Origin of the sequence: Rhodococcus erythropolis R138, from assembly GCF_000696675.2 — a bacterium.
In the GTDB taxonomy this organism is placed as follows: Bacteria; Actinomycetota; Actinomycetes; order Mycobacteriales; family Mycobacteriaceae; genus Rhodococcus_F; species Rhodococcus_F erythropolis.
On sequence record NZ_CP007257.1, the window covers coordinates 403,156 to 459,656 of the forward strand.

The following is a 56,501-nucleotide window of genomic DNA, read 5'->3' on the forward strand; positions in this document are numbered from 1 at the left end:
GGAATCGATATCTGACACCGGCGGCAGCGCTCGGTTGAGCTGTCTCAGCCGAGCGCCGGGCAAGGACGAGGTCAGAAGTCTCCTACGAGGTACTTCTTTGTTTCGTTGACCTGACTCTCAATCGTCGCTCTGCACGATCTCGTCAGCCGGATCACCGGTTGCGAAGTAATCCAGCTGCATTCGTCGGGGGTGAAGCCGAATCGTTGTTGCAGTTGAGCTTCGAGATCGGCTGTATCTTCTGACGTTGAAGCGATCTGTGCCAGTTCGACGTGGTGGTCGATTGCCCACAGTGATGCGTTGAGCCCGGTTAGTCGTTCGCGGGCTAACTGGAGGTCCGCTTCTGGCTCTGGCACCGAGACCTCCTGGAAGTGTTGATCGCCCGTACCCGTCTTTCTCCAGTTCGGGCTCTTGTATTCCACGGTACCCATCGAGAGTCAGATATTGGCGTCGTACGATTCGAATTTGATGTCGCGTGGAGCTTGTACCTGAACTGTGGAAACAAAAGTGTGTACCCCCCTTTATTTTGATCGTGTAGGGGGTACGCCTATCTTTTGACGAAGCGAACGGAATCACTTCTCAAAGAGATACGAGCATTCGCCAAGGCTGCGGGGCTTGAGATCGATGAGACCGAGGGCGGAAATCACACCAAGTGGTGGTCGGAGGACGGCGCACCGTTGTCGCCCGGCATTCGGGAATTCCGAGTTGGCGGCCAAGGCAATTCGCAAGCAGCTCGGGATGACCGAGGCACGGAAGGGGGATAAATGAAGGGCACAGCACACGCGGTCCGCTCCGGAGACTGGTGGGCGGTGGACGTTCCCGAGGTCGACGGGCTGTTTACCCAGGCCCGGCGTCTCGATCAAATCCCGGCGATGGTCGCAGACGCGGGAGAGTTGCTCACTGACATTCCTGCAGCCGAGTTCGAGGTCACCCTCGACTACGAGTTGGATCCGGCCGCACGCCGCGAGATCGAGGAAGTCAAGCAGCTCAACGCCGCCGCTCAGCGGGCGGTCGACGAAGCCTCGTGCCAGTCGCGTGCAGTCGTCCACGACCTGCGGCAGCGCGGTCTGTCTGTCCGCGAAATCGGCGTTATGTTGGGCATTACCCCCTCGCGGGTTTCGCAGCTCGGCAAGGGCAAGGCCACGGGCTGAACCATTCACTTGTGCGTTGCTTGAATGAGTTGTCGAGTGGGTGGTTCACGGGTTCGTGAGGGTGGCAGGGACCTGCGCCCAGACAGCTCTGTGTCGTCGCGGAGTGCGGGCTTTCCTTGCTGCGTTGATCCATTCGATGGCGTCAACGGGGACTGTGCGTGTTCGAGTGGGGCGCGGCGGGGCGTCTGCCTGTCGTCGTTGCCGCCAACACAAGCCGGCGATAACGGCTGTTGCGATGAGGATGACGATGGTGGCGGTAAGGTTTTCGGCGATGCCAGTGGCGATCATGGCGGCTGTCACGCCGGTCAGCGTTGCGATGAGTGCGACTGTTGCCCAGTGATTCTTCACTCGGGCGGTTCCGCTGGAGTGTAGTTCGTTGAGGAAGGCGTTGCGCCATTCCTTCGCGTGTGAGGAGTTCGCCGCGTTCATTTGTTCGAGTTCGCGGCAGTGTGCACGCTGGGCGTCAAGTTGTATTTGCGTGCTTGCGGTTCGTGAGGTGGACGCTGGCGTTGTTGCGGCGCGTGGCTTTCGCGCCTGGTTCCTTGCGTACAGCTTGCGGACGAGTTCGTGTCCGAAAGCTGTTGGAGTCGGGAAGTGATCTACTGCAAGACGTTCCGCGTTGCTTGTGTTATCGGCGGCGTGTCCGATCGCAATCATGACCGGTACGGGGCATTGGTGTATGGCGCGAGCGAGTTCCGGATCGTTGAATGACCAGAGATCGGTCCAGTGGCCTCCGCCGCGAGTGATCAGGATGAGGTCGGTGCTTCCTTGGTCTATAGCTGCGAGGGCTTTGACGAGTTTTTCTGCAACAGTGTGGCGGTTCATCGAGACGGGTACATGCGTGAACTTTGGGAGTTGGATGGTTCCTTTGCCCTTGTTTTCGATGACCGCTTGAATGTCGGTGACTGCTTTGGAGTTGTCGGGAGACAGGACTGTGACACGTTCAAGCTTCTCGGGCCATGAACCCTTGGGAATGTCGCTGGGTTGGGTCAGCTGCTGCACGGCGGTGAAGTGCAGCTTCTCTGCGGCACTTACTGGGCCTTGAATTGTTTTCTCGGGTTGAGCCTGCCGTGCCTGCAACATCAATCTGTGAGTTGCGGGATGATAGGTGAGGTCGCCGGCGATGGTTACGCCGGCTCCTAGGGTGAAGTGCTGGAGAAAGTTTCGCTGTGTGTGACGGTATAGGTACTTGCCTATTGCGTCTGTTGTTGGGCGGTCGAACTGAACGGGGATGCTGACTATGGCTCGGGCAACGGGGACTGCGAGTTCCATGGTCCACCCGGACTTTAGTGGCTTCAGTTCGCGGCACTCTCCGGTGATGACCACCCTCATTTTCGAGCTAGAGGCGAGATGTGAACGTACGAGTTCGCCTGCTTCCGTGATGGTAATCAAGGGCCCTCGCTTTTCGGCCCACTGTTCCAAGTTTTCCATCCCCCGCCTACTTCCCCTGTGAATTCGACCTTGGGTACGAGCCTGTCAGAGGCCTCCGACAGGTTCGCCGTCGAGTTGCAGGAGGCAGGCAGAGCGCGAGGTAGCGATACGAATCGCGAACATTGCCGCTCAGTTCGTGCGTCCACCAAGGGAGATCGAGCGCGTGGTCGTTGGGGGTACTCGACGGACAGGGGTCTGAGATGCTCGGAAGGTTCGAACGATTTCGATTCGCGTTGTTTCCGTCGCTCTGCTCGCATCGCGCTTGCGGAATTCTGCGCGTCGTTGGGATTGTTCCGAGCGTCGAAAGCGATCGTGTTCGAGCCTTCGTTCCGTCGGCGAGCTGACGGCCCAATCTAGTTGGGTCATTCGCCAGCGTAGGAATTCGCTGGGTCGTGAGATGTGGTTGGGCCATGTCCAGCCTCGTTGTTGGGTGTCTGTGGTGAGTTCGTGTGCGATGTCGTGGCCGGTCCAGCGGATGGTGTCGATTCCGGATTGTTGGAGGGTGTCGCAGATTGTTCCGATGTGGCCGGCTGGTTTCAGTGCTGGTGCGTGGGCGATGAGTTCGGCTGCTGCGCGTTGGAGGTGGATGGGTCGGGGTGTTGTTGTTGGTTGGTGTGTTGTCTTGCCCGCGTGTGCTTGTGCGCGCGTTGGTGAGATCTTGAAAGTAAGAGCTTTAAGTGCAAATCCCCCGGAGGGGGATAGGGGGTCACGGGTGCCGGATTGTGGATGGTTCCGTGTGGTGGTGTTGGACCGGTAGGCGTTGGTGCGCAGTGTGGCTCGGGAGGGTTTTCTGGGTTTTGTGAAGGGAGGGGTGACGGTTGTGGCTATTGTGCGGGGTGTGGTGAGGGACCAGGTGGATGCTGCGCGGAATTGGCGGCGGCCGTGGTGCGATTCCGCAGCCATCGCTTCCAGGCGGCTGAGATAGCGGCCGCGAACGAGTTCTACTGCGACTCCGAGGGCTGTGAGGACTCGTCGGGCGCGTTTGACGGTGGAGGTGCTTACTCCTGCACGGCGGGCGATGGTCTCGCGTGAGGCGGTCACTGAGCGTCCGGTTGCGCTTTCGGCGTGGGAGGCGTGGATGACGGCGACGGCGAAGACGGCTTCGGTGCTGATGGTGTGGGTTGTGCAGAGTTTCGTGCCGGTGGGGGAGTTGAGGAGTGTGCGGACTTGGTGTTGCCAGTGTGTGCGGCTGGTCCAGGTGGGGGTACGGCTGTAGGTGCTGTCGGGGATGGGGAGGGACCAGGAGTTTCCGCGTTGGTTGCTGGTTCGGTTGAGTGTTTCGATGCGGGTGACGTTTTCGGTGGCTTGTTGTACGGCGTGGGCCCATTCGTCGTCGGAGACTGGGGCGTGGGGCGTTGATGGTGAGCTGTCGAGGGTTGTGTTGTGTGGAAGTGTTGAAGCTGGTTCAGGGTGTGCGTTACCCTGAGATGTACCTGTCACAGGTAAATCCCTTCATGTGAGTGAAGAAGTAGTGCAGTGCAGAAGGCGGAGCGGTTACTTCGGCTTCATCAATGACAGCGAGCCGTGCAGGGCTTTGCTGTTGATTTGGTTCAGTGTGTGGCGAACCCCCGTGAGGGGGTTTCGTCGTTTCTGGACTGCGTCTATGGAGTTGTGTGTCAAGGTTTTTCGGATGTCACGCTTGGTGGTGGCGGGGCCTCTCTTTTCGGAGGTGTTCGGGTCAGGTCGGGTGTTTATCGAGGTCAGTTGCCGCTGGCGGTCTGTGACGGACGCCGGCCCCCGATGTGCGGATTATCTTGTTTCGAATGTCAGGAACGTGTGGGGCGAAGCGAAAGCACTGCTCCCACAACACCTGCACACCCCAATGCGACAGCGAGAACGAGCGCAATCACGAATGATTCGCTCGAACGGGGATGTGCAGATCCAGAAGCCCGCGCAGAGCAACCGCGACTTCGTGAATCTGATCGACCGACGCAGTTTCCGGATCGGAGGCAACGAGATCTGCCACGTCGATGAGGTTGTCGCGCAAACCGACCGACAACTCGCGAGGGCCGGCGAGCGCGTCGACGGTGTCCCGGACGATCGTTTCGGCGAGTTGGCGTACCTCGGCCATCTCGGCGTCGGTGGGGAAGGTGATGCCTACTTCTTTCAGGAGCGCTGTGGAGGCGGTGCTGATCATGGATTCGATCAGCGGCGATCGATGCGGTGTTGTTGTCATGATGCTGCCCCTAACTGTGTGGAAACAGATGATGCGGTGGCGTGTGTGGGATGAATCCAGTGTTCTACGGCAGCAGTGATACTTGCGCGGGCGGTGGCAGGGTCCTGTGCGGTGATGATGGCGGTGAATGCTGAGGTGACTGCTTCGATTCCGGAGGTTTCGAGTCCGTTGCAGTGGTCGAGTCCGTCGGTGATCAGCTCCAGTGCAGTGTTGAGAACTTCCCAGTGACCGTCCTCGTGCGGTGTATGCGTTGCGATGAGTTCGGTGGTGGGGAGTTGTTCTGCTGCCCACAGTTCTCGCAGGTTGAGGGGGTGGATGGGGTGGGCGGTGAGTTGGCACAGGCGGGCGACGGGGGCGCAGACGTGGTCGAGTCCGTCGACGATCGCGGTCATTCCCCAGCGCGGGTGGGTGAGGAGGTCCGCGAGCCATTGCCATCGTTCGGCGGGAAGGCCGGTCGAGGTGGGGGAGGGGAGGGCTCCGGTACTGATCCCGTAGATGATGTCTGGGAGGGTGCGGTGGGGGTTGTTCAGTTCGTCGAGCAAGCGGTGTGTTGTCATGTGGGGCAGTCCAATCGGGTGACGTCGAACGAGGCTTGTTACGTGCAGGTGGGAAGGTGCGCGGAATCTCTCGCACCGGTACGGATAGGGGTGAGAACCGCGGCATGGGAGGGGGCGACCCTCAACGGGCCGTGGGCTTCGATCAGATCGCGGGCATGAAGAACTGCGCGGGAGTCCACGTCGATCAACCCGTACACATCAGGTGAGTCACCGATGAGCGGGTGATCGTGAATGAAGGTGCGGCGACTACGCAGGCGACCGGCGACTTCGACGAGGATCCACAACCGGTCGTAGCGGTCCCGTACCGGCACATGGCCGTGCCTGTCGGCGAGGACTCCGTACACAGACCACGCTGATTCGAACGACGTTAAGATCAGCGCCGCAGACTCCTCCGATGCCACTGTGTCGAGCGGCCGTGTGAAGACCGGATCGAACAACCCCACAATCGGGGTCACGCAGCGCTCCCACGAGAAGTACCGCGATGCCCGTCGACCCGCCGATAGTACGAACGCAACACCGCATCCGACGTAATCGGTCGGCCACGATGACTGAACGGCACACCCGCCCAAATCATCGACCGAGGCGGAGTATCCGCCGCCACCATCGACGACAACTCCTTCCGGCACTCCGCCAAACGCGGGCACCGGAAACACTCCGCCTGCGCATCCACACCCGCGCGATACGAACCCTCATCCAAATCCCACGATTGAGGATCGACCGCGCACGCCAACACAGTCGGCGGCGGCACCGAGGCCCTCACGCCGCCACCTCCGCATTCTCGCGACGGCGCGTTGCTGTCGTCAACGACTCGTACAGGCCCAAGCGTTCACCGTCGACAATATTGCCGTGACTGTCATACGCATTGCCCGCCATGATCATTCGCTGCGGACCATCCCCACGTTCCACCGCAGTCGCCGCATCGATGCGGCACTGCGCCAACAACGGGCACGCCTCACACGAGGAGATCGCGCGGCGCCACTCCACCACCGTGCGGCCATCCATCTCCCACGACCGTGACTTCCCCGCGCACAAACCCTTACCCGGCTCGGCACCGCCAATCGGCACCACGCCCCGAACCTCCAACTCCACACGAACAGCTCGCACAGTCGGGCACACATCGCATTCCGACGAGAAAACGAACCCGCACCGCGCGCACCGACCAACCCGATCAGGATGATGCGAGGCGGCAACCCGAAGAAGATCGTCGGTACTGAACTGCGGCAACTCGACCGCAGATGTTCCCCGGCCCTCACGGTGCGTCAACTCACGCAACGCGGCCGCAGCCTCCGGGCACAACGGAACAAGCTCCGAAACACTGAAACCGCAACCATCGCAACGCCCGCCGATCGACGAATGCCGCGCAACAAGCTGACGAAGGGCAAGTGTGGAGAGAGCTGCATACCGGAACACGTCATCCGGACCTGATGGGTCCACTAAGATAGACATCGCAGAATCCTTTCTGCATCTGAAGAAAATGCTGGACGGGCGCCAACCCGTTCGGTGCCGTCCCCTGGTCGTTCGCAGCGGTCAGGGGACTTCTGAAGCACTAAATCGTGCGGTGTAGATAAATGCGTGTATTCTTCGCGCTTTTCACCTCCCTGAACTGCAGTGTTTGTGGTTTGAGTGTCGCGATGTGATTGACTTCATTCTAAACTAGCAATCTAAAAATAGCATGCAAACTGTCGTAATGTGCTTTGAGGCAAGGTGAGGTGGCACGGTGTCTATTCATGGCGATCGACCGAGTCGAAAAGTGAGGCGTGAGCTGCGGGGATTCGACCCCGAGCGGCTTCGGATCGCCCGCTTGTCAGCGCGGCTGAGTAAGTCTGAACTCGCCAGGTTATCGCGCGTTGCCGTGAGCACTTACAACCAGTGGGAGTCTGGGAAGTCCAGCCCTCGGGTCGATGCGCTCGCCCGTTGCGCCAATCGACTTGGGTTAGAAATAACGGATCTTGTCGTGGTTGACAGGGCCATGGCTTTTTTAGGGGATTTGCGCGTGTCGAGAGGTCTGATCCAATCTGAGCTTGCCCAAAAGATGGGTGTGTCAACGCAATTGGTTGGGTTATTGGAGCGTGGGCAGGGGGCATTGACCTCGGAGATGGCAACTAAATTCGCTGTTGCCCTAGGCTATTCGCAGGACGAAGTTGTTTCTGCGTACGAGCGAGCTCGTGATCGGCCGCCTCATATGACCCCCTAGTGATTAATGTCGACTGAACGTAATTCAGAATCACACGTAGGCTCATATTGCGCTAGCCATTGAGGTGCTACTCCGTAGTAGTATCGCCAAACCGTTGCGAACGGAATCGCATTGGTGTACGGCAGCAAGATTGGGGGAAACGCCAATGTCAAGGGCGAGGCCACCGAGTCTCGGTGACTACATTCGCGGTCTGAGGGAACGCAGCACTGAAGACGGCGGAGGTATGACGCGGCAGATGTTAGCGACGGCAATGCATACCAGTGTGGCGTACGTGGCCAAGTTGGAAGCAGGACGCGCCAAGTCTCCGAGCGTTAGTGTTTTGCAAGCTATTTCAGAGACATTTGAACTGACCCCGCACGAAGTGCGTCATCTCTACAACCTTGCGCGGCAGACCCCGACTGAGCGAGAGTCGGAGCCCGTCACCGACGGTGTTGGCAATCAGATATTCGAGCTCAGGGAGCGCCGTGCGTTGGATGCGCTGAACCCGCATCCTGCAAGCTATTTGGACGAACGATGGAACGTAATCGCGTGCAACAGCGCTTACGATGAACTCTTTCCTGGCTTGGTTGAGAATGGAAATGTGTTGCGCTGGTTCTTTTTCAGTGATCAATCGAGGTCAATCATGGTGGATTGGACCGACGAAGCCAAGCTCACAGTTGCGTGGTTTCGTGCGCTGATGGGTCGGTATTACTATGCAGATTGGGCCCAAAGTCTCCTTTCGGAACTGAATGAAGTCCCGATTTTTAGGGAATTTTGGTCCTTGGGGGAGGTGTCATTCGGGCGAGATGATCCTTTGATGAAAGTGCGGCACCCCGAAACTCGTGAAGTGACAACACTTCACGTTCGTGTCTATACCCATATCGATGGGTATGGCGGTGCTGGCCAGTTCTATCTGGGAGTGAAGTTGTCCAGCCGTTGATTTGTTTGTCGCAGAAAACTCTCGATGGCGACATTCACTGGCTCTGAGTGAGTCCAGTTAACTGCGTGCCCAGCACCCGGAATCTCTTCAATGCCTGTCGAGTTCACCAGGGCATGATGGAGAAGTTCTGCGTGGGCCCTTCTGAAGGACTGGTCGTCCTCGCCGCGAATGATAGTTACAGGGCAATTGATCTCGCCCAAGCGATGCACGAGGGAGTCGCGATCCATCAGACACCTGGCTGACGGCCGAATGCGATTTCGATCACTCGTCATCCATCGTTCGATCCAAAATTCCTGGTCGTGGGATGTGCCGCCGATCAACTGATGTGCGAGAGACTCTGCGATGGGTCTGAGTGGAAGGTCGCTCATCCACGATTCGAAAAGGGCTTTGTACCCTGTGCTTTCCTCGGTGGTGCTCGAGCATGCGGTGGTAGCTATCAAAATCAACGACCGGACACGTGAAGGAGCGAGGAGTGCGGCTCGCAAGGCGATGAATCCACCCTGCGACATTCCGCCAACCGAGGCTTGATCGACGCCTGCGGCGTCGAGAACAGCCAAGAGATCCGCAGCCTGATCCCAGTAGTCAAAGTCGGTATGGGTCGAATACTCGCGTGTTGCGCCGTGGCCCCTTGCGTCATATTGGAGGATTCGGTTGCCCTGGGCGAGGTGCTCCCGTTGCTTGTCAAACATCGAACTATCCATCAGGAAGCCATGGGAGAGAATGAGTGCGGGCCCTGGACCGCCGCTATCCGTAAAGTAGATCTCGGCATCATTGGCGCTGGCGTATGGCATATGCACCTTCCATGCGTGGGGTAGCGAGTACAACAACCACTACACGACGTCGGGGTGCTTTGCGAAGTTCGGAGCAACACGAATTGCTAGTTTGGAACGGCGGTTTAGGGTAACCAGCTGTATGGTTCGGAGAGCTACTCACCACCACAGCTGACGTGCATGGCGAGGTTGACCTTTTCGGCTGATTTGATCACCCAGTGTGGGGGTGTTCGCTCGTTGAGTTGGATTTCGACGTCACCTGTTTGGGGGACGTCCCAGGTGACGCCCCTGAGGAACTGGTTGGTTGTTCCGAATTTTTCGTTTGAAGCGATTTCGTGGTCGAGTGAACTCTGCGAAGTCGTGAATTCTTGCGCGGCATAGTTCAGTTGCGGGTTTTCGATGGTGACGGTTTGGGATCCGTGGGTGAGGACTGCATGCCAGCCGTTGGGTGCGGTGATGTCGACGGTGAGGTTGTCGCCTTCGCCCATGCACTGTGCTTGGACCTGGTTGGCGGCAGGGAGTGTGATCTTGTCGTTGGCTTGCTGGTCGCCGACTCCGATTACCAGGTCTCCTCGCCAGGAGGAGGTTTCAGCTGGTGTGACGGTGCCGGCGCGACCGTTGCGTGCGCTGGTGGTGGAGCTGCCGGCGTTGTCGTTGGTGGGTGTCGAGTCCGAGCATGCGGTCAGGATCAGTGGTGCGGCAAGGATCCCGGTGACTGCGATGGCGGTGGTGGTGCGCTTCATGTGTGTTCCCCTCCAATGTGGGTTCGCGGGCCTGTTCGGGACCGTTGTCCCTGAAACCGTGTGTGCCTGTGTCTCGTTCGGCGCCCTGTTGGTTACGAACTTAGTCGATCGGTGCGAATCCTTTGTCGTGCAGTCACGGCGGGGAGTGGTGGTCAGTAGCGGATGGTGTCGAGGAGCCATTGGTCACCACCTTTGGTGAGGGTCACCCAGACCGTGGTATCGGGTGTGACAGTGCTGGTTTCGTTTTCGGTGATGGCGGTTTGGTGGATTCTGGCGACCCGCTGGATGAGGGTGTCGGTGTCGGTTGGGCAGCCGGAGCATCCCAGGGTTACGTCGGCGACCACTTTGGCGTTGTCGGAGGCCCATTGGTTCCACTGTGCTCCTGGTCCTCGTTCGGTGTGCGTGTCGACGAGTAGGGACTGTGCCAGGGGGTCGGTAAACCATTCGCGGGCGCGTGCGTATCCGTCGGTGGGGCTGTGGTCCGTTGCCGGGTACCAGGTAAAGGCGACGGAAAGTGCCTGGCGAGCAGTGTTTTCGGCTCTCTCCGTATCCGGATCTTCGGTGATGTCGATTGTGGTCGGAGCCGGCGAAGTCGAGATGGTCAGCGGCGGAGGAGCTGGGGCGGTCTGTTCGGCTGTCGCGGTTTCCGTCTCGTTGCCCCGGCCGGAGAGGAAGTACACCAGCCCGCCGACGAGGACGACAGCGACGGCGAGCAGAGCCAGCTTGCGTGCGTTGCTCACAGAACCCTCCTGGCTTTCATATCGCTCTGCAGTGGAGCTTGTTTGACGACGTCCCCGGTAGTGGGAGCATGGATCATCTGGCCTCCGCCGATCGCGATGCCGACGTGCCCGGGACCTGTTCCGGCCCACGAACCGAACACCAGATCCCCGGCTTGTGCTTGGTCGATCGGGATCTCGACGCCGACGGTCCACTGCTGTTCGGATGTCCTGGGCAGGGTGATCTTGTTTCCACTTCCCTGATAGATGGCGTAACTGGTCAGTCCGGAGCAGTCAAATCCACCGCCGGTGGTGCCGTTGATGTTGCCGCCGCCCCAGACGTACGGGGTGCCGAGGAATTGGCGGGCAGCTTCGACGACTTGCGATCCGGACGCCGAACCGGGCGATAACACGAGTTCGCCGCTACCGCCGGGTGCAGCGAATTCTGCCTCGTATGCAAGGACTTTCGCGACGTAGGGCTGTGTCTGGGTGGTGTAGTCGCCGCCGCTGGGCATTCCGCCGGCATACTTCACTGCGCCTTCGCCTGCGTTGTAGGAAGCGATGTAGAGCGATTTCGGATCGCCCTTGACCGATCCGTCGGCGATCCATCCGTCGACCTGGGCCGCGATGGCGCAGAAGTATCGGCCCTGAGCCATGATCGCATCCCCGTCGTCCCAGATCGAGATCTTGCCGTTGCCGTCGTCATCCTGGCCGTAAGAAGCAAATGTTCCCGGCATGAACTGCGTGACACCTTGCGCTCCGCTGCCGGAGGTCAGTCCACGGACCAGGCCGGATTCTGCCTTCGCATCTGCCGCCAGCAGCGAGGGCTTGATCTGGGGGCAGATCGATCCGGCTTTGCGAAACCACGGCTCCATTTCCGGAGGAACGGAACCGGCTTTGAGATCGCCGCCACCTGCCACGCCGAAGCCGCCGCAGTCGATCGACGATGACGAGGCAGCCAGCTGGATGGCAGGAGAATCACTGCCCACTTCGCCGGCGGGGGAGGGTGCTCCGCCGAGCTTGGTCATCGGATCGACGGCGGTTCCGCCCTGCAGTCGTCCCCCGTCCCAGTATTCGAAATGCAAGTGTGCGCCGGTGGATTGGCCGTTGTTTCCGATGTTCGCGATGTGGTCGCCGGCCTTGACCTGCTGGCCTTCCGTGACGAGGACACCGTCGTCGAACATGTGGCCGTAGACGGTGCTCACAGGCTTGCCGTCGACGAGCGAGTCGAGCACGATCCAGTTGCCGAACCCGGATGCGGGGCCGGCCTTGACCGCAACACCGTCGAGTGCAGCGTAGATCGGTGTCCCGACGGGGCCGGCGAAGTCGACGCCTTTGTGTTCGGTTCCCCCGCGAGACCCGAACGGGGACGTGAACGTCGTCGTTCCGTCCTTGGTCGGCTGGGTGATCGGCCCCGATGATTTCAGTTCGGTGTTGCCGGTCGCCGAGGTGGCTTTGTCATCTCCCTCGCTCGACGAGCCTCCGCCACAACGGTTGTGGGGGATCACCGGCTGTAGCGTGCACCCGGACAGCCCCAGAATCGCAGCGGTGGCAGCGGTGACGATCATGGCCACCGCCTCACGGCGGCGACTCACAGCGTTCCTGGGAGCGGTGTGTCGAGGTCGGGAATCGGGATGGGGCCGGGAACAGGAACAGGTGCCGGTTCGAGGTCCGCCGAGGGAACAGCGACCGAGCTTGTCGATGTCGGCGTCGTGGTCGAGGTAGCGCTCGGCGAGGTCATCGACTTCGGATCCGTGGTGGTCGTGGGAGCTTCCGAGGTCGGTGCGCTCGCGAGGGAAGGTGCGCCGAGCTTGTCGATCTCGCTGCGGTCCAGGGTGGGCAATGGATTCTGGACCTGCCACGTCGAACCCTTGTCAGTGTCCGACGTTTTCAGCGTGATCCGCAGATCCCCGGCCTGCGTCGGGACAGAGACCTGCACCGCGCTCTTACCGCCGGAACCGGCCACGATCTCACTGCGCGTCGGACCGGTGATCGCGACCGGTACAAGCGGGCGGGCATTGACCACCGTCACGCCGGGCGCTTCGGCGGTGTGCACGCCCAGCTTGGACTTCCATTCGCTGTTCGAGAGTGACTGATCGACGTAGACGTGCGCGTAGGCCATCGCCGTCGCCGGTGCGCTCTCGGCCACCGACGCGATCGACTTGCCGGCAATCGAGGACTCGGTCACCTCAGTCAACTCGTAGCTCAGATCACCCGGAGTCGCGGACGCTGCACCTGTTGTTGATGCGGCGGAGGCCGGGATCTTCGAGGCAGTGTTCGACGGAGCAGGAGACTGGCCGAACACTGCTCCCGCCACGAACAGCACCCCGAACGCAGAGGCGATCGTGATCGTCAGATTGGTGCGCGAGTACAGCACCCACCGCCGGATCGGTGCGAGTACGGGATTGGCTGTGCTGGAGGACATCAGCTGAACCTGTCGGTCGAATCGGACGAAGTACCTGCAGAGGTCAACGACGGCGTCCACAGTCGTGCCGTCGACCGCGGAGGAGTCGACGAGGTCGAGCGCGTCGCACCCGAACGGGGTGTCGTCGACCCGGTGGAGTCATCCCGCGAGGGCGGTGTGAACACCTTCATCGGCGCGATACTCGACCGTGGGCCTCCGTCCCATGTCTCACTCACCGACGAAGAGCTGCGCGGCGAACCGGCTTCGGTTCCGACCAACTGGCGAGCGAAGACCTGGCCTCGATTGGCGGCGGTACCTGCGGTTTGCGGCCGATCGGCGACGGGTCGCTTGAGGCCCGTAGAACTCTTGGCGGTACCGGCGAGGCTTCGGCGTCGCACGTCGTTCTTGCGGGAATCCGTCAGGCGCTGTTGACGATCCATCGTCTTACGCGCGTCGACGCGCGACTTGTCGACCTCGTGGCGACGTCGCTGATTCAACTCGCGCCCTTCCGGACGCACTGGTGTCACCGAATCCTTGTCGAGGTCACCACCGCGTTTGGTCGCCTTCCGAAGTGCGCCGACACCTTCCTCGACCATCGACGCCGCGGGACCGCCCACAACGGCGCTCCCGGCCTTGAAGAACTTCTGCTTCATCGACGTCTGAGCGTGACGAGCCTTGCGATTGAGTGCGCCTGCTTGGTTCTGGGTGAAGGTCTGAGTCATCCGCTTGAACGGCCGCATGATGAACCAGCACACCGCCGTCAAGATGACCATGAACCACAGCCGCCACGTGCCGTCGACGAGACCGTTGTCGGTGTCGTACAGCTTGACCAACGCCATCAGATACAGCGCGATGATGACCGCGCCGGCCACGCCCCACATGTAAGCGGTAGCGATCATGCGGCACACGCGCGAAAGGGTGCCGCCGTGTGCGGCGGCGATCGGAACCCAGATCGGTGCGAAGAGAATTGCGAGTCGAATAGCCAGTAACGCAGTGAGTTTGAGGATGGATGCACCGATCCAAAGGATGGAGGGCATGGCGAGTTTGATCATCGCCATGAACCCTGTGCCGGTGCGTCCGGAGTCCTTGCCCTGGAACTGGCCGTACGAGAGGTTCAATCCGTCGAGTTTGTCGATGATGCCTTCTTGAAAGTCTTTCGCTTTCGTGTCTGCCAGCTCGCTCGCGGCTTCGTTGTCGCCGGCCACTTCTCGCTGCTCCGCGTACGAAAACGCGAGGGAATTCCGGAGCTTCGGTCCAAGTTGCAGTTCCTGGTCGTTGAAGTTCGTCCCGAACCATCCCTTGCGCCAGTCGTCGAGGAAGATCTTGTCGATCAGCACATTGCGGGGGTCTCCGGTGTTTCCGGACACGGACAGCATCTGACCTTGTGTGTCGGTGATGACCGATCCGAAGGTGTCGTCGGCGACCTGGATGGCCTTTTGCGGTGCGCCGACGAACAGTGCTCCGATGGCCATTGCAGCGCCGGCGATCGCGACGGTGCGGGTCACGGCCGCGGCGTTTGATTTGAGGGCGTTCCAAATGATGATCGTGGCGACCACCATCAATGCCACACCCAGCCACGTTCCGTAGACGCCGAGCATTCCGTTGGAGATCGAGGCGACGATCTGGTCGAACTGCACCATCGCCGGGGCGATTCCGGCCTCTTCGGCAGCTGCACCGGTCTTGGTCTGGTCGTCGAGCCAGAACGCTGCAGCAGCGAATCCCTTGCCGATTGCGAGGAATGTGTTGCCCAGGGTGGTGTCCGCGACTGCGTCGGGTGCGCGGACCAGGTCGTTGCCGCAGCCGAGGTCGTAGGTGTACCAGCGCAATCCGGCCCACCCGTAGGTTTCGTAGCCGGTGCCGCCCTGTTTCGGTTCGCGGTCTTTGCTCGAGGAATCGAATTCGGCAGCCATGACCGAGTTCGGGAACTCGGGGGAGGGGACGTCTTTGCAGTCGAATCCGCCGGCAGATGCGATCGGTCCACCCGGGGCGACGAGGGGCACCAGCACCAGCGCTAGAACGGCGAGAATCCGCGCCAGATTGACGGTCAGCGCCCGAACGCGCGATCGGTGAGGGATTGCCTCGTACAGCTCTGCCGAGGGCGCTCTGAGCCCTCTGCGGGTGATCATGCGGTACCGCCGAGGGCGTTCTTCGCCGAGGAGGAATTCAGCGCTGCGAAGACATGCGCGAGATGCACGTAGTGGATCCAGCTTGAACGCACCAGTTCCACGTCGTCGGCCATCCGGATCATCCAGCGCCGTGCTTCGTCCTGGTAGGAGGTGTCGGTGTCCTCGTCGAGTGTGTCCTCGCCCCCGCTGCCCAGTTCAGCGAGGAACTGCTCGAACCCTTGCCCAGTGGGAAGTTTGAGAAGTTTCAAGGCGCCTTCGATTGCATGCGGGTCACCGCCGACGTCACCGACGAACACCTCGTAGGTCAGGGCGGTCTTGTCGTCGCTGCCGTCCAATCCGAGGAAATCATCCGGAAGTTGTGAGCAGACGAGGGCACGGACTTTGAATTTGCGTGAGTCGCGGGCGATTCGGAGGTTGAGGGTGCGGCCGGCGCCGGTGGATTCGAGGTATTTGTTTTCGTCGAGGAAGAGCACTTTGCGCACGTGGCGAGGCTTTTCGTAGACGAGTCTGTTCGCCAGCCACGCGGCCATGTGCATCAACGGCGCCGTCATCCGTTGCTGCGGTGTCCACTGCGAGGACGGTGTGCCTTCGGGCGGTAGCTGCAGACCTGGCATCGTCAGGATCGTCAGTCGGATGTCGGCGTCGAATGCATCTGCTCCACTGCCGATCGTGCCCTCCTCCGGGAACAGCACACGCGCTTCGGTGAGCTCCGACATCAAACTGAGTTGCTGGTACAACCCGTTCGCGCACGTTTTGACGGCCTGGTCCGGATCGCTGACTCCGATGGACTGGATCGCGGCCAACACTTCTCGGAGGTTGTGGTTGCTGTCGCCGCCCACCACGTTTGCAGCCATGTGCAGTACGGGTTCGGTGTGTTCGAGATGCAGATGCCGTTCGGTGAGCATCATCTTGAGCACCGAGACGGCGACCTCGACGCGCTCGGCGGCAGCTGCACGCATATCCGCATCGAACTTCGACTGCGCCGCCGCGAACGGATCTGCATCCCGAGCGAACTCGACGTTGCGAGCGTCGTACTCGGGATCATCGCGACGTGGATCGGTGATCACGCGGTACGGGTTCAAGGCGCCAGCGCGTGAATCGCGACCGGTGAGGGCGTAGACGCGGGCGATGTCGCGAAACTCCGGTAGTCCGGCCAACGCTGCGAGCGGACCGGAGGGGTCGAGGACGACGCCGTACGCGCCGGCCCTGACGGCTTGGTAGACGATCATGCCGGCCAGGAACGTCTTACCCGAACCGGGTACGGCGACGATCGGTGTCAGACCGGACTTGTGCTTGATCTCGTGCGCGGCGAACAGGTCCCAGATCACCGGGCGCGGCGAGATGGATCCGGTCTCGCCCAGGACGACGCCCCGGCGGTCACCGATCCGGTCACTGACAGTTGCCATCCCAGCGGCGACTGCTTCGACATCCATGTGCCGTTTGTTGGCGATGTTGGCTTGCGGCTCACCCGGTATGAACTCGCGCAGCAACTGGTATTGGCCGTGCTCTTGTTCGAGCGCGATGTGCGGGGCGTACATCTCCTGCAGATCGGAGACTTTCTGCCGCGCATCGTCGGGGTCGGTGCCGACCACCGCAAGGCGGTACCACCCGGTGGTTCGAGTCGAGAGTCCGGAATGGTCTTCTTCGACGTCGGAGATCACGTCCTGTGCGCGGGCGTGCTGCTCCGCCAACTCTTTCGGCGGGACCTGATCGTGTTCGACGGTGTAGTGGTCGAACTGCGATTCGATCTTGCCGGTCAGCGAGCGCATGGTGCGGATCGTTTTCGCTTTGTCGTGCAGCTCGATGCGATCGGACCATTCGAGAGGTTCACCGGACGGATCGCCGATGATCTGCCACGGCAACATCCGTTCCGGAATCGGTAGGGGAGCCATGCGGCCGATCGTCATCACGATCACCACGCCGGTGTACTTGCGGCCGTCGACGACGCCGGAGACGGTGGTGTACCCGTCGCCTGGGGTGAGGGAGAGGTCGGTGAGATCTTCCAGAGCGGCGACGTCGGTTTCTTCCCAATCTCCGGCTCCGGCGATCGCACCGCCGGCTTCCAGTGGCAGACCGATGGTTGCTGATCGGCGCAGTAAGTAGTCGATCGCGGTTGGTGTGGCCGGGGTTGCTTTCACACCGCGGCCGGACATGATTCGTTCGAGTGTGGCGAGGTGATCGGCAAGGGCCTTCTGCTCCCGTTCGAAGGCGTCGTCGGCCCAGCTGTTCACCCCGGTGCACACTCTGCCCAGCAGCGGCCAGTCAGCGACATACCGCAGCATCCGGGCGGTCCAGTCCAACCCCTGGCCGAGTGAGGAGCGTTGCGGCAGTTCGATACCCCAGTAGCGGCCTTTGATTGTCGCGTTGGACCACAACATCGCATGCTGCTGCCCGCGGAGGTAGTCCGCCCATGACAATGCGCCGGGAACATCGGGAATGGGGGTTGCCCACTTGTCGTGATCGACCGCCCACTGTGCGACGGGGAACGGGGTGCGCACGAGGCGTCGATGCACCTTGTTGACGCCGGCCTTCTGCAGGTTGGTCAGGATGATCGCTTCGTCCTGGATGAAGCGGCGCTGCTTTCCTGTGGTGCGGAAATTCCACGGCCCCTGGCGTTGGACGAACCATGCGGTGGAGGTGGTCGCGGTGCGGGTGATGTTCGCTGAGGTGCCGGTCAGTTTCAGGCGTACCGCTTTTCGTTCGCGGTCTGCACGTGTCTTCGCTGCGGCCTTGTCTCGATCTGTTGCCGACTTTGCCCGCTTCTTTCCTGTGCGGCGGCGCTGACGGCCGAGCGCTTTGTCTGCGACGTGGTCCGGATCGGTTGCAGGGGAAGTGTGGCCGTCGGTGTCGTCCTCGCCGTGGTCGTGTTCAGAACCATCCGGAGTGTGTGCGGGTTCGGCTTCGGACCACGCACGGGCCCGTTGCGGAGAATGTGACTGCACTGCTGCCCACGACGGAGGGAGGGCACCGGGAGGAATGACCGGAACTGGGTCGTCGAGCTTCGGATCGAACAGAGCCGCAATGTCGTTCTCGGGAACGGTCATCGGTGATCCTTACCGTCGAGGCGAACAGGTACGACGGCAAGTTCTCCTGTAGTCAGCCGCTCGGGTAGCGAGATGAACACGGGTGCACCGCGCTTCGGTGGGCGCGGGGCAACGAGGTCGTTGAGGGCGGCCTTGAGAACCGACCGCAGTGGGCGGTCCGGGGTGACGAACTTCGCGATCCGGGTCGTAAACCACACCGTGATCACGGCCATCACCATCAGCGATTTGAACCCGAGCGGGACGTGCAGAATTCCGCGACCGATCACGAACACCACCACGAAAGCAACCACGCCGACGATGCCGGCCGTGTAGCGGATCCGCACGGGCAGTGGATAACCGGTCGGACCGAGGTAGTGCCGGTCCACGCGGTACATCAGGTCGTCGTTGTCGATCACCGGGCATCCCCTTCGAATGTTCTCTGCACAGGCATCAGCGGTCATGTCGAGATACCGACGAGCCCGAGAATCCAATTGCCGATCCCCGTGGCCGCCGATTCCGATGTCGCGATACCGAGGTAGGCAAGCCCGAACAACCCGAGTCCGCCCACGGTGAAGACCCGCGACAAATTGCCCTTGAGCCCGCCGACGAGGACCACACACGCGAGGGCGATGAGGATGGTGAAGACGATGTTGTCCTTGATCCACGCGCGCAGACCACCGGTATTGACGTCCGTCGACTGCGCGAGGGTCACCGCGTCTGCGGCGAGCGGTGGATGCGTTGCCGGGATCGACACGTCGATCACGGTGGAAGCAAGAGAAAACATGAGCACTCTCCAACACAGTGGTGGAACCAGACCCCACGAATGTGGTTGTGCGGAAACGTAGAAGAGTGGTGGTAGGAATTTCAATGCGACCTGTGGATAACTGTTGGCTCCGCGGTTGGCGGTTTGTCGATCAGCGTTGGCGCGTGTCGTCGCGTGGGGGTGTGTGTTCGGCCGTCGAGATTCATCCGTCGGGGATCTCTCGACGCTCGCGGGAATGACTTCGAATGCAGGGGGAGCGCGGCCACGGCATGGTCTTCGCTGCGGGTGTCCGCCGGGACTTCCAATATCCCGACGTGAGCGTTCCTTCAAGTAGAGCGGCTGAGAGTTGCGAATCGGCATTGTCGACGGACCCGCCGCAGACCATGGAGATCTACACTTGTCTCCCTCGCTGTGCTTCGTGACCTTCGTCCGCTTGAAGAACCTGGCACAGAACCATTTTCGGAACGTGTCCGCCAGCTGTGCGAGTCACCCCTGCTGGAGCTTGCTCGAGGCACCCGCGCCGTGGCCATGATCTGAAGTTCCAAGAACAGTTCGTCTCCACCGCCTGCGTGGTGTGCATGCGCTGCACGCATAGCGTGTTCAGCACGCACACACGGTAGGCTGCGCACCCCGTGCTCGAACAGTCCCGCATCGAGGGTGCCTGCAGAGGGCGTGGACGGAGGTGGAATTCAGGGGCCCGATTCACCCTTCCCCTTCGGGGTCACTCCCCCGGCCCTTCGGGCCTAGGGGGAGTGTACTTCTCAAAATTGCTTCGCGCCAACATATTTCAATCAACTGCTGGTCAGGGTTCTGTTCGGAGTATCGCCCGATCATCCTGGCGCGGCGCCCGCCGCGGTGTCGTCGACACCGTTCTCGGGTGTTCGCGCACTGGGTTCGGTACCTCACGACGCGAGTCGTTCGAGAGCCTGAAAAGGGTCGGCAAACAGTGGCGCAGGAAGGCGCAAACCATCCGAGAGGTACATCGTCATCGGGCCCGTGCCGTAGGGATCGAACAAGTCCTCACGCGGTGTATCAGCCATGCCGGCGCGCGGTCTTCGGCGGGTAATGCGCAGCGCCACAACCAGAACCAGCCTCGGGTAGGAGGGACGGGTGGTTATCGTGCCCCGCTATCACCCCTCGGGACATGTGACGCGCGCTCCAGCCACGCACCCGCGAAACAAGTTATCCACAGGCGGGTTGAGATCGTTTCCCACGCTCTGTGACAGTGCACCCCACACGCCCCGGCGACGACCGTCGTGGACTGGATTCGAGCGAAAGGAGTCGACGGTGAGCAGAAGCCAGCAGGACCCGCTCAAAGACTTTCTCGTCGACCTCTTCGGCTCCGACAAACCCCACGCGCGAACAAACCAGGCGGGGGAGTCCGCCCTCCGCCCGTACAGGGCGTGGGCACCTTTCGCCGTCATCGCAACAACACTCGCGTTTCTCGTGCCGCGACTCCTCGAACTCACCGAACAATTCTCGAACCCACAGCTCGACAGCGCAGTCTCCGCAGTCCACGAGTATCGCTGGCCGCTCGCCGCCCTCACTGTCTGCCTGCTCGCCTGCGATATCGCACGGTTCCTCACCCACCGTCACCGCGCCGGACTCGACGCCCAAATCCGGCAAAGCACCCGCCACACCCCGGTCAAAATCACCATCGGATACCCGCCCGGCATCACCACCCTGCGCAGCGCCACCATCACCCTTGCCCGCGGCGCCATCATCCGTCGGAAAGAGCTCGACGAATTCACCACCGCAGTACGAGCTTCCGCGAGCAAACGCACCAGCAAATGGACCTACACCGTCGTCCACGACGCCCACCGCGACCGAATCCGCATCACCCGCACGCTGACTCAACCCGACCTCCGATCACCGCGGCACAAGGCACTGGCGAACTCCCTCAAAGACGGACCGCTGAAAGAGCCGACCGTGAGCGTCGCCTCGCTCGACGGCGACGTCGAAACCGCCTTCAAGATCACCTTCACACCCACCCTCTCCAGCGGAGCACGCGGATTCCAGAAGAAGGTCGACGAAGCCCTCGCCGCCCTCGCCGGCGAGCACGAATCCGGCCGCACCTGGGCCACCGACTGGTTTCCCTCCGAGGGCTACCTCCTGATGAGCCTGCGCGCCCCACTACCCACCCGCGTCGATCACCCTCTCGAACTCGTCGACGAGAACCTGCGCCACCTGCCCTACGCGACGGCAGCATCGGAGGTGAACATGTTCTGGGACATCTCCACCAAGTCGAACAAACCTCACTGCCTGATCGTCGGACCCACCGGCGGTGGCAAGACATCAGTGATCCGCACCCTGCTCACCGAAGCATCGCGACGAGGAATCCCGTTCCTGGGCGTCGACCCGAAAATGATCGAACTCGACGGACTCGAGGGCTACCCCGGGTGCGCCGCCATCGTCTACGACGCCGTCCGCTCCGCGATGCTCGTGCGTGCCCTGCACAGCGAAATGATGGCCCGCAACCACTACGTCCACGTGAAGAAGATCGAGCCGTCCCAACTGCCGCTGCTGATCGCCGTCCTCGACGAGTTCTTCATCCTCTCTGGTAAATGGCAGCGCCTCGCGAAAACCGGTGACGACGAAACCCGCGAACTCCTCAAAGAACTCGACCCACTGGGGGCGTGGGCAGATCTCGCCGTCCTCGCACGCTCGGCCGGTATCCGGCTCCTACTCGGTGTGCAACGACCCGACGCGTCCCTCTTCGGCGGCGCCTCGGGCAACGCGCGCGACAACTTCGGCACCCGCATCTCCCTCGGCAACCTCTCGCAGGACGGCGCGATGATGCTGTGGGGCGACTCGCAGATCGGCCGCGAGATCGACACCTCCGTCCCCGGCCGCGGAGTCGCCCTCGGCAACGACGGCGTGCCCGTCGATGCGCAGATGTGGTGGACACCGAACGTCGACCCGCACCCCAACAAATGGAACCAACTCTCGACCTCGGAGAAGAAGATCATCGAAGGGCTACGGCCCCAGCAGGAACCGCACATCGCGTTCTACTCGGCCGAACTGCGCCACTTCATCGAATCCGAACGCTCCGTCGCCGTCGCTGCCCGCGCCTACGGCCGAGCTCCTGAGCCCACCGTCCTCGGCCACCACGACGACACGCCCGCCGCCGACCCAGGGGATGACTTCGCCGACGCGATACCCGCCTCCGCGGTCACACAAGGAATGACCGTCCTCGTCGACGACAGCCGCGGCAACGAACACCCGGCAACCGTCGCCGCGGTCACCGTCATCCGAGACAAAGACAGCGGCGCCGTCACCGAAACCACCTTGACCTTCCACGGCACCGGACGGGTCAAGAACCACATCACCTACGGACCACACGAAGTCGTCCTGCTCCCTGAACCCGACACCACCGCACCCGCGCCCTGACACCGGAGCCCCGACGTCGCTGACACACCGGCACAACCCTCACCCGAAAGGTCCACCCATGAGCCGCCGCATCTCCCAATCGATCACCCCCACCGCCGACGACATCACCGTGCTGCGCAACCCCTTCGCAGCCCCCAAAGGCGGCGGCGACCCCGTCATCACCGAACTACGCCGCGTCCTCAAAAGCGCCATCCCCAGCTGGTTACCGAAACTCAGCGAAGACCAGGAACTGACCGCTCCGCGGCTCGACGAAATCAAGAAAGCCGTCGCCACCCGCCGCCAGATCATCGAAGTACTCCCCGACGGCAAAGCCCGCGACGACGCCCTGGCCGCCCTCGACAAGGCCGACACCATCGTCCTCGAAATGGACACCGAACTCTCCGGCGTCGGAGCCTTCACCGGAACCACTGCGTGATGTCGACCCTTGCCATCGAAATCACCTCCGAGCGAACCGCACTCGTGAGCGGGGCAGGGGACGAGAAGGTGGAACTGTCCGCCGAGAACGGGCAGTCGATCCACGCGGTGATCGCACAGTTCAGCCGACAGCACTCCGCCGACGCAGGCTCACCCGTCGAGGTCACCGTGCAGGAAGCGGGCCGCTCCCGCCAACTCACCGTCGCACCGGACGGGAAGGTGGCGCAATCGCTGCCCACCGGCCCCATCCCCGCACCCGCCGACACACCACAGACGCACCCGGATCATCATGTGGATGAACCGGTCACGATGGCGGTGACACCCCTCGGAGACTCACCGCCGGCCGGGGGAGTAGACACTCACGCTCCACAGGTGACCGCGGCGCGCACACCGGCCTCGACATCCGTGCTCGCAGCACCCGAGATTGCGGCCGGCTCGCACGAACCTGCCCGCAGCGGACTACGCGGCCGACTCAACACCATTCTCAACCTCCGGATCGCTCCGAAACCCGAGTCCGCCGAAATGCGTCAACGCGCCGCCATCGCATCCATCACCGGCCCCCTCCCGGGGTTCTCGGTCGTGACCATCGCCAACCCGAAAGGTGGCGTCGGCAAAACCCCTCTCGCGGTAGGGCTGAACGCGATCATCGCCGAACACCGCGGCGCCGCAACCACAGTCTGCGTCGACGTCGCCGACGTCGGCGGCAGCCTCGCCGACCGCGTCAGCACCCCACCCCGCGACGGACATGACGTGCTCGCACTGATCGCCGCCCAGGCAGCCGAGCCCGGCAGCATCCGACCCTCGGCGCTCTCGCAGTACCTCACCCGCCAACCAAGCGGGGACGACATCGTCGCCGGCAACAACGGCGCCCACGGATCCAGTCTCGGCTACGACGACGCCCACGCCGCGGCACAGATCTTGTCCCAGCACCGCGAGATCCTCATCGCCGACACCGGCAACAACCGCCTCGCCGGCAGCTGGCACTGGGCAACCACCCACGCGGACGTCCTCCTCGTGCCCGTACCGCTCCGCCGCGACGCCGCCGCAGCCGCGCACCGCATGCTCCTCGACCTCACCGTCACCGCAGGACCGGCGATGATGGCTCGCACCATCGTCGTCATCACCGACGGACCGGGAGATGCACCGATGGTCGAAATTGACGCTGTCGACGCCTTTCTCGACACAGGAGTCCACTCGGTCGCCCGGATGCCGTTCGAACCACTCTTCGCCTCCGGCGAGCGCATCGCGCCCTCGAAGCTCCGGCGCAGCACCACCGAAGCCCTGACCGTCGTTGCCGCAACCGTCATCGATCTCATCGCCCACACCGCTGACTGATTCATTTATCAGCCGGATTCCGCACACCGGCCCCTCCTGGCATCCATCCGCACCCTCCCAAATGAAAGGCACCACATGAGCATCATCGACTACACCGCAGGAAACCGAGCCGCCCGCCGCGCACACCGACACGGCCGACACCGCCGCCACACCCTCGCCCGCCATAGCACCATCGCCGTCATCGCTGCCACAGCAGTGGCCGCCGGAATCACGCTCGCACCACCGGCACTCGCAGCGCCCGGGCAAGCCGGCATCACCGACGGAGGAGGACAAGCAGGCATCACCGACGGCGGCGGACAGTCCGGCGTGACCACCGAACCCACCCCGCCGCCGGCCACAGAAACTCCAGCCCCCACCGAGCCCATCTACTGGATCGACCCACCCGCGCAATACCAGAACATCGACTACCAGCCGCTACCGAACTGGGACTACGACACCAACACCTACACACCACCCACCTACACCGACACCACACCGACCGACTACACCCAACTCCATCTCCCCGGACCCGTCGACGTCGTCGCACCAATCATCGCCCCACGCGACACCCTCCGCATCGGAACCTTCCACATCGCACAACCGAACTGGGTCTCCGACGTCGACCTCGAACGAACCGACAACACCACCGCCATCATCGAATCCGGAGTCGCCACCGGCTGGAACGCCTTCGGCGTCCCCGTCGACAAAGCCAGCCGCGACGCCGCCACCCAAGTCGGCGGTGCCGCCGCCGGAGCACTCGCCGGAGGAATCGGCCTCGCAACCCCGTTCGCCATCGGAGGAGCGCTGATCGGCGGCACCGTCGGCGGAAACCTCGGCCTTGGACTGGGCAACGTCTTCATCCCCGGAATCGGCTGGGTAGCGGGCGGTCTCGCCGGAACAGCCGTCGGCGCCGGTACAGGCGCACTCCTCGCCGGCGCCCCCGCATTCGTTCTCGGCGGACTGGGCGGAGGAATCGCAGGATTCACCGCCGCCGTCGCGTACGGCGCAGGAGAACTCGGCGAACCCGTCGAAATCACGGTCCCCGACGTCGACCAACCCGCCGTCACCAGCCAGACGCAGGACACGCTCGCAGAGTGGGAGAACTCCGGTCCGATCGGTGAGGCCGCGGCCACTACTGTGCGCGACACCGTCGCCGCTGCCCCTGCGATCGACCAGCCGGCCCGCGACTTCGTCGCCGGACAGCCCGGAGGCGAGCAGATCATCGAACACGTCGACACAGCCCTCACGGACTTCCTCACCAACGCCACCCCCGGCCTGGCGTCCTCGCTGATCAGCGACGCAGTCGGAGCGGGTATTCCGGCGTAAAGCTCGCATGATCAGAGCCGTTCAAGTCGGGCGGCAACGCGCCGCCCGCCCTGAACTTGTCCATGCGCCACTGCAGAACCAGGTGCGAGCACTGAAAGGGCGACAGCGATGAAGAACACGAGCAGGCACCCCGCAGTGATCGATTTACTCGGCGGCACGCCCCATGGCGCAGGTGCGGACGTGGCCACAACAGTGTCTGTACCCACGCCTTCGCCAGCGCCGAAGCGTCCGTGCAAGAGGGATTTCCGATCGCACCGCTTGCGTTACGTCGCTGCCTTAATTGTCGTGGTCGCATTACTCGGCTGGTCCGTCCTGCGCCTTCTCTCCGGCAACGACGAGCGCGCACAGGAAAGAATCGCCGACGAGGCAAACACCTCGGAATCGGCACCCGCCCTCGACGTCACCCCGCCCGCTCTCGCCTCCGTACCGACGACCGAAACCGACGCCACCGCATGCCGCACCGACCCCGGCGACCAGAAAAGCGGCCCCGGAGTCATCGCAGCGTTCGAATACGCCTACTACGTCACCCGCTCCGGAACAGCCGTCCGTGCACTCACCACCCCCGACACCTCCCTGCCAGCGACGGAGAAGATCCAAGCCGGAATCGACACCGTCCCAACAGGAACCACCCACTGCGTGCGCACCACACCGATCGCGGCCGGTATCTACTCCGTCGCTCTCACCGAAATGCGTCCCGGCCAGCCGCGCACACAGTTCCCACAGACCATCACCACCAAAGAACTCGGCGGTCGCTGGTTCGTCGACGTCATCAACTGAAACCGGCACCAGTTCCACACTCGCCAAGGAGATTTCGTGAACACGAGAACACTGATCGCGGGCGATACATCCTCGCCCGTCATCTTGCACGTCCCGCACGCCTCACGCATCATCCCACCCGAGATCCGCCCGTCACTGACCGTCACCGACGAGCAACTCGCCGCCGAACTCGACGAGATCACCGACGCACACACCGACGTGATCGCACAGCACGCAGCGCAATCAGTGACACCCCGACCGTGGACACTGCGCAACGACCTCTCGCGGCTGGTGATCGATCCCGAACGATTCCCCGACAAGTGCGAACAACTCAACGCCGTCGGCCGCGGCGCGGTCTACACCCGAACTTGCAACGGAGAGGTCCTGCGCAACGCCGACAACACCACACGAGATGCACTGCTCGATAACTACTTCCATCCCTACGCCGCCGCGATGTCCGACCTGGTGACGGACCGCATCGCCGCCACTGGCCGCGCCGTGATCATCGACGTCCACTCCTACCCGACATTGCCGTCGGCGTACGAGCTGCACCCGGATGGCCAGCGTCCCGCGCTGTGCATCGGCGCCGACCCACACCACACACCGCCTTGGCTTATAGAGGCCGCCTACGCCGCGTTCTCCCCGCTCGAGGATATCGGCACGGACACCCCATTCTCCGGCACGTACGTACCACTCGACCGCTACAACACCGATCCTCGCGTGTACTCCGTGATGATCGAACTGCGCCGCGACCAATACCTCACCGAGAAAGGCGAACTAGTCGACATCGCCGCCGAAAACCTCGGAGCCATGCTCGGCCGCCTCGTCGACGCGGCCGATCGGGGGAGCCGATAGATGTGCCAGAAGTACCCCGGCCCCCGCTGCACCCCGCACGTGCGAGCACGCCTCGACAGCGCCCGAAGACGGCACGCTTCCGCGCAAGCATTGTTCGACGCGAACCCGACGATCACCCGAAACCAGCGACGAATCGTCACGGCCCGCGCCAACCTCGATGTCAGATCCGACGAATACGACGCCACCCCCGGCGGACAAACCGAGTTGCGCAATCAACTCGGCACGGAGGACGATCCAGGTAAGCGAGAACAGCTGCAGCAACGCCTCCATTTGGGCAAAGCGCTACGCGAGCAGCAGATTAGAGCAACATCAGGCTTCGCCCACGACGACCCTAAGGACAACAGCGATGACCAAGAACGAGATACCGATCCTGACACAGGAAGAGCGCGAAGCGTTCTGGCGACGGTGGGGATGGACTCCGGATCTACCGGAAACCGAGCGCCTGGCGATCGAACAGAAATGGGACGACCTGGCGATCGACCTGGCGGAGTTCCACGGCTTCTGATTGACGACCGGCACATCACGCCGGTTGCAGTACATCGATTGTCCGAGCAACGCGCGCAAGTGATCACGAGCCGTGGCGACAGCGCACCCGAGTTGTACGAGTTGCACCCACGTGATGCGCGGACATATCGCCATCAGATGGAAGCGCTACGAGAGGGAAACTCGCACGCATCATCGGTCTATGTCTACAACGATGACGAATACGCGGGAATGCGACTCTTCGTGACCGAGGACGGCCGCTCCGGCATCGCACTCAAAGACGACGAAATCGTCTCGCTCTACGCACACCGCGACACCAGACATCGACGCGCAGCGAACTCAATGCTCGAAACCGCCGTCGCTGCAGGTGGGCGACGGTTGGACTGCTTCGACACGGTCCTTCCCGATATCTACGCGAAGTCCGGATTCGTCCCCGTCGCGCGATTGAAATGGAACGACGACTACGCACCCGACGGCTGGAACCACAAGTTGTATCAGCGGTACAACGGTGGACGGCCTGATGTGGTGTTCATGGCCCACGACCCGACCGCAGTCGAATCGACGTATCAGCCGGGTGCTGGGCGCTATGTCGACTCGTACGACGACGGAATCGGCGCTGTCCGCGCCAGGCTCGGACGATAAGAGATGGGCCAGCACAGCGCCCGAGTCCGTTCATCGGTCCTGCGAACTGCGATAACGATCTGAATTGAAAAGTTTGTCTAGTCCACCCAGGGTCGAGTACTCAAAAATTGCCGGACCGCTGAGATTGGATTCAATGACCAGCGATGCCGAACAACAAGCAACAGCAGCCGGAAAGTCGCCGACCACAGGGACTTACGTGCACAGTTGCAATGCCGGCAAACAGTCCACGGAATTTACGAATAATCTTCCGAAACTGATGCGGGAGACCTACCAACACTACGGCGCGCGTGGATCTGAACCAGCTCGAGAAGCACGAATTCGAGTCGAAGCCTTCATCACCAACCACCAAACCTGCCGTGACCTCGTCTTCGAAAAACGCCTCGCCACAGCTCTGATCACTGAAGACTTCCTCGTAGCGCTCCACCCGGAAGTTACGGCTCTCTGGGAAACACTCGAATCACACACCAATTCCATCACCGCGACGCCGTCCTGCGTCATCGGCGACGACAGAAGGTACGTTTTCGCCGTCACACCCATTCGGCGCCGAGGATTCTTTTGCCGAAACCGCCACCAGGCCAACACTATCGAGTTAGTCGACGCTAGCGGATTTACACTCATCGCCGCAGGAAGCGCTTGAGGAATGGCGTTATCCCTGTCCGCTGTCCTCGGGTTGATTCCGACCCGCCCTGTGAACGTGGGCGCTACATAAGGCTCCCGGGAGCTGTTGAAGGTACAGCGCGCGATCGCATAACGATGTTTACATGTATGGTCGAAGTGTAAGCGTTGATGCCGCAGTCGGCGTCTTCCAGGTCTCGCCGGTCCCCTATGTTGTGTGGCCATCGAGGCCGGCCCGGCTTCAACGACAAGCGCAACGTTGTGTTTTCCCTGCTGGTTCCCTGGTGAGAGGGCTATGTTCTGCGCCCTGGCAGCTAGCCTGCAGGGATTCCGGCTTCAGAACGCGTCCATCACGGCGACACCTGGCCCACGGACCCGCAGTTTCTGCGAGTTTTCGACCGTCAGCGGAAACCTCACCGGCGCAAGCGTGTGAATGCGGAGCGCCGGTGAGCAGAGCGCACCGAGCCTGATCACGGTGCACCTTCTCCTTCTTCCACCTTCCGGCCGTAACGGTCGGTTGGTGGGTCAAGCGCGGCAACCTCACGCCCGCGAAAATGCCGCCCGCACTTTGTATGCCCCAACAGCGAAAACCTGAATCGCAACAAGCGAATGTCGCTGACGAAACTGTTGGGGAATAACTGCTGGGATCTGCCGCCACGACTGGCGCGTATTCTGGGACTTTTCACATCTCCGAGTCACGCCGTCAGTGCGCCTGTGTTGTTTGAGCAGCGCAGGCAGCAATTCGCATTGCTTCATGTCCGAAACATCTGCTCGGAGAGTGGTTTCCGATTTGGGCCGTTTAGCGCTGCTGGATTTGCCGACTCGCTCGGGCACCCGGCACCTGCAATGGTGAGCTGGCATAGCGATGGCGTGCTGCGTTTGTTTTCCGAGTCGCTGGTCGCTGCCTTCCTGCGAGCGCATGCAAGGCTGCTCGCATCTATTTGACGGCGCCCGGGCCCTTCCGCGTGATCGAAGTATGCACCGAATCCGTGCAGCGCGGCCAAAGATGCGAGCCTACACTCGACGTCCCGTCACCGCGTTCGGCTGACGATCTCTGACCTGGTGTGCAGCGCTGTTGCAAGGCCTGGTGATAATCGACTTCGTGAGCGCACGATTGTCCGAACCGGACTACCAACTGGTGTGGCCAAGGAGTCTGTTCGTTGCGGAGGCGTCCCGGCTGTTGAACATCCGCACCGAGTCCGACTGGGATGACCGCTGTGTCCTGCTGCTATCCGATGCCTTTGTAAGCGATCACGTCGATGGCCCGGTGGCTGCGTTTGGCAGAATCCCGGTCGAATCTGCTGATCCGTGGAACATCCAGCCTGCCACGATGACTCCGCGGCAAAAGTTCCTCAAGGATCTGATGGCACAGGCTGACTGCCTCCACGAGGATCCTCCGCCTAAGCGGCCGTACTGGAGGGACCGCCAGAGCTCATCCCCTCGCGCCGGGGATGCACGATGGCCAATCGACGTCGTTGTTCGAGAGTTTGTCGCTCTGGTCTACGAGCTGGACATGGCACGTTATCTTGACCGGCGGTTTGACGTCGATTGTGAAGACCAACCTCGCGGCAACCAAGCGGAGGTCGTGATCGAACGGGAACTCGGTACGACGGACGTCTGGCCCCTGGTGCCGGCGATTCTCTCTTCTGATCCCGATCTCTTCTACACAGTCGTCGAATTCCTCCACGACTGTGTCGCCCGTCCACGCAAACCAATCTTTTACCACACCTGGAATGACTGCGGTTGGCACCGTGAAGAGTTCGACATCGAAACTGGCCGCACGGTATACCGCTGGCGGGTGAACAAGATCTTCGAGCGCAGTGATAGTGGCCTGCGCATGGCCGAAGACGGCGAGGACGTCGGCCGGCTGGTTACCGTCACCGATGGAGCTCGCACTGAGCTTGTCGATGCCGTGGTGAATCGTGCGGACAAGGAACCGACGACGGATCAGGTTCGCCACGCACTTGCATTGTTCCGTGGTCGCGGCGCCGACCGAAACCTGAAGCGTTCTGCTGTTGCAACTTTGGCGCTAGTTCTTGAGGAACGTCGTCATGGCGTGCTTGCCGATGCGATGACGAAGACAGATCGCGGGGCTCTGTTCGAGATTGCCAACGGATTTCATGTCCGGCATCAGAGGGCTGACCAAAAACGTGACTATGACGAGTTCTACCTCGACTGGATCTTCTGGGTGTATCTGGCCAGTATCGAGCTGACGAACCGGGTGATCGACGAGCAGCGAAACTTACGACCAGCAGCGGACATCGAGTGGTGAACGGGCGATCGCTAACACAGCTACTCGATGCAATGTTCAACCGGAAAGCTGGAAAGTAGGCCTTCAGCGAAAAGGTGTGTGGTGATGCAGGCCCGCCAGTCATCACTAGGCGGGTCGCAACAGGTTGGATACTTCTAGGCATGGGACTCTTCATCCATGGGTACTTTCGATAGTCACAGTGACGTTCACGAGATTCCGAGCTTGCGCGGCCCTCAGGGGCTCGCAGCGGTGGGATTATGGCAACTCTGCGGCACCTGGTCTTCAGCAAATGGGCGAACCGGGTTTGTTCCTGACGAGGTCGTCGAAAGGTATGCGGTCAATCAAGATGAGGTGGTCCAACAGCTTGTTGAGGCCGGACTCTGGGAACACATGGAGGGAGGCTACAAAATGCTTCGTGGCCCCTCTGATGACCCCGATATCCCGCTGCCTTTGTGGCGCTACAGCGACCACGACCTTGGTGGCCGTATGTTTGCCGTCGATGACACTCCTAACACATGACAGATGTGACGTGCGTGCGGGAAACCGCGATCGAGGATATCGACCGCCGCGGCAGTGACGGTCCCGGTATCGCCTCGGGATTACCGCCGACGCGAGACGAATCCCGGGCGATGTTGAGCGAAATCCAACCGAGCTCCGGACAGTGCGGTCCATCACTGGAGAAGCGGTCCATTGGGAAGAAGATTGTGACTTGAATCGTTGGTATTCAACGTTTTTCGATTTTATGTACCTCGACCTCTGCCTGGGGTGTGGTCTTCGTAACCTCGGATGATCACTTTGGCGTTAGTGGCGGGTCTCGTTGTCGGGGTAACACTTAGATGCGGGTGGTGATGTGAATTGTGCACTGAACCGAGGTGAGGCTAATTTTTCAAGTCGCTAAGGTACTCACCTCGGCTTTCGGCGGCATCGATCTTCTTGAGGAGGGCGTCTTCAAGACCCACCTGGCCTCCGAAGATTAGGGCCAGGTCGTTTCCGGTCATGTAGATGATGTTGTTGCGGGTACCGCTATTGTGGGCGAAGTGGCCGAGGATCTCGGAGTCGAATCCGGCCATGGAGATGAAGAGTCCGCGTGTGCTCTCCAGCTTTCCGTCGACCTTGAATTTGAAGTCTGCAAGGTCACCGATCGTAGGCTTGTCGCTGCGCCATCGAGCTTCGACGAGGTAAGTGAACCCACGAAAGAAGAAGGAGCCGTCCACCTGTTCATGCGGTTGGCGCCTAGATCCAACGTAGTCGAGGTGATTTGCGGCGAAGAGGTCGACGAGGAGTATCTCGAGTTGGTAACCGCGGGCCTGCTTCTCGCTGGCCGTGCGCGGTCTGTCCGTGGCGAGTTCTGTGAATCGTTGAGACAGGTGTTCTGTGTTCCGGCGCTCCTCTGCGAGCGTCTGTTGGCGTTTCGCTTCGCGGGCTCGGCGTTCGTCGATTGCGGCCCGTTCTGTGTCGACGATGATTCGCGCCGATTTGGCAACCTGCCGCAACCTATCCAGTGCATCGCGTGCGGTCTTCGTGTCCTCGACACCGTTGCCGGGTCTATCCAATGTGCACAGTTCGACTGCGATCTTGCGTTGAATCGCCCAGCCGCTAGGGCCGAGGTCGTGCAGGTCGTCGAGGATCCGGCGGGTCATCACTGCTTTGGAGTTATCGAGGTGATCATGTCGACCGTACATTCCACGCGATACACCAGCTGTGAGTATCAGAGCTTTGAAATCGTCGCGGTAATAGAATGCGGCGCGACATGCGTTGACGACTTCTGCCTGGACTGCTGCCGGCAGTGGTTGCGTGGTCATCGTGTCTCGCAAGAAATGAGCAGCTCGTGGAGTGCGTTCCGTACGTCTGCGGGACCTTTGGGGAAGTCGATGCATTCGATGTGCGTGTCGCCTTTATGGAAGCTGATATCAAGCACGAAGACGTTGCCATCCTCGGTGTATCCGGGTATCGACATGTGGTCACCGCGATAGGGGTTTTCGGTGTACCCCCGCACGTCCGCATCTTGACCTCGATAATGTTCGGCGAGTCCGAAGACGGGGTGGTACCCGATCCGAGCGCCGTTGTCGCCGGCCCACGTTTGATCGGTAACCGGTGATCCGAGCGCTCGAAAAAGTGCTTTGGTCGCCTCGCGGACGGGGGCGGGAATGTCCGCATCATTGGCCGCAGTACTCATCGCGCGTGCTCCGCTTCTCGATGTGGGTGCCGGCGGACCGTCGCGTTCTCGGTTCGGGTCCGTGGACTTGGGTTCGACCGCATTGTACTTGCGAGTGGCACCATGGATAGGTGGTTTTTCGTGTGCTCGCAGGCTTGATTTATGGATGTTCGATGTCGGTGGATGGTTATGTTTCTGCTGGTAGTTCAGTGCGAGGATGGGAGCTGTCCACTCACGATCTCGCCTCAGTCCCTGACGTTTGTAGCGGTGAGGCGTGGATGGCAGGTGGGTGCGGACCGTACCGAAGTGGCGACGCTTGTTAACGACGGATGAGAAAGTAGTCCAGAATCGACGGGGCGTTTTCAGTTCCAGTGGGAGCAGTCCCTTGCTTCGATGTCAGAGTGTCAGCCTGTCCCGTTAGTATCGTTTCCAATAGGGTTTTTAGTCTGGCTTGGGTGGCTGGAGACTGCTGCTGCAACATGCGCGCGATCTCAGCTTCTGCACTATCGATCAGCGGCAATCGCAGTCGGAGTAAGTCACTCGATTCTTGGCGGTGCGCCTCCGCCGCCTCGTACTTCGCAATGACTTCGTCGAACCATTTCGTCAGTTCGTAGGTATCGTCAGGCCCGCAGCCGGGGCCATCGCTCCAGGAGGTTTCGAAGTCGTCGAACTGCTTGGACATATCTTCAATTGCCGAACGAACTTCGGCCTCCAAAGTTACGGTCTTTGCGTAGAAGACCGCACCGGAAGCTGCGGCGATCCTGTCTCGAAGGAATGAATCTGAGGTTCGAAGCTCGGCTTGGTCGCCACGTCTCGCTCCTTGTCTGGAGCGTTCCAGGGCCGGTCGGATCGATCCAATCTGCGCCCACATGTCCACGATGGCCTTCGTGTTATCTCGGCGATGGTTGAACTCGCGTTCGCGGATTGCCCGTGTCTCCGCGGTTTCCACCGATCTATCAGCAGTCAGTACGGACTGCTGAGCGATCCTGAGTGACTTCCGAGATGAGGTGAGGGCAACCACCACAGCGAGGAGGGTGGCGGATGCTGCGACCCATGCGGAGATCGGTCCAAATACCTCCGTGTTCCAGCCGTCTCGAACGGTGATACCGCCGAATATTCCACCCACAAAGCCAGCGATGACCAGGGCAGTCACAGTGCCCAAGTGTCTCGAAAATTTTTGCATCTGCTCAGCTTATGGAGTGGCACGACAGAGCACGAAGAGATAATGAAGCTGGGCGCCTCGACGGCGCCTGTGCTCGATACGTCGACGACCGCAAGTACCCCATGCCGGCGACAGTGTCACAGCTAGGGTTGCTTTATGCCGATTGAGCTTTCAGGTCGTCCCATCTTCCTGGCGTCGCCAGGGAACCTCGCACACGAACGGGATATTTGTCGAAAGACCGTCTCTGCGTTCAATGAGGACCGAGCCAACGCAACTGGGGTTCACTTTCTCGTCCGAGGTTGGGAACAGTTCCCCGCGGGCGTCGGAAGGCCGCAAGCGAAGATTAACCCGTACATCGACGATTGCGATTTCATGATCTTGATGTTGGGAGATCACTGGGGCACTCCTCCAGGGCTCGACGGGACCTACTCGTCGGGTACGGAGGAAGAGTTCCATCGCTGCCTGGAACTGTTGAAATCATCGGATGCTTGCATGCGCGATCTCCTCGTTCTGTTCAAGACGATCGACGCCGACCGCCTCCGTGACCCAGGCCCGCAACTTTGCAAGGTGATGGACTTTCGTGACCGCTTGGAGCAGTCGAAGAGCTTGTTGTTTGATACTTTCGATTCCGACGACAGCCTGTCGGGCGTCATCACACGAAATCTCGTTGAATGGGCCGTTCAACCGCTTGGCATTCGCGTTCCACAGACGATCACCTTGCCGGCGCAGTTGACTCCAGCTGAGCTCTCGGCTTCAACACCGATACATGAGCTGTCGGACTCAACACCGCAACTGCTTGAGACTGCCAAGAAGCACGCGGCGGCTGGACACCTGATGCAGGCCGAAGCGGCCTTCTCTCATGCAATAAAGGACGGGGATCCAGAGGCATTGACGGAGTTCGCCCAGTTCATGAGGCGAACAGGTCGGCTCGAAAAGGCTCTGGAGCTTAACAATCAGCTACTCGACGATCCCACCCTGTTGGCGAGAGACGACGCCGAAGCGGTCGGTTATCGAACAAATTCTTTAGCCAATATGGGTGTGATTCATCGTAAACGTGGCGAGTTGACCCGGTCCAGGGACTTGTTGCACGAGGCCGTCGAGACTGCACGGACAAGCGCAGAACCCATCAATCAGAAACTGTGTTACGCGCTTGACAACTACGGATTGACCTTGTTGAAGATCGCGGAACCTGATGCAGCCATTCAGTCATTCGAAGAAGCACACACTTTGCGTCAGGAATTTGGGTCACCGCAAGAACTAGCGCAGTCAGCAATCAACCTCGGTCGGAGCCAAATGAACCTTGGCGACTATGCGGCTGCGGAAGCAAGATTCGTCGAAGCAATCGACTTTTTAGAAAATGATCACGATGATCATCTGATGGCCAACGGATTGTCGGGTCTCGCGGAGTCGGGGCTGCGGCAAGGGGCCTCCGCCGGCACACGGGGCCACATCGAGCAAGCACTCGAAATTAATGAACGAATCCAGAACTCCGACGGAGCCAGCATTGCACATGCACTGTTTGCGCGACTCCTGTTGCATGAAGGCTCACCGGATAAGGCTGAGAAACATGCGCTCGTATCGCAGGAGAAGAGCGAGAAGTCGAACAACGCTGCCGGCCTTGGCACCGCAACCTGGCTGCTCGCAGAGGTGGCACTCGCGAAAGGAGAGACTTCACGCGCAAGGGCATTACTGAGGGAAGCGACTGTAAACGCCCGGAAGGCTCAGAGCCTCCTGCTGGATCGGGACATCGAGCAAACGTCCGCGAAAATCGCCGCAGCGGAGACCTGATAGTCAACTTTCGTCAGCGAATCGGCTTACAAGGCTTCGACTGAATCCAGGTCAGGCTCGGCCAGAACAGGCAGGTCAGTCGGCCGTCTGGCAGCGTGCCGCAACCTGTGTCGATGAAGGCTCGATCGCGTTCGATCCTGGGGAGAAGACGACGCTGAGGAGAGTGACCATAGATTTGAAATCGTTCGGTGTCCTCTGTCGTGTCGATATCAAGGCCCGGGCGTTCATGCGTTGCAACAACGCCGTCAACCACAACCTGATTGGCGAGCGACTTCAGAAAGCCGATGTGGGTGGCAGGAACACTTTCCCGAAGCTGGGACAGGACGTCGGCTCGCGGCGCACCGACGTAGGACAGAACCGTGGCTGCTCCCCCCATCCGCAGGAAGGTGTCAAAACCGTCTCCCACAAGCGCGTCGAGGAAGACCTGATCGTGATTCCCCATAACGAATGACGTAGAAATTCCTTTGGTCTGCCGCAGTCGGATCAGGAAGTCAATTACCTCACGAGAGTACGGCCCCCGGTTCACGTAATCACCGAGGAAGACAAGGTGGGAGGTACGAGAGCGTGCCGCTGTCACCAGTTCGTCTAGTTCCTCAACGCAACCGTGAATATCACCGATGAACCCAATCTCGTTCACAGAATGACTTTCGGAAGCTCAGCGTAAGGCAGGGATTCGTCCACGCCGAGAACTAAGGTAGCCAACTTCTCGAGATCAGGGTTGCTTGTCGATGAGCCAACGATGAGTGCATGCAGAGATCCAAAAGGGTTGTCGCCGGGTGCTCCTACGACCTCAGTCAGGCGTTGACGCAAATCGTCGAGGACACCGAGACTAGGAGCGGGGTACTGCTCTGGTTGCGACGAAAGCAAGATAGTCAACTCTGGCTGATTAAACCGGACGGCCAATTCCCCGATTGAGAAGCACGGACGACCATCGCGTAGCGCCAGGGCATAGATTGCCGTACGGAGTAAGTACCGAGCGACCTGGCACAGCCCTGGCAGATAGGTAGATTGCTCCTCGCGTGGCAGATCGAGAACAATGGAGAACTCGCGAATCCGTTGGAGTAGCTCGTGTGGGTCGGGCAAGGTGAACGTGCTCAAGATTTCGGCCATCCTGCCTTCGGTGTCGTGCAAGGCAATCCCGTCCCGCGCCAGGTGCATCCCGAAGAGGGTAGCTCGGGCATCGGCCAACTGGTTGGGGGTGTAGGCGCTCAGGCTCAACTTGCCTTCCATGCCGGAGTCGGCGCGGAACTGTGACACAACGAGAAGGTCTACGTCAGAAGTGGCTGATGCCTCGCCGCGCGCCCAACTGCCATAAAGAAGTACACCAATCGCGTTTCCTCGAACACGCGTGCATACCTGCTCAATGAGCACGTCGTCGATCAGAAGTTCCGCGAGTTTTTTGCGGACGGCCTCAATATCGACCGGCGATTCAGGTTCTTGCGAATCAAATTCGAATGGATTGGTATTAGTCACACGCATCGTCCTTCCATACCGCTCAGCAATGGACGACGGCGTTTGGGTGCACGTTGCCCGTGTATGCACCCAAGCGAAGCTCTCTCCATCGCCATTTAATTATGCACGGCAGACTTCGTGCGAGGCACCGACGTTCCGTATATATGGCTCCTCGAAGCGACACCCAAATCTCGCCCGAGCCCGCGGAAGTACCAATATGCGGCGTACCGACGGGGACGGGTGGAGAACCTGAGCAGAGATATGCAGACGCTGTCGACACCGACCATCAACGACCGCGCAGTCGCAGGCAGTGCGGTTCTCGGCGCGCAACGAACCCGCAGGGTGCGAGCACGGACTTTGTCCGATTCTCTCTCGCTATATCAACCTTCGGAAGCAGACCAGAACGCCTACGCCCAGAGAATGCTGTGGGCCGCAGAAACAAGGGAAACATGTCGGACCGATAGGTGATGATGACCCATAGCGCCACCGGCAGACCGCCGCGATGGACTGGCGGCGCGGCAGCGAACGGCCCAGCGTCGTCCTCAGTCGCACCATCAAATGAGAAATGGAGACACCAGATGAGCGTCGACGGATTCGTGTTCGTAGATCTCGAAACAACCGGCACTGAAGCTGAAGTCTGCGAGATCCTCGAAATCGGGTTCGCGCTGTACTCCGTCGACCTCATGCCGATCGAGCGTTTCGAGGCCCTAGCAGTCACCGCCGGCACATCCGCCCTGATCGACCGACTTCACATCGATCCGGCGTTCGACGTCGTGAAGCGAATGCACACCGACAACGGGCTATTCGCCGATCTAGGTCGCGAAATCGCAGCAGTCGGCGACAACGCACCGCAGGATCTGTCCGGCTTCGAATCCGACATCGTCGATCTCCTCGCGCGGTGGGGCGTCGACGGCTCGACTCCACTATGCGGTTGCTCCCACCGCATGGACCGCGAGTTCCTGGCGCGGTGGATGCCGAAAACGGACGCATTGTTCTCGTACCGGATTATCGACGCCTCCTCGTTCCGCGAAGCCGGCTTGCGCCTCGACCGCGAACGAACGAAATCACGTCTTGAGCTTGTCGCCCAATATGGTGCACCCGCTCACCGCGTAGTCGAGGACATGCACCACTCCGCGAACCTGCTGCGCGTATTTCACGACAGGGCCCCGATTCCCCTCGCCGCGTGACCTGTCGAACGTCCCGAGCGGGCCGGTCATCTGAGAGTTCCGAGTTGGTCCGCGAACGCTCTGCTCAGACCCGAGGCTGAGGGCACGCCTCCCGCGTCCGTCGGGGATTTGCCTGATTTTCTTGATGCAGACATACACCGGATCCGCTGGCGAAATGCCTGTCGAGGACCCAGTCCAGATGAGACCGCAGCGACTTGCTGAATGATGTGGGTGCGGGAGAGGTGTTCGTTGCCGTCGAGTTGGGTCGTGTGTTGTGTCAAGGCTGAGTGGTGGCGGAGAGCGGTGGTTCAGGTACCCGGAGCGGGCTGGTACCTGATTGGGTCTGCCGTGTTAACTACGGTTGAAAGGTTTCTGCTCGACAAATGTGCGGCGGTCGCAGCCGGTGTTCGAGCACAGAAATCGACGCACCTGCAATACGACGTAACTCGATCGGCCAGCTATAGCCGTATCGACGAGCAACCGTTCGTACCAACTATGCACTCGCTTCGACGAAACACGCCGCGTCGGACAGCTCGCCGTAGTCGATAACGGCGGCGCCCGACTACGGACTCGACTTCCCCACTGGCTGCCAGTAGCGAATTCTCGGTTCGTCCGCCGGATCGGCTTTCGCCCGACAGATTTGGTGTCTGTCGACCGACCTCGGAAATCTTGTCGTTCCCGACGGTTCCGCCACAGACCACCGCATGCTCGCAGATTCGCCTGCCGCGGGACTACTGAGGTTCTATGGCTTGACAGGTTTAGCTTGGGGGTCGCGCCTCTGACGTTATGGCCTCGGCGGACGGATCCCGCGGTGGGGGTTCGGCAATCCCTTCGGGCCAGATAGTTGTCTTGCCAGATGGTGAACGCCCTGAATAGACCTCGGTCAGCCGGCCCGGCTCGAGCATTGCCTCAGACAGATCCGCGCCCCTTAAATCGCAATTGGTCAAAGTTGCCCCGGTCAAAACGCTGCGGGTCAGGTCAACGTCCACAAATACGGCATCTATCAGGGTGGCACCGGTCAGATCTGCATCTACCAACTGTGATCGGCTTAGATCTGCGTCGGTGAGATCGGCATCGACCAGCTGAATATCGTGCAGTTTCAGATCCATCCACTCGACGCTCGTGAGGTCGGCGCCGTCTAGATTGAAACTTACATGCGGTGAGGGCCATGGTCGGCCGGATTTTTTCTCTTTCTTTCTGATTTCGGCGAGATAGGTATGTTCTCGGAGGAGCACGATTAGGCTTGCTCGCACGGACTCTTCCCCGCGTCGCTCTAGCTCGTCGCCTTCGGCTCTGAAGTCACGGTCAGTGGTGTTCGCTCGCAGATACGCACACATCAGATCGACAGCTACTTCGGCTTCGAAGGTTCGGTTCGAGTCATAGGCAAGCCAGTCATCAGCTACGGCAGCGAGGGCGTATGCGCCGCCCACCCGTTTCGCGAACGTGGCTTCCGAATCACCGAGCTGCGCCGCCGCCTCGACATACCGATCGTGTAGAGCACGCTCAACTTCTCGCGAGTGGGTCTGTACCCGATTCGCACTTGTCTCTACGGCATTGGCGGCGGCTGCTATGAAGGCCAAGCTTGCAGCAAGCACAGCGCAGAGTCCAGCACCGAGCACAGCTTGCGGTTGTGCTTGCGGTTGTTGAAAGTCTGCCCAATGTGAGTGGAGGTATTTGCCACCAATTGCGACTGCAAATATCAGGAACAGAGCTGCCGCAACGATGAATCCACGAAATATCTGGACGCTTGTCATTCCAACCGGCAGCCTGTGGAGTTTGCCGAGCCATCCGCGCTGTCGGGCGAGCACTCCGATCACCGCACCAAGAATTGCCGAACCGATGGTGAGGGCAACAATGATGAGGGCGATGCTTAATGTTGCGAAGCCGTGCGGTGAGTCGACCGCAGACAAGAACAATAGAAAGAGCCCGGACGCCAGCAATCCGTACACGAGGCCGGTTCCCGCAAACAATATGATCACCCGTGAATGATGTCATTCGGAGCTGGCAGCGAATTCCGTCACTCGAATTGTCGCTGGTAAGGCCGCGGCTACTCACATTGACCACTTAGACACTTCAATGGGTGCGTAGAGTTCCTACGCAACCCGATGTGAGAATGACCGCCGGGTATTGCGGTGGGCCGCGCGTTCGGGACTAGGTGTTGTGGGTATGGACGTTGCTGACGCGGGACTGAAGTAGGCGGGCTGGTCCTCGGCGTAGGAATGGGAGTTGCGACACAACCGTTCTCGACCAAAAAAGACCAGCCCTGTGACACACCGTAACGCTCCGCTGACCGTCGAAGGAAGACGACGTCTCGTCGAGCGCTGCCAAGACCGTCCGATCGCCCACGTCGCCGCCGAAATGAGCATCTCCCGCCAATGCGCCTCCACATGGGTCAATCGCTTCAAACAGTTCGGCGAGCTGGGATTACAGGACCGCTCCAGCACACCGCACCACCAACCGACCGCCACAGCAGCGGAGATCGTGGCCCAGATCGAAGCGATGCGACGGAACCGGAAATGGTCTCCCCTCACGGATCACGTTCGAACTGCGCACCGACGGCATCGCCATTGCTCGCCGGACGGTCACGAAAATCCTGCGGAACCTCGGGCTGAATCGTCGCCGGTTCATCGACCCGAACGGCGAAACCAACCGAAGACCACAGGTCATCGCCCAAGAAACGACCCGGTCAGACGGTCGATGTCGATGTGAAAAAGGTCGGGAAGATCCCGGACGGCGGCGGGTGGCGTGCCCACGGCCGCGGGTCCGACCAGGCCAAACGATCCCAACGCCGGAAAATGAAGAACAAGCAGGCCCGCATCGGTTACACCTACCTGCATTCCGCGATCGACGGCAACACCCGTCTGGCTTACACCGAAGCTAGAGACAACGAAACCGCCGCAACGGCCATCGATTTCATGAACAACGCCCGACTCTTCTTCGCCACACACGGACCTACTCACCGTCCACCTCGCGGCTGTCGAAAAACGATGAGACGCGCGACGGAACCACGCGGTTTCTAGACCGATTTGCAAAGGGCCCACTTCCCGGCGAGTGCACAGCCGGTTAGTGGCCCTTGTGCGCGCTACGGGAGCAGATGCCCCTTCAATACGTTTCCGCTTCCCGCCTCGAATGTCTTCCTTGGATGCGCAGGACTAAACATTCGATCGCCCCACCTCGGCAGGTGGGAGTTGACATCCCCATCGCTCGATTTCGAATATATGTTCGACTAGAGTGTTGACGGTAAGGGGATGAGGGAGGAGGTCAGCACCTGTGACCGCCGACCCGGACACGCTTGCGGAACTGTCTCCCACTGGCCGCATCGAGGCGTTACGTCGACGCATGGCCTCGATTCCCGCACGCACCGACGGCTCCGCCGCGCCAGCCGTACCCAGTGAGCGGGCCGAAGCGCGATTCGAGACGCGCCCAGAAACGATCACCAAATCGGCGACCAGTGTCCTCGAAGTCCCGTCGGCGATCGCCACACTTCTCCCCAGGCGTGGACTTGCACGCGGGTCGGTCGTGGCCGTTGACGGAGCGTCATCGGTCCTGCTGAGTCTGCTCGCCTCGGTGACCGGCAGCGGCAAGCATGCTGCGATCATCGGCCTACCGAAACTGGGTTTGCTTGCTGCGACGGAAATGGGGGCGGACCTGGCCCGATGTGCCTTGATTCCCTCCCCGGGTTCAGCCGCGATCGACGTGGCAGCGATTTTGCTGGACGGGATGGATCTCGTTGTCCTCGGCCTTACCGGCGCGGCCGTTCCGCCGACCCGAGCACGCGCTGTGGTGGCCCGTGCGCGCAGCAAGGGCGCTTGCCTGGTGGTCACCGAAGGGCGGTGGGATGGAGCAGACATCCGCATCGACTCCCATGTGGCCGGCTATACGGGGATCGGGCAGGGCTGCGGGCGCATCACAGGCATTTCCGTCGATGTCGAAGTAAGTGGCAAAGGAGTACGCCCACGGTCCGCCAGATTGGATCTGAGCGCCACAGATGGCGTCGTGGGATGGAACCCCCACACGCCCGAACAATCCGCACCACTATCTCTTCCACACGCACTATGACCGCCCCCGACTTCACCGGCTGGCGCGAACCCTGGCCGCTGACCCCGACGCTGCACCAGCTCCCCGAGCCCAAGTCAGTCGTGGTGGAGATGAACCGTGCCCTGCCGCTGGCCAAGAACGCCCAACGGCCCGACCGGCTGCCACTGCGAGTGCTCGCGGGCGGACTCCGGTTGGAGGGAACCATGCCCGGTGATCTCTACGCGTGGGCACGCCTCAGTGACGGACAGTGGCTCTGTTGTGTGAAGATCCACGCCACGACAGGCGACGGTAAAACAGGCTTGGACCTGTGGCTATGGGTTACGGCCGATGCGGTAAGTGCCACGCAATAGGACTGCCCGCACGGCGCACCGTGCGGGCAGATATGTGTGCTGTCGATCAGAGGGTCAGCGGTTCCCGAACAGCGGTGCGGTCAGGCGCTGCCACAGGCTGCGCGGTGCATTCGCGCGAGCGATGGCGTCCGCCTCGGCTTGTTCCGCGGCCTCTTTGGCTGCGACCTCTGCACGTACCCTGGCGCGGTCTTGTTTCGTCATCTCGGACTGATCGTTGACACTGCCACGCGTGTTTTCCACGACCTGCTCGGCGAGTTCGATGAGTTCCGGGCTTGTCCAATACTCGGGGTGAAGCCGGTTAGTCATCACTATCGGCGAATTCTCGTCCCATTCACCGGTTTCCAGGTCTCGGATGAGAACACCATTGAAGAGCACGTCGTTGGGCGTGGAGTAACTGAAGGCCCAGCGCTCGGCCGGACCGTCTTCGTCCTCGTCGAGGTAACGGAGCCTGTGGAACCTGTCGGCGAGGTCGCCGGCATCGAGGTAGCGTTTGGCCTCTTCGACCAGCCGCCAATCCTTGTGCTCCGGTGAGAAATCCTTCAGTTCGCGCCCGTTTTCTTCGAGTACCTCGCGAACTTCCGTCAGCGTCTCGAAGTAGCCGCTGACCAGCGGGTGCATCACCTTGTTGTAGTAGACATCTGACATGTAGTGCTCCCCCTTGTGAAATGGCCGTCGATGCCACTGTGCCACGAACTCTCGGTCAGGCCGCGGGAGCGACGCGCGCGAGTCTGAGGCGTGCGTGCGGTGGTGTGCGGTCCGCTGACCTGCACGTGTTCCGGTTTTGCACAAAGACGCGAGAGTTCGGATACGGCGATGCCCCGACGACGTCGCCGGGGCATCGGGAGGTGTTGGGGCTGCCGACCTGTCAGCAAGTTAGCGTCTGAAGAATCGGTCAATCGCGCCATGCGCCTGGTCTTGGCGCTGTCGCTCTGGAGTCAGTCGACCGGCACGCCGAGTAACGAAAGAATGTAGACGAGCGGCGCGTACGGTCCCCAAAAAGCCCAAGCCGTTGCTCCCATTTGACTCACCTCCAATCAGGGGCAGTGTCCGCCGAGGTCGCACGGGATCACGGCCCAGATCGGGCGCCGACACTCCACTGCAATGGGTGTCCCCGCATCCAGCCACTTGAATCGCCTCGCGCCGGATCTCGGGTGCGCAGAGGATGGCCAACGCGACGGCGGACACCACGGCTAGTCACACGCCGCAGGCAACACCAGCAAGGTAAGGGGTGAATGCGAGAAAGATGGTCGCGAGTGCGAACCCGCCCGCGATGCCGGCCGCTGCTGCCCTGATCGTTGCTTCGCCCACTCGGGGGTTTCTCTCGGAATCATGGGTCGGCCTTTCCATCCGTTGCCTCGGTGCCCGGCCAGGTCTGTGACCGAACATCAGCGCAGATAGGGCAGTAGCTTTCGTCCCTGGCATGCGTCCACCCTCGTTCCAGGCTGGATTCGATGTCAGCGCAACCGTTTTCGTTCTCCTCGGTGGTGATTCCACACCCGTTGCAGGTCAGATATGGCGACGTCATCGTCATCGCTGCTCGACATCGGCGCAAGGCGGACTCACGGGCAGCAGTACCGCGGCGATGCGCGTCTGTTCCCATCGCGATGGCAGGCGGCTGACTTCCGATCTTCCATCGACGAGGTCGCTGAGCGATCGGGCTATCTGATCGTCGGTTTCGTAACCGTTCCTCCAGATGTTGGCCGGTCCTCGAACACCGCGGTTGTTGTCGATGATCGTGTAGATGACGCCCTCGCCTTCGGGATTCGGCCTGGTGAGGACGACGAATTGGTGGTCCTCGGATACCGCACGGACGGTCCACCACAGGTCTGCCGGTTGAACGAACTGCACGCGGTGCCCGGCAGTGAGGGCACATGCCGTGAACGTCGAGGGTGAGGATCGTGTTGCGATGCTCATGATGTGCTCTGCTCTCTGTGGTGGGGGATCGGAGATGTGTCAGCAGCTCGTGGTCGGAGCGATGCCGGCGAAGCGGTCGTCGAGGAACTTGAGTGCGCCGGGTAGTCCGATTACCGCTGCCGAGAGATGGTCGGGTGCGGAGACGACATCGGAGGTGACCGGCACCCCGGCTTCGCAGTACCGCGCCATTGTCGAGTCGATCGCCTCGACCGGGATCAGTACGTCGGTTCCGGAATGCCACTCGTACACAGGGGCATTGGGTACCGAAGGAACGTCTTCGACGCTGTTGTCGGCGAACACGGCCTGAATGCTCGTGCTGTCGAGTAGCGCCATGCCGACATCAGGATCCGCGACATCGGCAAGGGATCGGCCGGCGCCGTACAACATGATCTCGTTGGTGCAGGCATTGGCGATCTGATCACGCAGCTGCTGTCCGGCGCTATTGAGCTGACTCGTGATCGGCATACGGTCCGGATATTCTCGTTCGAGGCCGAGTGCGGCGGCCATAGCCAGCCCGAATGCCGGGTGTTTTTGCTGGCCCAGGGCCTTGGCCATTTTGTCGATGTTCATGGGAGCGCCGCCGTAGGCGCTGCCCGCGAGGTCGAGTTCCGGAGCGTAGGTCGGGGCGATCGCCGCGGCCATCGCCGTCGCCATTCCGCCGCCGGAGTAGCCGGCCATCCCGACGGGGCTCGCGCCGAGGCCGAGCGCGTCGAATCGTTGCGCGGCGCGGATGCCGTCGAGGGTGATCTGTCCGCCGAGCTTGGCGGCCCCGTAGGCACTGGACGGGCCGAGATGGTCGGGGATGGCCACCGACCATCCCTTCGCGATGGCGACGTTGAGGCCAGGGGCTTCACGGATCGCCAGCTTCGGATCGTCGGTGTACATCGCGGTCGACGGCGCACAGCCGAGCCCCAGAGCGTTGATGATGTGCTGATACGACAACAACGGCCGACCCGGCGCGGCGCCGCGAGGTGAAAGAACCGTGGTCACTGCCGCAATCGGGTGCCCCTCGGAATTCGTCGACCGGAACTTCAGCTGCACCGCATCGGTGTTGAGAAAGCCTGCCGGCGCCGACACAGGCCGCGCAGCGAGCACGTCACCAGGTCGGTGATCTGCCAGATCGGCGGGTGAGGCGTAGAAGGTGTCGGTCAACGCGGCCGGGTAGATGATCGGCGACGCACTCGCTGCCGGGGCGACGGCAACGACCGCAGCGGTGCCGGCCGCACAAGCGGCCAGAAGAGCAGCGATAGTTCGGACGTGTGATCGCGGGGCGATGGGGCGCATTCCTCAGCTTTCGTCGAAGTCCAAGCGCAGTGCATCGCTCACGAGCGCGACTGGCCGGGTGAGTCATCGAGCGGCTCGATGACCTGCGCATCGTGTCCGAAATCGGGTGTTGAACTCAACGGGGTGTCCCCTGATCCGGAGGGCGAGCAGGCGCCCGCCCGGCCGACCCTTCGAGGAGCGAGGGGGACGTGTCGTCTTCCCAGTTCAAACGCTATTTCTAGACCTATAGGATCAGTGATCCGGATGATCGAACCCGGCGGACGTGTCCGGCGGTGCGTCGCGTTCTTCCGGTTTCTCCACGATGAGTGGCCTCACCCCAGCCTTGTACCGAAATCCCCACCAACCATTCGGCAGAAGAACCATTCCAGCCTGACCCTCGTCAGGCGGTGGAGTCCAGCCCTCGTCCGGGGCAGGGGTTCGAGTCATATCGACAGTGTCTCAACCTCCGGAAAACAGCCGCGAACCAGGACAAACCCGCGCACAGTGGACAGATGAGTCCCGCCACGGGAAAGCCAGTGCCGCCGATGCTCGCCACACTCGGCAATCCACCCACAGGGGAGCGCTGGGCATTCGAGTCGAAATGGGATGGCCAAAGAGCCATAGCCACAACAGGTTCCGAGGATCCGACGCTGTGGTCGCGAAACGGAAACGACATCAGCGCCTCGTTCCCCGAGATCCTCGACGCACTCAGCGCGGTGCTCGATCACCGCGGAACCGTCCTTGACGGCGAAATCGTCGCACTCGGACCCGACGGTGTGCCGTCCTTCTCCCTTTTGCAGCGCCGGATGCACGTCCTGCGGCCCACCGCTCAGCTCCGCAACGAGGCTCTGACCTCGTACTATGTGTTCGACATCCTCAACGTCGACGGCACATCGACGACCGAGCTGCCTTACCTCGAACGCCGCGAAGCGCTCGCCAACCTCAGCCTCGAACATCCGCGCATCAAAGTCCCACCACACTGGCTCAACGTCGACGGACCGACCATGTTGGAAGTCGCGAAGAAGCACCATCTGGAAGGTATAGTCGCCAAAAATATTTCCTCGATCTACCAGCCCGGCAAGCGATCTCGGGACTGGCTGAAGACCCCTTTGAGAGCTAATTGTGAGGCCGTACTCTGCGGATTCCTCCCTGGAGCGGGTGGCGCAGCAGGCGGAGTCGGGTCGTTGATCCTCGGCGCCCACGACGACTCCGGATCGCTCATCCATATCGGAAACGTTGGCACGGGCCTGACCGACCGCCAGCGCCGCGAACTGCGAGACAAGCTCGTCGAACTCGAACAGCCCATCAGCCCGTTCACCATCGAGCCGCCGAGAGCTGTGACCCGCAATGCCTCCTGGTCAAGGCCGATTCTTGTGTGCGACGTGGAGTACCGGGAGTTCACCGGCGGTAGCTTGCGGCACCCATCCTTTCGAGGACTGCGCAACGACAAGCTCGCCGATGAAGTCGACCTTCCCGGCCGTCACTGACCACCCTGGATATGCCGAAGCCGCCGGCACCGAAAAGGGTGTCCAGCGGCTTCACAGGGTCGGTGCCCGTCTTGCGCCTCTCGGCAAGTGGCCGCTCGAAGCGGCATTTCTGGGGTGGTACCCGGGGCAAAGAACCGAACACCGACAGCCTCTACAACGACCACACTCGGAGAGTTATTCCACGCCGCTGACCAGCGCACTAGCTTATTTTCTAGTGATGATCGAGCGCAGAACGAAGCGGAAGACCACCGCGGTACCGGCTCCGACCGCGACACCGGCCATCACGTCAGCGAGGAGAACCCCGACGGTGGCACCGAGAACCGTGGCAGCTGCGATCGCCAAGGCAACATCAGCAGATGCCGGCCGAGGACCGTTGATCGCAGAACCCCTCTCCATGCTGCCGACGTGGTCATCGAGATCATCACACGCTGTTTGAAGCGGAAGTCGGACCCACGCTGTTCAATGGGACGGGAACCGGTTACGAGGAGGTCAGGCCATGTGTGGGCGCTACGCCAGCAAAAGCTCGAGCAAGGAATTGCAGGCGTTTTTCGACACGATGCAGACCGTCGGCGATGAACTTCCACCGTCCTACAACGTCGCTCCTACACAACCCGTCCGGGTGATCCTCGAACGAACCCCACGCGAGGAACCCGGCTCCGAGCCCGAGCGCCAGCTCCGGACCGTCCGCTGGGGTTTGCTCCCTGCCTGGGCAAAAGACCGGAAGATGGCGTCCAAGCTGATCAACGCCCGCAGCGAAACCGTCACGGACAAGCCCTCATTCAGAAGTAGTGCTTCCAAACGGCGGGCCATCATTCCAGCGAACGGCTACTACGAATGGATGAAAAGCGAAGAGGGAAAGAAGATTCCGTACTTTCTTCACGGGGACGGCGACGTGATCTCGATGGCTGGACTTTACGAGTTGTGGCCCGATCCTGAACTGCCAGAGGATGATCCGAACAAGTGGGTATGGACCTGTACTGTCTTGACTCGGCCAGCTACGGATTCCACGGGACACATACACGACAGATCACCGCTGATCCTGCCCGAATCGTTCTGGGAACACTGGCTTGATCCGAACCTCACCGACAAAGGCGAGGTCCAGGCCATGATCAATTCCGTTCCGGAGCCGCATCTCGAACCGTACGAAGTCTCGACCGCTGTGAACTCTCCCAGGAACAACGATCCGAGCTTGCTCGAACCAGTCGGGCACTGACCTCGTGGGCCTCCGAGCTCAACGAGATGTCAAGATTCCCGCAGCGTCACGCGGGCGAGCATCTGCTCCATCTGCGGCCATCCGAGAGCGAGGTTCGATCCGGACACCTGGACCCGTGTGTTCCACTCCGGAGCGAAGGCATCGAACATGATCCGAGCAGCAGGAGCGAGTACATCGCGCTCGACGGCAACAACGGTGTCGGCATCCCAACGCAGCTCCCCGTCGACGGAATCGGGTTCACCGAACAGCGACGTCAGACGCTCGGACACATAGCCCAGATCCGCTAGCTCTGACGCAGTGTAAAAATCCTTGTTCATTTCTTCCTCCGAATCACCGATCGACTGTGCACATCATCGTGCCGTAACACCGCGCTGGACGGGCCTCACGGACGTGTGAAGTGGCCGGGAGATGGGTGTGTGACCGGCGTAGGTCGAATCCGGGCAGGTGTGGTTCTCTGACGCTGACAGATGCACTGTGCCGGAAGGCGAGACGACTCCAGGAGCGGCGATGTTGGCGATGAAGACAATCTGCGAGAGGTGCCGCACCTCCCTCGACAACGCCGCCGCCGCAACAATATGCAGCTACGAATGCACCTTCTGTGTCGACTGTTCGGCGGCGATGGACAACGAGTGTCCGAACTGTGGCGGCGAGTTGACCGCCCGTCCTGCTCGCGTCGCGCAAGCACCGGCGATTCGTCGGGGATGGGCAGGTCGAATCGGTCGCTACCTCGCGTGGCGTAAGCCCTCCGGCGTCCTCGAGCAGTCGGATCCGTTTCTTCGCTTCGCGCAGCTCTGCGGATTCGTCCTTGGTCATTCCAGGCCGGTTGCCGTCTTCGATGTCGGCCTTTTTGAGCCAGTTGTGCAGGGTCGGCTCGGAGATCCCAAAGTCTTTCGCGATCTGGGTCAGTGGGGCTTCGCGCTTACGGGCGACCGCGACCACATCGCGACGGAATTCTTCGGGGAACGGCTTCGGCATGACGTACATCCTTTCACCGTGAAGAAAGTGATCTTCACAGGTCAGATGTCAACTAAACCGGATGCAGTCCCATGACCTTCGTGGGCAGCTCGTGCCGATATCGTAGGGAGTTGTCGTCGGTGCCGAAGTTATGGTGGGGCAGATATCTGCAACAATCGAGTCATGTCTGATATCCCGCTGCCGGAAACCGCTCTAGCCTTTCTCCGCAAGCCGAACCCGGCCGTCATGGCCACGGTTACCTCGAAGGGCCGCCCGGTATCGGTAGCAACCTGGTACCTCATCGAGGATGACGGACTTCTCATGCTCTGCATGAACGCTGACCGGGCGCGCCTCAAACACCTTCAGAGCAACGGTCATGTATCGCTGACCGTGCTCGGGGCGGACGATTTCGGTACACATATATCGATCCAAGGGCATGTCGTCTCGATCAAACCCGATGTGGGACTTGCCGACATCGATCGGCTCGCACGGCACTTTCTCGGCACGGATTATCCCGCCAGAGAGAGCCCGCTTGTGACGGTCCACGTAGAGATCGATCGATGGTTTGGTTGGTCCGGAGGTCAACCCCTTCAGTACTGACGGGTATGGACTGAGCGCCGAGGCTCGGGGTCAGCGAAAATGCCTTGTGTTCGGGCTGGTGATGGTCGCCGCGCTCGGCCTCGAGCCTTGATATCTGTGACCTAGTGCCGATCACGAGTCAGTTCGACGCTGCCCGGTATCAGCTGCGTGATCGGATCACGAAGGGCCGCCGTCAACGAGATCATGTTCGTGCGGTGCCAGTGGGTCCGTCGCTGATGTCGCGGATCTGTGATGTCGGGATGGCGCTGCTCGACAGTACAGACATTGCGGCAGTGTTCGCTGTCAACGGTGTCGACTTCCCGACGCTGTAGGGCTTCGATGTCTGCGGTGTTTGGCGACTACTTGGTTTCTTACACAAGCTATGTCGTTGGTGCATACGAGAGCGCAGTTTTTGCATTTGTTTGATATGGGTCACGGGCCAATAGTTAGTCCATGACCTCACAATGCGACGGATGGATCCGCAATTACGTGGACGGCTCCTATGTCGAACCCGACGAGTCGTCGAGCTTCGATCAGGTCGACCCAGCAACGGGCCGTGTTCTCGCCCGGGTCCACGAGGCCGACAAGGCCCTGGTCGATCGGGCCGTGACCTCTGCCAGACGCGCTCTGGGCAACGGTTGGGCCGATACACCGGTTCGAGAGCGGACGGCTCTGCTGCGACGCGCCGCCGACCGGATCGAGGAGCGATTCGAAGAGTTCGTCGCCGCAGAAATGGCGGACACCGGCAAGCCGATCACACAGGCACGCGAACTCGACGTCGCGCGCGCCCTGACGAACTTCCGCACCTTCGCCGACATCGTCGCCGCGGCCGGACAGGAATCGTTTGTCACGGATCTCGCGGGTGGCAAGCAGGCGCTGAACTACGCGATCCGCAAGCCGCTCGGCGTCGTCGCCGTGATCGTTCCGTGGAACCTGCCGCTGCTTCTCCTGACCTGGAAGGTCGCGCCCGCGCTCGCGTGTGGAAACTCCGTGGTGGTCAAGCCCTCCGAGGAAACCCCAGCGACGGCGTCGTTGCTTGCCGAGGTACTCGAAGAAGTCGGCCTGCCTGCCGGCGTCTACAACGTCGTCCACGGGTTCGGTGCGAACTCCGCCGGCGAGTTCCTCACCACGCACCCCGGCATCGACGGCGTCACCTTCACCGGATCTTCGGCAACGGGTTCGCATGTCATGAAAACCGTTGCGCCGCGAGTCCGTCCGGTCTCGTTCGAACTGGGAGGCAAGAACGCCGCGATCGTCTTCGACGACGTCGACATCGACGAAGCGTTGACGGGTCTGACCAAGTCGGTGTTCACCAACACCGGCCAGGTCTGCCTGTGCACCGAGCGGGTGTACGTGCACCGCAGCATTTTCGACGACATCGCCGGTGGACTCGTCGAGCGGGCAGCAGGACTGCGTCTGGGCGACCCGACGCTCGATGCAACGACGACCGGACCGCTCATCTCGCAGGCACACCGGAAGAAGGTACTCGACTACTTCGAGATCGCCGAGCAGGAAGGCGCGAAAGTGCTGACCGGCGGCGGTATTCCGGACCTCGGACAGGAACTGTCGGGCGGATCGTGGATCGAACCCACCCTGTGGACTGGCTTGACCAACAAGGATCGCGTCGTGCGCGAGGAGATCTTCGGACCCGTCGCAGCACTCATTCCGTTCGAGACCGAAGCCGAAGCGATCGCCCTCGCAAACGACACCGAGTACGGCCTCGCTGCCTCCGTGTGGACCAACGACCTGCGCCGCGGACACCGCGTCGCGCAGAAGATGAACGTCGGAATCTCCTGGGTCAACACGTGGTTCACCCGCGAACTGCGATCTCCCTTCGGCGGTATGGGCCTGTCCGGCATCGGACGTGAGGGTGGCGAGTCCTCGCTGCACTTCTACACCGAACCGACGAACGTATGTGTGCAACTGTGAACATCGAAACCGCAAAAGTTTTCCAGAAATGAGCGAGGCGTGATGACAGCCCCCGAAGACACCGTATCCGCACTCGCACGTCGCCTCGACGACGCTGCGCAGACTCGCACCGACACCCCGAGCCTCGCCGACGAACACACCATCGACATCGACGAGGCCTACCGGATCCAGAACGAACTCCTCGAACGACGAACCAGCCGTGGCGAATCGATTGTGGGTATCAAGCTCGGCTTCACAAGCCAAGCGAAGATGGCGCAGATGGGAGTGTCCGAAGTGATCGTCGGTCAGCTGACCGACACGATGTGCGTGAGCAACGGCGGCGAAGTCGACCTGAGGACGTTCATTCATCCCAAGATCGAACCCGAAGTGGCATACCGCCTGTCGAAGGACGTCGATCTCGACGATCCGAACGTCGACATCGAAACCTGCGTCGACGCGCTGGCTCCCGCAATGGAGATCATCGACTCGCGCTACCGCGACTTCCGCTTCACCTACACCGACGTCGTCGCTGACAACACCAGCGCTGCCGGGTATGTGATCGGGCGGTGGCTGCCGCTACAGAACGTCGAAGACCGTTCCGTACGTATGGAGGTCGGCGGCGAGACGGTAGTCGGTTCCACGTCGGCCATTCTCGGCGATCCGGCGCGCGCTTTGCATGCCCTGCTCGACATCGCCCGCCGACGCCGAATTCCGTTGCGCGCCGGTCAGGTAATTCTGGCCGGTGCCGCCACAGCAGCTGTGCGACTCGACGAGGGCGTCGCACAGTGCACGATCGACGGACTCGGAACCGTCACGGTGAAAGGTGTGAAGCGATGAGTGGGGCGCAGGTCATCGAGAAGCTGGCGAACCCGCGCGGAAAGTTCCCCCACGTCAAGGTGGTCGGCGATTTCGTCTATGTCTCCGGGACCAGTTCGCGTCGACCCGACAACACGTTTGTCGGCGTCGAGGTCGACGAGATGGGGACGACGGCGCTCGACATTCGGGCGCAGACGCGTGCCGTCATCGAAAACATCGCGGCAATCCTCGCCGAAGTGGGCGGAGAACTCAGTGATCTGGTTCAGGTCACCTCCTACCTGGTGTCCATGAACGACTTCGGTGGATACAACGAGGTGTACGCCGAACTGTTCGACGAAAACGGTCCGACGAGAACGACTGTGGCTGTTCACCAACTGCCCCACCCGCACCTGCTCATCGAAATTTCCGGCGTGGCGTACGTGCCCGCCTCCAAGCGCTCAGCGTCCGAAGATACGGAGAATGCATCATGACCACGATTCCTCCCGTCATCGACTTCAAGAAGTGGATCGACGACAACCGCCACCTGCTGCAGCCGCCTGTCAACAATCAGACGATGGCGCTCGGAGACGACTTCATCGTGCAGGTCGTCGGCGGACCGAACCAGCGGACCGACTACCACCTCGATCCGTACGAGGAGTGGTTCTACCAGCTCGAAGGCGACATCCACGTCAACGTCATGACCGAAGACGGTCCTCAGCGTGTCGACATTCGTGAGGGCGAAACCTGGTTGCTGCCAGGAGACATTCCGCATTCGCCCCAGCGTCCCACCGCGGGCTCGATCGGCCTGGTCATCGAACGCGTCCGCAAGGAAGGCACGCTCGAGAAGTTCCAGTGGTACTGCCTCGAATGCGACCACAAGATTCACGAGGTCGAACTTCAGGTGCGCGACATCGTGGCCGACCTTCCGCCGGTGTTCGTCAAGTTCTACGAGAGCGAAGAAGCCCGCACGTGTGACAAGTGCGGCACGCTCCATCCCGGCAAGGGCTGAGCTATGAGCAACCTGATCGACATCCACACCCACTACGTGCCCAACGGGTGGCCGGATCTGACCGAAGACGCGGGGCCGCAAGCGCCGTGGCTGAAGGTCGAGTCGGAGACCGAAGCCATGATCATGATGGGCACCAAGGAGTTCCGCCGCATCCAGTCCGATGCCTGGGACGCCGAGGTGCGGCTTCGGGACATGGATGCCGACGGCGTGCACACGCAGGTCGTCTCGCCGACGCCGGCATTCTTCAATTACGGCCGAAGCGGCGAGCAGGCAAGTCGCATCGCACGGATCTTCAACGACCTCGCGCTCGAGATCGTGGAGCCGGCGAAGGATCGGTTGATTCCGTTCTGCCAGGTGCCTCTGCAAGACACCGACGCAGCGTGCCGTGAGCTCGAGCGGTGCATCGCGAACGGGCACCGCGGTGTCGAGATCGGCAATCATGTGGGCGATCTGGACCTCGACAGTGAGGGCGTGGTGACGTTTCTCCAGCACTGCGCGTCGCTTGACGTGCCGGTATTCGTGCACCCGTGGGACATGGCCAACTCCCCGCGTCTCGATCGCTGGATGGCGCAGTGGCTCACCGCGATGCCGGCCGAAACGCATCTGTCGATACTCGCGCTGATTCTCGGTGGGGTGTTCGACAAGATCGACGATCGCCTGAAGATCGGATTTGCGCACGGCGGTGGATCTTTCGCGTTCTGGTTGGGCCGGATGGAAAACGCCTGGCACGGCCGCAACGACATCATCGGTACGTCGGAGTTCCCGCCTTCGCATTACCTGGGTAGGTTCTACGTGGATTCTGTCGTCTTCGACGAGCGCGCACTGCGACTGCTGGTGGACACGGTGGGGGTGGACCGTGTGATGGTGGGTAGTGATTACCCGTACCCCTTGGGGGAGCGTCCGGTCGGTGAGGTGGTTCGCAAGAGTGAGTTCTTGGATGATATTGCTCGCCAACTGATTTCGCGGGGGAATGCCGAACGCTTCCTCGGGTTGGTGCACTAGCGGTACGAGGCTGGCGTGCTGTGATGATCGACCGGATTTACGCTCCCACGATCATTGCAGCGTCGCAGTGTCATCTCGTACGCGACTGCAGCCAGAGAAGCGATGAAAGCTTGGGCGGTCGGAGTCGCGATTCGTGATGACGCTCGAGTCGTTCCGACATGGTGGCCGATCCCTCCCAGTGAAATCGGAAGAGACATCAGTCGTGCATCATTGCGCGCGAGAAGGTCCGGCAGCACCGCGAGCATGTCGGTTTCGATCACCAATTGGCGGATGGTGAGGTACGAAGTGGTCTCCACTCGATTCTCGGGCAGGGCCAACTCGTTGTCTGCGAAAAATTCTGCGAGTTCCGCACGCAGAGCAGTCTCGATACCCGGAAGTATCCACGGGTAGTCGAGAGTATCGCTGAGATGTAAGTTCTCGTTCGCGGAAGCCGGATGTTTGACGCGCGCAACAAGTTGGACGGATTCGGTATAGAGGGTTTCGCGAATGAACGTGTGGTCGGTCGGCGCGGTCAACCGGCCGACGATGATATCAATCGCTCCTGCTTCGAGGTCTGTGAGGAGTTGTTCGGGAGTTCCCTCACGCACGACGACCATCAGAAGTGGGTGATGTGCTTTCAGGTGCGCGATCGCACCGGGTAGTAACATGCTCGAACCGGCTAGATGACTGCCCACGACAACAGTTCCGCGATCGGCATCTGCCAATTCGACTAGATGCCGACCAGTTTCGGTCAGTTGAGCGATGATCGCTCGGGAGTGGCTTGCGAAAGCCGACCCGAAAACCGTGGGCGTGACTCCGCGAGGACCGCGTTCGAATAATGTGACCCCGAGAATTCTCTCGATATCGAGCAAGCTACGTGTGGCGACCGGCTGACTGATATACAGCTCGGCGGCTGCTCCGATAACGGTTCCCCGACGGGTGAGGGCATCGACCAACAACAAATGACGGATCTTCAACCGGCCATCGAGAAGCTTGGGCATCTCCATTCAAGTCTCCGTTCCCTCTCCGGAGCATCCGGACGTACCTTCGGTCAGGACTCTGGTAATAGTGGGTGAGTCGTATCTAAGGAGCTATATCAGCAGATTACGGAATGAGGACTGCCCGGCCGGTGAGCTGTCCGCTGGCCAAAGCGTCGAGTGCTACCGAGACTTGGGAAAGTGGAAATTCCTGGACCGGGCTGACAATCTCTCCCGAGACGATCTTCTCGCTCATCAACGGAGCCAGGGCTGCTTGTTCTTCGGCACGCCGGA

The 56,501-nt window shown here is 61.2% G+C and carries 60 protein-coding genes and 3 pseudogenes (1 of these 63 running past the window's edge); 29 read left to right on the forward strand and 34 right to left on the reverse strand.

Annotated elements, in window-relative coordinates:
* Positions 1-71: 71 nt before the first annotated feature.
* Positions 72-428: a hypothetical protein gene (locus H351_RS30895; RefSeq protein ID WP_030003024.1), complete on the reverse strand. Its 357-nt coding sequence runs from the start codon at positions 426-428 to the stop codon at positions 72-74.
* A 333-nt stretch (positions 429-761) separates the two neighbouring features.
* Here H351_RS30895 and H351_RS30905 point away from each other — a divergent pair, with 333 nt between their 5' ends.
* Positions 762-1,148, forward strand: coding sequence for a hypothetical protein (locus H351_RS30905; protein ID WP_030003022.1), 387 nt, complete (start codon positions 762-764; stop codon positions 1,146-1,148).
* Positions 1,149-1,193: 45 nt separating this feature from the next.
* On the opposite strand, the gene H351_RS30910 is transcribed toward H351_RS30905, so the two are convergent.
* The 5 genes from H351_RS30910 to H351_RS32035 form a co-directional block, all read right to left on the reverse strand.
* The gene (locus H351_RS30910) at positions 1,194-2,579 is read right to left on the reverse strand and encodes an exodeoxyribonuclease VII large subunit (RefSeq protein ID WP_030003021.1); all 1,386 of its coding nucleotides are present in this window, start codon (positions 2,577-2,579) and stop codon (positions 1,194-1,196) included.
* Between the two features lie 1,846 nt (positions 2,580-4,425).
* Positions 4,426-4,755 (reverse strand): hypothetical protein, encoded by a 330-nt coding sequence (locus H351_RS30920; protein ID WP_007728248.1) that lies wholly within the window; start codon positions 4,753-4,755, stop codon positions 4,426-4,428.
* Positions 4,752-5,312 carry a hypothetical protein gene (locus tag H351_RS30925; protein WP_030003019.1) on the reverse strand — a complete coding sequence of 187 codons (561 nt, stop codon included), beginning with the start codon at positions 5,310-5,312 and terminating at the stop codon, positions 4,752-4,754. Before H351_RS30925 ends, H351_RS30920 begins: the two co-directional genes overlap by 4 nt.
* Positions 5,313-5,350: 38 nt before the next feature.
* Positions 5,351-5,767, reverse strand: a complete 417-nt coding sequence (locus H351_RS30930; protein WP_081051273.1) for a hypothetical protein — start codon at positions 5,765-5,767, stop codon at positions 5,351-5,353.
* Between the two features lie 301 nt (positions 5,768-6,068).
* Positions 6,069-6,758, reverse strand: coding sequence for a hypothetical protein (locus H351_RS32035; RefSeq protein ID WP_144440175.1), 690 nt, complete (start codon positions 6,756-6,758; stop codon positions 6,069-6,071).
* Between the two features lie 304 nt (positions 6,759-7,062).
* Here H351_RS32035 and H351_RS33065 point away from each other — a divergent pair, with 304 nt between their 5' ends.
* Both H351_RS33065 and H351_RS30950 read left to right on the forward strand, forming a co-directional pair.
* Positions 7,063-7,506, forward strand: a complete 444-nt coding sequence (locus H351_RS33065) for a helix-turn-helix transcriptional regulator (RefSeq protein ID WP_051636641.1) — start codon at positions 7,063-7,065, stop codon at positions 7,504-7,506.
* Positions 7,507-7,651: 145 nt separating this feature from the next.
* On the forward strand, positions 7,652-8,425 hold the full coding sequence (locus H351_RS30950) for a helix-turn-helix transcriptional regulator (protein ID WP_030003016.1): 774 nt from the start codon (positions 7,652-7,654) through the stop codon (positions 8,423-8,425).
* Here H351_RS30950 and H351_RS30955 read toward each other — a convergent pair.
* The 10 genes from H351_RS30955 to H351_RS32180 all read right to left on the reverse strand — a co-directional run bounded on the left by H351_RS30955 (position 8,395) and on the right by H351_RS32180 (position 20,010).
* Complete coding sequence (locus H351_RS30955) at positions 8,395-9,216, reverse strand: alpha/beta fold hydrolase (protein WP_030003015.1); 822 nt, start codon at positions 9,214-9,216, stop codon at positions 8,395-8,397. The two genes, H351_RS30950 and H351_RS30955, sit on opposite strands and share 31 nt — an antisense overlap.
* Positions 9,217-9,350: 134 nt before the next feature.
* The gene (locus tag H351_RS30960) at positions 9,351-9,938 is read right to left on the reverse strand and encodes a hypothetical protein (protein ID WP_030003014.1); all 588 of its coding nucleotides are present in this window, start codon (positions 9,936-9,938) and stop codon (positions 9,351-9,353) included.
* A gap of 152 nt (positions 9,939-10,090) precedes the next feature.
* Positions 10,091-10,678, reverse strand: a complete 588-nt coding sequence (locus H351_RS30965; protein WP_030003013.1) for a hypothetical protein — start codon at positions 10,676-10,678, stop codon at positions 10,091-10,093.
* Positions 10,675-12,249 (reverse strand): peptidoglycan DD-metalloendopeptidase family protein, encoded by a 1,575-nt coding sequence (locus tag H351_RS30970; protein ID WP_030003012.1) that lies wholly within the window; start codon positions 12,247-12,249, stop codon positions 10,675-10,677. The genes H351_RS30965 and H351_RS30970 overlap by 4 nt, the downstream gene beginning before the upstream one ends.
* Complete coding sequence (locus H351_RS30975; RefSeq protein WP_030003011.1) at positions 12,246-13,079, reverse strand: hypothetical protein; 834 nt, start codon at positions 13,077-13,079, stop codon at positions 12,246-12,248. Before H351_RS30975 ends, H351_RS30970 begins: the two co-directional genes overlap by 4 nt.
* The gene (locus H351_RS30980) at positions 13,079-15,184 is read right to left on the reverse strand and encodes a hypothetical protein (RefSeq protein WP_081051276.1); all 2,106 of its coding nucleotides are present in this window, start codon (positions 15,182-15,184) and stop codon (positions 13,079-13,081) included. The genes H351_RS30975 and H351_RS30980 overlap by 1 nt, the downstream gene beginning before the upstream one ends.
* Positions 15,181-18,228, reverse strand: coding sequence for an ATP-binding protein (locus H351_RS30985; RefSeq protein ID WP_030003009.1), 3,048 nt, complete (start codon positions 18,226-18,228; stop codon positions 15,181-15,183). The genes H351_RS30980 and H351_RS30985 overlap by 4 nt, the downstream gene beginning before the upstream one ends.
* Positions 18,225-18,623 carry a hypothetical protein gene (locus H351_RS30990; protein ID WP_030003008.1) on the reverse strand — a complete coding sequence of 133 codons (399 nt, stop codon included), beginning with the start codon at positions 18,621-18,623 and terminating at the stop codon, positions 18,225-18,227. The genes H351_RS30985 and H351_RS30990 overlap by 4 nt, the downstream gene beginning before the upstream one ends.
* Positions 18,624-18,664: 41 nt before the next feature.
* A complete protein-coding gene (locus tag H351_RS30995; protein WP_030003007.1) occupies positions 18,665-18,991 on the reverse strand; it encodes a hypothetical protein in 327 nt (108 codons plus the stop codon).
* An 881-nt stretch (positions 18,992-19,872) separates the two neighbouring features.
* Complete coding sequence (locus tag H351_RS32180) at positions 19,873-20,010, reverse strand: hypothetical protein (RefSeq protein WP_158510670.1); 138 nt, start codon at positions 20,008-20,010, stop codon at positions 19,873-19,875.
* 247 nt (positions 20,011-20,257) lie between these two features.
* Between H351_RS32180 and H351_RS31000 the strand changes: the two genes are divergently transcribed.
* The 6 genes from H351_RS31000 to H351_RS31025 all read left to right on the forward strand — a co-directional run bounded on the left by H351_RS31000 (position 20,258) and on the right by H351_RS31025 (position 27,025).
* A complete protein-coding gene (locus tag H351_RS31000) occupies positions 20,258-22,360 on the forward strand; it encodes an FtsK/SpoIIIE domain-containing protein (RefSeq protein ID WP_030003006.1) in 2,103 nt (700 codons plus the stop codon).
* A 58-nt stretch (positions 22,361-22,418) separates the two neighbouring features.
* Positions 22,419-22,775: a hypothetical protein gene (locus H351_RS31005; RefSeq protein ID WP_030003005.1), complete on the forward strand. Its 357-nt coding sequence runs from the start codon at positions 22,419-22,421 to the stop codon at positions 22,773-22,775.
* Entirely contained in the window at positions 22,775-24,109 is a 1,335-nt protein-coding gene (locus H351_RS31010) for a ParA family protein (RefSeq protein ID WP_030003004.1), read from the forward strand. The genes H351_RS31005 and H351_RS31010 overlap by 1 nt, the downstream gene beginning before the upstream one ends.
* A 75-nt stretch (positions 24,110-24,184) precedes the next feature.
* Positions 24,185-25,414, forward strand: coding sequence for a hypothetical protein (locus tag H351_RS31015; protein ID WP_030003003.1), 1,230 nt, complete (start codon positions 24,185-24,187; stop codon positions 25,412-25,414).
* 285 nt (positions 25,415-25,699) lie between these two features.
* Entirely contained in the window at positions 25,700-26,191 is a 492-nt protein-coding gene (locus tag H351_RS31020; protein WP_244891544.1) for a DUF8176 domain-containing protein, read from the forward strand.
* Between the two features lie 36 nt (positions 26,192-26,227).
* The gene (locus H351_RS31025; protein WP_030003001.1) at positions 26,228-27,025 is read left to right on the forward strand and encodes an N-formylglutamate amidohydrolase; all 798 of its coding nucleotides are present in this window, start codon (positions 26,228-26,230) and stop codon (positions 27,023-27,025) included.
* On the opposite strand, the gene H351_RS32040 is transcribed toward H351_RS31025, so the two are convergent.
* Positions 26,948-27,295 (reverse strand): hypothetical protein, encoded by a 348-nt coding sequence (locus H351_RS32040; RefSeq protein WP_030003000.1) that lies wholly within the window; start codon positions 27,293-27,295, stop codon positions 26,948-26,950. The two genes, H351_RS31025 and H351_RS32040, sit on opposite strands and share 78 nt — an antisense overlap.
* 76 nt (positions 27,296-27,371) lie before the next feature.
* Between H351_RS32040 and H351_RS32415 the strand changes: the two genes are divergently transcribed.
* The 3 genes from H351_RS32415 to H351_RS31035 all read left to right on the forward strand — a co-directional run bounded on the left by H351_RS32415 (position 27,372) and on the right by H351_RS31035 (position 28,787).
* Complete coding sequence (locus H351_RS32415) at positions 27,372-27,530, forward strand: hypothetical protein (protein ID WP_201026975.1); 159 nt, start codon at positions 27,372-27,374, stop codon at positions 27,528-27,530.
* Positions 27,531-27,568: 38 nt separating this feature from the next.
* Positions 27,569-28,150: a hypothetical protein gene (locus tag H351_RS31030; protein ID WP_244891545.1), complete on the forward strand. Its 582-nt coding sequence runs from the start codon at positions 27,569-27,571 to the stop codon at positions 28,148-28,150.
* Between the two features lie 133 nt (positions 28,151-28,283).
* Entirely contained in the window at positions 28,284-28,787 is a 504-nt protein-coding gene (locus tag H351_RS31035; RefSeq protein ID WP_030002998.1) for a hypothetical protein, read from the forward strand.
* Between the two features lie 314 nt (positions 28,788-29,101).
* On the opposite strand, the gene H351_RS32185 is transcribed toward H351_RS31035, so the two are convergent.
* Positions 29,102-29,239, reverse strand: coding sequence for a hypothetical protein (locus H351_RS32185; protein ID WP_158510671.1), 138 nt, complete (start codon positions 29,237-29,239; stop codon positions 29,102-29,104).
* Between the two features lie 628 nt (positions 29,240-29,867).
* Here H351_RS32185 and H351_RS31040 point away from each other — a divergent pair.
* Together H351_RS31040 and H351_RS32045 are read left to right on the forward strand one after the other, a co-directional pair.
* Entirely contained in the window at positions 29,868-31,037 is a 1,170-nt protein-coding gene (locus tag H351_RS31040; protein ID WP_030002997.1) for a hypothetical protein, read from the forward strand.
* Between the two features lie 156 nt (positions 31,038-31,193).
* On the forward strand, positions 31,194-31,535 hold the full coding sequence (locus H351_RS32045; protein ID WP_144440176.1) for a hypothetical protein: 342 nt from the start codon (positions 31,194-31,196) through the stop codon (positions 31,533-31,535).
* Between the two features lie 359 nt (positions 31,536-31,894).
* On the opposite strand, the gene H351_RS31055 is transcribed toward H351_RS32045, so the two are convergent.
* From H351_RS31055 to H351_RS31065, 3 genes are all read right to left on the reverse strand, one after another.
* Positions 31,895-32,818: a hypothetical protein gene (locus tag H351_RS31055; protein WP_030002994.1), complete on the reverse strand. Its 924-nt coding sequence runs from the start codon at positions 32,816-32,818 to the stop codon at positions 31,895-31,897.
* Positions 32,815-33,192, reverse strand: coding sequence for a hypothetical protein (locus H351_RS31060; RefSeq protein WP_030002993.1), 378 nt, complete (start codon positions 33,190-33,192; stop codon positions 32,815-32,817). Before H351_RS31060 ends, H351_RS31055 begins: the two co-directional genes overlap by 4 nt.
* A gap of 298 nt (positions 33,193-33,490) precedes the next feature.
* Complete coding sequence (locus H351_RS31065; protein ID WP_030002992.1) at positions 33,491-34,324, reverse strand: hypothetical protein; 834 nt, start codon at positions 34,322-34,324, stop codon at positions 33,491-33,493.
* 165 nt (positions 34,325-34,489) lie between these two features.
* Between H351_RS31065 and H351_RS31070 the strand changes: the two genes are divergently transcribed.
* Entirely contained in the window at positions 34,490-36,121 is a 1,632-nt protein-coding gene (locus tag H351_RS31070; RefSeq protein ID WP_030002991.1) for a DUF4062 domain-containing protein, read from the forward strand.
* A 13-nt stretch (positions 36,122-36,134) separates the two neighbouring features.
* On the opposite strand, the gene H351_RS31075 is transcribed toward H351_RS31070, so the two are convergent.
* Positions 36,135-36,758: a metallophosphoesterase gene (locus H351_RS31075; RefSeq protein ID WP_051636640.1), complete on the reverse strand. Its 624-nt coding sequence runs from the start codon at positions 36,756-36,758 to the stop codon at positions 36,135-36,137.
* Positions 36,755-37,594, reverse strand: a complete 840-nt coding sequence (locus tag H351_RS31080) for a nucleotidyltransferase domain-containing protein (protein WP_158510672.1) — start codon at positions 37,592-37,594, stop codon at positions 36,755-36,757. Before H351_RS31080 ends, H351_RS31075 begins: the two co-directional genes overlap by 4 nt.
* Positions 37,595-38,151: 557 nt before the next feature.
* Between H351_RS31080 and H351_RS31085 the strand changes: the two genes are divergently transcribed.
* On the forward strand, positions 38,152-38,760 hold the full coding sequence (locus H351_RS31085; protein WP_030002988.1) for a 3'-5' exonuclease family protein: 609 nt from the start codon (positions 38,152-38,154) through the stop codon (positions 38,758-38,760).
* A 330-nt stretch (positions 38,761-39,090) separates the two neighbouring features.
* Here the strand turns inward: H351_RS31085 and H351_RS33090 are convergent, their stop codons facing one another.
* Both H351_RS33090 and H351_RS31090 read right to left on the reverse strand, forming a co-directional pair.
* Complete coding sequence (locus tag H351_RS33090; protein ID WP_478013423.1) at positions 39,091-39,597, reverse strand: transposase family protein; 507 nt, start codon at positions 39,595-39,597, stop codon at positions 39,091-39,093.
* On the reverse strand, positions 39,498-40,718 hold the full coding sequence (locus H351_RS31090; protein WP_030002987.1) for a pentapeptide repeat-containing protein: 1,221 nt from the start codon (positions 40,716-40,718) through the stop codon (positions 39,498-39,500). The genes H351_RS33090 and H351_RS31090 overlap by 100 nt, the downstream gene beginning before the upstream one ends.
* A 286-nt stretch (positions 40,719-41,004) precedes the next feature.
* On the opposite strand from H351_RS31090, the pseudogene H351_RS32745 reads away from it, so the two are divergent.
* The 3 genes and pseudogenes from H351_RS32745 to H351_RS31105 form a co-directional block, all read left to right on the forward strand.
* Positions 41,005-41,699 (forward strand): annotated as a pseudogene (locus H351_RS32745) (helix-turn-helix domain-containing protein); the annotation flags it as partial.
* 310 nt (positions 41,700-42,009) lie between these two features.
* On the forward strand, positions 42,010-42,798 hold the full coding sequence (locus H351_RS31100; protein WP_037121560.1) for a hypothetical protein: 789 nt from the start codon (positions 42,010-42,012) through the stop codon (positions 42,796-42,798).
* Positions 42,795-43,127, forward strand: a complete 333-nt coding sequence (locus tag H351_RS31105) for a hypothetical protein (RefSeq protein ID WP_030002985.1) — start codon at positions 42,795-42,797, stop codon at positions 43,125-43,127. The genes H351_RS31100 and H351_RS31105 overlap by 4 nt, the downstream gene beginning before the upstream one ends.
* 54 nt (positions 43,128-43,181) lie before the next feature.
* Here the strand turns inward: H351_RS31105 and H351_RS31110 are convergent, their stop codons facing one another.
* The 4 genes from H351_RS31110 to H351_RS31125 all read right to left on the reverse strand — a co-directional run bounded on the left by H351_RS31110 (position 43,182) and on the right by H351_RS31125 (position 46,751).
* Positions 43,182-43,772 carry a hypothetical protein gene (locus H351_RS31110; RefSeq protein ID WP_030002984.1) on the reverse strand — a complete coding sequence of 197 codons (591 nt, stop codon included), beginning with the start codon at positions 43,770-43,772 and terminating at the stop codon, positions 43,182-43,184.
* Between the two features lie 882 nt (positions 43,773-44,654).
* Positions 44,655-45,041, reverse strand: coding sequence for a hypothetical protein (locus H351_RS31115; protein ID WP_030002983.1), 387 nt, complete (start codon positions 45,039-45,041; stop codon positions 44,655-44,657).
* A gap of 39 nt (positions 45,042-45,080) precedes the next feature.
* Positions 45,081-46,325 (reverse strand): lipase family protein, encoded by a 1,245-nt coding sequence (locus H351_RS31120; RefSeq protein ID WP_030002982.1) that lies wholly within the window; start codon positions 46,323-46,325, stop codon positions 45,081-45,083.
* Between the two features lie 231 nt (positions 46,326-46,556).
* Positions 46,557-46,751: a hypothetical protein gene (locus H351_RS31125; RefSeq protein WP_037121556.1), complete on the reverse strand. Its 195-nt coding sequence runs from the start codon at positions 46,749-46,751 to the stop codon at positions 46,557-46,559.
* A 65-nt stretch (positions 46,752-46,816) separates the two neighbouring features.
* On the opposite strand from H351_RS31125, the gene ligD reads away from it, so the two are divergent.
* Positions 46,817-47,791, forward strand: coding sequence for a non-homologous end-joining DNA ligase (ligD, locus tag H351_RS31130; protein ID WP_030002981.1), 975 nt, complete (start codon positions 46,817-46,819; stop codon positions 47,789-47,791).
* A 204-nt stretch (positions 47,792-47,995) separates the two neighbouring features.
* Here the strand turns inward: ligD and H351_RS31135 are convergent, their stop codons facing one another.
* A complete protein-coding gene (locus H351_RS31135) occupies positions 47,996-48,187 on the reverse strand; it encodes a hypothetical protein (RefSeq protein WP_030002980.1) in 192 nt (63 codons plus the stop codon).
* Positions 48,188-48,287: 100 nt separating this feature from the next.
* Here H351_RS31135 and H351_RS31140 point away from each other — a divergent pair, with 100 nt between their 5' ends.
* Complete coding sequence (locus H351_RS31140; RefSeq protein WP_030002979.1) at positions 48,288-49,004, forward strand: SOS response-associated peptidase; 717 nt, start codon at positions 48,288-48,290, stop codon at positions 49,002-49,004.
* A 29-nt stretch (positions 49,005-49,033) separates the two neighbouring features.
* Here H351_RS31140 and H351_RS31145 read toward each other — a convergent pair whose 3' ends face one another.
* Positions 49,034-49,321 carry a hypothetical protein gene (locus H351_RS31145; protein ID WP_030002978.1) on the reverse strand — a complete coding sequence of 96 codons (288 nt, stop codon included), beginning with the start codon at positions 49,319-49,321 and terminating at the stop codon, positions 49,034-49,036.
* Positions 49,322-49,520: 199 nt separating this feature from the next.
* Here H351_RS31145 and H351_RS31820 point away from each other — a divergent pair.
* Positions 49,521-49,664, forward strand: a pseudogene (locus H351_RS31820) (DUF1272 domain-containing protein); the annotation flags it as partial.
* 117 nt (positions 49,665-49,781) lie between these two features.
* On the opposite strand, the pseudogene H351_RS32430 reads toward H351_RS31820, so the two are convergent.
* Positions 49,782-49,988: pseudogene (locus H351_RS32430) on the reverse strand (transposase); the annotation flags it as partial.
* Positions 49,989-50,141: 153 nt separating this feature from the next.
* Between H351_RS32430 and H351_RS31155 the strand changes: the two are divergent.
* From H351_RS31155 to H351_RS31185, 7 genes are all read left to right on the forward strand, one after another.
* Entirely contained in the window at positions 50,142-50,558 is a 417-nt protein-coding gene (locus tag H351_RS31155; RefSeq protein ID WP_030002976.1) for a pyridoxamine 5'-phosphate oxidase family protein, read from the forward strand.
* 104 nt (positions 50,559-50,662) lie between these two features.
* Positions 50,663-50,869, forward strand: coding sequence for a hypothetical protein (locus H351_RS31160; protein WP_030002975.1), 207 nt, complete (start codon positions 50,663-50,665; stop codon positions 50,867-50,869).
* A 121-nt stretch (positions 50,870-50,990) separates the two neighbouring features.
* Positions 50,991-52,466 carry a 2-hydroxymuconic semialdehyde dehydrogenase gene (locus tag H351_RS31165; protein ID WP_059016423.1) on the forward strand — a complete coding sequence of 492 codons (1,476 nt, stop codon included), beginning with the start codon at positions 50,991-50,993 and terminating at the stop codon, positions 52,464-52,466.
* 42 nt (positions 52,467-52,508) lie between these two features.
* Positions 52,509-53,282 (forward strand): 2-keto-4-pentenoate hydratase, encoded by a 774-nt coding sequence (locus H351_RS31170; RefSeq protein ID WP_029254329.1) that lies wholly within the window; start codon positions 52,509-52,511, stop codon positions 53,280-53,282.
* Positions 53,279-53,731 carry a RidA family protein gene (locus H351_RS31175; protein WP_029254330.1) on the forward strand — a complete coding sequence of 151 codons (453 nt, stop codon included), beginning with the start codon at positions 53,279-53,281 and terminating at the stop codon, positions 53,729-53,731. Before H351_RS31170 ends, H351_RS31175 begins: the two co-directional genes overlap by 4 nt.
* Entirely contained in the window at positions 53,728-54,249 is a 522-nt protein-coding gene (locus H351_RS31180; protein WP_003943511.1) for a 3-hydroxyanthranilate 3,4-dioxygenase, read from the forward strand. Before H351_RS31175 ends, H351_RS31180 begins: the two co-directional genes overlap by 4 nt.
* Positions 54,250-54,252: 3 nt before the next feature.
* Positions 54,253-55,251: an amidohydrolase family protein gene (locus tag H351_RS31185; RefSeq protein WP_059016425.1), complete on the forward strand. Its 999-nt coding sequence runs from the start codon at positions 54,253-54,255 to the stop codon at positions 55,249-55,251.
* On the opposite strand, the gene H351_RS31190 is transcribed toward H351_RS31185, so the two are convergent.
* Both H351_RS31190 and H351_RS31195 read right to left on the reverse strand, forming a co-directional pair.
* Positions 55,248-56,237, reverse strand: a complete 990-nt coding sequence (locus H351_RS31190) for a LysR substrate-binding domain-containing protein (RefSeq protein WP_051636638.1) — start codon at positions 56,235-56,237, stop codon at positions 55,248-55,250. The two genes, H351_RS31185 and H351_RS31190, sit on opposite strands and share 4 nt — an antisense overlap.
* A gap of 97 nt (positions 56,238-56,334) precedes the next feature.
* Positions 56,335-56,501: the final stretch of a quinone oxidoreductase family protein gene (locus tag H351_RS31195; RefSeq protein WP_030002973.1), read on the reverse strand. The gene runs 781 nt beyond the window's last position; the window shows 167 of its 948 coding nt (coding positions 782-948); its start codon lies beyond the right edge, outside the window; it ends in the stop codon at positions 56,335-56,337.

Bases quoted from the DNA above. Each gene is read 5' to 3' on its own strand.
- H351_RS31070 (WP_030002991.1), top strand. From the start codon at position 34,490: ATGCCGATTGAGCTTTCAGGTCGTCCCATCTTCCTGGCGTCGCCAGGG.
- H351_RS31005 (WP_030003005.1), top strand. From the start codon at position 22,419: ATGAGCCGCCGCATCTCCCAATCGATCACCCCCACCGCCGACGACATC.
- H351_RS30950 (WP_030003016.1), top strand. From the start codon at position 7,652: ATGTCAAGGGCGAGGCCACCGAGTCTCGGTGACTACATTCGCGGTCTG.
- H351_RS31120 (WP_030002982.1), bottom strand. From the start codon at position 46,325: ATGCGCCCCATCGCCCCGCGATCACACGTCCGAACTATCGCTGCTCTT.
- H351_RS30980 (WP_081051276.1), bottom strand. From the start codon at position 15,184: ATGATCACCCGCAGAGGGCTCAGAGCGCCCTCGGCAGAGCTGTACGAG.
- H351_RS30895 (WP_030003024.1), bottom strand. From the start codon at position 428: ATGGGTACCGTGGAATACAAGAGCCCGAACTGGAGAAAGACGGGTACG.
- H351_RS31085 (WP_030002988.1), top strand. From the start codon at position 38,152: ATGAGCGTCGACGGATTCGTGTTCGTAGATCTCGAAACAACCGGCACT.
- H351_RS31155 (WP_030002976.1), top strand. From the start codon at position 50,142: ATGTCTGATATCCCGCTGCCGGAAACCGCTCTAGCCTTTCTCCGCAAG.
- H351_RS32415 (WP_201026975.1), top strand. From the start codon at position 27,372: ATGACCAAGAACGAGATACCGATCCTGACACAGGAAGAGCGCGAAGCG.
- H351_RS30985 (WP_030003009.1), bottom strand. From the start codon at position 18,228: ATGACCGTTCCCGAGAACGACATTGCGGCTCTGTTCGATCCGAAGCTC.
- H351_RS31180 (WP_003943511.1), top strand. From the start codon at position 53,728: ATGACCACGATTCCTCCCGTCATCGACTTCAAGAAGTGGATCGACGAC.
- H351_RS31165 (WP_059016423.1), top strand. From the start codon at position 50,991: ATGACCTCACAATGCGACGGATGGATCCGCAATTACGTGGACGGCTCC.
- H351_RS30960 (WP_030003014.1), bottom strand. From the start codon at position 9,938: ATGAAGCGCACCACCACCGCCATCGCAGTCACCGGGATCCTTGCCGCA.
- H351_RS31145 (WP_030002978.1), bottom strand. From the start codon at position 49,321: ATGAACAAGGATTTTTACACTGCGTCAGAGCTAGCGGATCTGGGCTAT.
- H351_RS31105 (WP_030002985.1), top strand. From the start codon at position 42,795: ATGACCGCCCCCGACTTCACCGGCTGGCGCGAACCCTGGCCGCTGACC.
- H351_RS30955 (WP_030003015.1), bottom strand. From the start codon at position 9,216: ATGCCATACGCCAGCGCCAATGATGCCGAGATCTACTTTACGGATAGC.
- H351_RS30925 (WP_030003019.1), bottom strand. From the start codon at position 5,312: ATGACAACACACCGCTTGCTCGACGAACTGAACAACCCCCACCGCACC.
- H351_RS32035 (WP_144440175.1), bottom strand. From the start codon at position 6,758: ATGTCTATCTTAGTGGACCCATCAGGTCCGGATGACGTGTTCCGGTAT.
- H351_RS31010 (WP_030003004.1), top strand. From the start codon at position 22,775: ATGTCGACCCTTGCCATCGAAATCACCTCCGAGCGAACCGCACTCGTG.
- H351_RS31125 (WP_037121556.1), bottom strand. From the start codon at position 46,751: ATGACTCGAACCCCTGCCCCGGACGAGGGCTGGACTCCACCGCCTGAC.
- H351_RS30920 (WP_007728248.1), bottom strand. From the start codon at position 4,755: ATGACAACAACACCGCATCGATCGCCGCTGATCGAATCCATGATCAGC.
- H351_RS31190 (WP_051636638.1), bottom strand. From the start codon at position 56,237: ATGGAGATGCCCAAGCTTCTCGATGGCCGGTTGAAGATCCGTCATTTG.
- H351_RS30910 (WP_030003021.1), bottom strand. From the start codon at position 2,579: ATGGAAAACTTGGAACAGTGGGCCGAAAAGCGAGGGCCCTTGATTACC.
- H351_RS31135 (WP_030002980.1), bottom strand. From the start codon at position 48,187: ATGGAGAGGGGTTCTGCGATCAACGGTCCTCGGCCGGCATCTGCTGAT.
- H351_RS31170 (WP_029254329.1), top strand. From the start codon at position 52,509: ATGACAGCCCCCGAAGACACCGTATCCGCACTCGCACGTCGCCTCGAC.
- H351_RS32040 (WP_030003000.1), bottom strand. From the start codon at position 27,295: ATGGAGGCGTTGCTGCAGCTGTTCTCGCTTACCTGGATCGTCCTCCGT.
- H351_RS31175 (WP_029254330.1), top strand. From the start codon at position 53,279: ATGAGTGGGGCGCAGGTCATCGAGAAGCTGGCGAACCCGCGCGGAAAG.
- H351_RS31035 (WP_030002998.1), top strand. From the start codon at position 28,284: ATGACCAGCGATGCCGAACAACAAGCAACAGCAGCCGGAAAGTCGCCG.
- H351_RS32180 (WP_158510670.1), bottom strand. From the start codon at position 20,010: ATGGCTGATACACCGCGTGAGGACTTGTTCGATCCCTACGGCACGGGC.
- H351_RS31015 (WP_030003003.1), top strand. From the start codon at position 24,185: ATGAGCATCATCGACTACACCGCAGGAAACCGAGCCGCCCGCCGCGCA.
- H351_RS30995 (WP_030003007.1), bottom strand. From the start codon at position 18,991: ATGTTTTCTCTTGCTTCCACCGTGATCGACGTGTCGATCCCGGCAACG.
- H351_RS32045 (WP_144440176.1), top strand. From the start codon at position 31,194: ATGGGTACTTTCGATAGTCACAGTGACGTTCACGAGATTCCGAGCTTG.
- H351_RS31185 (WP_059016425.1), top strand. From the start codon at position 54,253: ATGAGCAACCTGATCGACATCCACACCCACTACGTGCCCAACGGGTGG.
- H351_RS31060 (WP_030002993.1), bottom strand. From the start codon at position 33,192: ATGAGTACTGCGGCCAATGATGCGGACATTCCCGCCCCCGTCCGCGAG.
- H351_RS31140 (WP_030002979.1), top strand. From the start codon at position 48,288: ATGTGTGGGCGCTACGCCAGCAAAAGCTCGAGCAAGGAATTGCAGGCG.
- H351_RS30975 (WP_030003011.1), bottom strand. From the start codon at position 13,079: ATGTCCTCCAGCACAGCCAATCCCGTACTCGCACCGATCCGGCGGTGG.
- H351_RS31055 (WP_030002994.1), bottom strand. From the start codon at position 32,818: ATGACCACGCAACCACTGCCGGCAGCAGTCCAGGCAGAAGTCGTCAAC.
- H351_RS30905 (WP_030003022.1), top strand. From the start codon at position 762: ATGAAGGGCACAGCACACGCGGTCCGCTCCGGAGACTGGTGGGCGGTG.
- H351_RS31110 (WP_030002984.1), bottom strand. From the start codon at position 43,772: ATGTCAGATGTCTACTACAACAAGGTGATGCACCCGCTGGTCAGCGGC.
- ligD (WP_030002981.1), top strand. From the start codon at position 46,817: ATGAGTCCCGCCACGGGAAAGCCAGTGCCGCCGATGCTCGCCACACTC.
- H351_RS31115 (WP_030002983.1), bottom strand. From the start codon at position 45,041: ATGAGCATCGCAACACGATCCTCACCCTCGACGTTCACGGCATGTGCC.